We start from the raw sequence: 57,142 nt of genomic DNA on the forward strand, positions 1-57,142 counted from the left end.
ACGTCGACGCCGACGTCGTGACCGCCGCGCTGGGCTGGTTCGCGCCGGGGCTCGTCCGGCCCATGTGGGAAGAGGGCGTCGCGGTCGCCGGGGCGCGCGAGGCCGCGCGGCGGTACGCGCTCGCGTGCGCGGACTGGGGCCGGGATAACGTCCCGGACGACCCGCGCCTCTGCGAACTGGCCGAACGGGTCGTGCAGGCCGCCGAAGGGTCGGGGCTGCCGCTGTTCTGCGGGTGGCGGGCCGAACCCGTCCCCGAGGACGGCCCGGCCCGCCTGACGCACGTGCTCAACCTGCTGCGGGAATGGCGCGGCGGGCTGCACCTCGTCGCGACGACCGCGGTCGGGCTCGCGCCGCTTGAGGCCGTCCTCGCCGCGAACCCGCCCGAGCGGGCCCAGTTCCTCGGCTGGCAGGGCGACTTCCCGAACTGCGACGCCCTCAAGCCGCAGCGCCAAGAGGCCGAGGAGATCACCGACAGGCTGTCCGCCGCCGTGTACGAGCGCGCCCTGTCGCCGTCCGAACGCGCCGAGTTCGCGGAGCTGGTCGGCAAGGCGGGGACGGCCGTCCTCGGCTGAGCCGTTCTCCGAGGTGCGGAGGCCCGCTTGTCAGAGGCGGACAAGGGCCGCACCGAGATTATGCAAATCAACGACTGTCGCAAGAAGAACGACAGGTTCATCGTTGCCCCGTAACCGATCACGTCAGGAAGGAGCACGTGATGGGGCGACACCCCCTTCCCCTCGTCCGGGTCCCGTCGCGGCGGCTCGGCGGGCTCGCACTGCTGGCCGCCTCCGCGCTGGCCGTCGGCGCGGCGTCGGCCGTGCCGGTGAGCGCGCGCGAGACCGGCCGGTCCGAGACGCCCGTCGCGTCGAGTTCGCCCGTCACCGAGGTCAGCGAATCCGTGGTGCGAGTCAAGGTGCCGCTGCCGGACTCGGCCGGCCCGCACCCCGAGGCGTGCGACTGGCTCTCCTACCTGCGGTTCCGGCACAAGGACGGCCCGGCGGAATCGGCGCAGGCCGACCGGATCCTCATCGCGCAGCCCGGCATCCTGGAGGGCGCGGGCGCGTTCGACAGCGTCGCGCGCAACACCGTCGCGGCGGCGGCGCAGAGCGGGAAGCACATCGAGTTCTGGGCGCTCGACCGGCGCTCCAACTGCCTGGAGGACGGCACCGGCGTCCGGGCCGGGCTGGAGGCCGGGGACGTCCACCTCGCGGTCGACTACTACTACCGGCAGAAGGAGGTGGACGGGAGGAAGTTCGCCGGTTACCAGACCAACGACCAGGTGGAATGGCTGCAGAACGTCGGGCTGGAGCAGACCGTCCGCGACCAGTACGACCTGATGGTCAGGGAGCTGCCGGACCAGCGGACGCGCAAGCAGAAGACGCTGTGCGGCGGGCACTCGCTCGGCGGGGTCCTGACGGCCTACTTCGCCGAATGGGACTTCGACGGGAACCACGCCACCACGGACGACGCCGGCTACAACCAGTGCTCCGGCTACTTCGCGCTGGACACCCGGATCGAGAAGGGGCTGCCCGGGATGGGCGGCGAGGTCCCGGCCGACTGGATTCCGCTCATCGAGTTCGGCGCGGGCGCCGTGCGGGCCGGGCTGGAGGCGGGGATCATCCCCCGTGCCCTGTCGGCCCCGGCCGTGGTCAACACCGAGACGATGAACCTGCTGGCGATCGCGGGCCTGGCGGCCAACCTCGACCCGGGCGGCGAGTCCGACCTGCCGGCCTACATCCCGTCCGGCTTCAACCAGGACATGACGTACCGGCTGCTGTTCTCCAAGGACTATCCGACGTTCCTCAAGGGCTCACCGACGATCAAGGACTTCCGGTTCACCAACGCCGCCGCGCTCGGCGGGCTGCTGGACGACCACTCCCAGCCGCTCGCCTTCATGCAGGCGAGCGTCGGCTTCTGGGACGGCGGGAGGATCGTCGACAAGGAGTTCCCGGCACCGAACAACCTGGAGGAACTCGGGCTCGGCGGCCTGGCGCGGCTCCTCGGCAAGGAGAAGAAGGCGATACCGGACGAGCCGGGCGGCCCCCTCTTCACGTGGCGGAACTACGACCGCGTCGGCGCACCCGACGACCCCGGGTACACCTCCAAGGACGGCACCCCGTTCACGTCCGCCGGCAAGGAGGTCACCGACATCGCCGAGCTGGCCCGGAGCCTGTCGGAGCACCCGCTGGACTTCACCGAGCACTACTTCCCGACGAAGATGGTCGCCGACATCGCGCTGGCGGGTTCCCCCGGCATCGCGGACGACGCCGTCCACGAGGGCGGCATCACCGCCAACCCGGTCATCAACCTGGAGGCCGGTGACGGGCTCGGGTTCAGCGACCCGCAGCCCGGCGACGTCATCGCGCCCGGCTACCAGCACATCGACGTGCTCACCGCGTCCGCCGTGCAGAACGACGGCGAGCCCGAGCCGATCTCGACGAACCTGGCGGCCTTCGCCATCAGGTGACCCGCCCGTCCGCCGCCCCGCCCGTGAAGTTCCCGAAGGCCGTGTTTCAGGGGTGGGGCGCCGGGTAGGTGGACGCCGCGCACAGGTGACGAAGGGCGGTGTGACGTGGGCGTTCGCAACTGGATCGGGTCATGGCCCGTCTACCGCCAGTTCACCGGCGACGATCCGCTGGGCCGCGGGGCGGCCGCCAGGAGCGCGGCCACCGAACGGCTCACGGCGAGGGTGAGCACCGCCGACAAGGTCGTGAAATCCGTCTGCCCGTACTGCGCGGTCGGCTGCGGGCAGGACGTGTACGTCCAGGACGGCAAGGTCACCCAGATCGAGGGCGACCCGGATTCACCGGTCAGCCGGGGGCGGCTGTGCCCGAAGGGCTCCGCGACCCTCCAGCTGACCACCGGGTCGGCCCGCGAACACCAGGTCCTGTACCGGCGCCCGCACGGCACCGGCTGGGAGCGGCTCGACCTCGGCACGGCGATGGACATGATCGCCGACCGGGTGATCGAGGCGCGCCGGCGGGGCTGGCAGTGGGAGAGCGAGGACGGGCTGCGGGTGCGGCGGACGCTGGGCATCGCGAGCCTCGGCGGCGCCACGCTCGACAACGAGGAGAACTACCTGATCAAGAAGCTGTTCACCGCGCTCGGCGCGGTACAGATCGAGAATCAGGCGCGTATTTGACACTCCTCCACCGTTCCCAGTCTGGGAACCTCGTTCGGACGCGGCGGCGCGACCACCTTCCAGCAGGATCTGCAGAACGCGGACTGCATCGTCATCCAGGGCTCGAACATGGCCGAGTGCCATCCGGTCGGGTTCCAGTGGGTGATGGAGGCGAAGGCGCGCGGCGCCAAGCTGATCCACGTCGACCCGCGGTACACGCGGACGAGCGCGCTCGCGGACGCGCACGTCGCGCTGCGCGCGGGCAGTGACATCGCGTTCCTCGGCGGGATCGTCAACTACGTCCTGCAGAACGAGAAGTACTTCCGCGACTACGTCGTCGCCTACACCAACGCGTCGGTGATCCTGACGGAGGAGTTCCGCGACACCGAGGATCTGGACGGCGTGTTCTCGGGTCTGGACCCGCGGACGCGCAACTACGACCACTCGACGTGGCAGTACGAGGGCATGAACGTCCAGTCCGCCGCCGGGCAGCGGGACATGCAGTACGAGGCCCGCCTCCGGTCGGTGTCGGAGGCGGGACGCGGCGAGGCGCACGGGTCGGGCGGCGCGGCGATCGGCGTGGGCCATCCGGAGCGCGACCCGACGCTGGAGCACCCGAGGTGCGTTCTCCAGGTGCTCAAGCGGCACTTCTCGCGGTACACGCCGGAGATGGTCGAGCGGATCTGCGGCGTCCCGCGCGACCAGTTCCTCAAGGTGTGCGAGATGGTCGCCGACAACTCCGGCCGCCACCGGACGACCGCGTTCGCCTACGCGGTCGGGTGGACGCAGCACACGGTCGGCGTCCAGTACATCCGGACGGCGGCGATCCTGCAGAGCCTGCTCGGCAACATCGGGCGTCCCGGCGGCGGCATCCTGGCGCTGCGCGGGCACGCGTCCATCCAGGGCTCGACGGACATCCCGACGCTGTTCAACCTGCTGCCCGGGTACATCCCGATGCCGCACGCGCACACCAACCTGGATCTGGAGTCGTTCGTCCAAGGCGAGTCGGCGCGCAAGGGCTTCTGGGGCAACATGCGCGCCTACATGGTCAGCCTGCTGAAGTCGTACTGGGGCGACGCGGCGACGGAGGACAACGAGTACTGCTTCGACTATCTGCCGCGCCTGACCGGGTCGCACAGCACGTACGAGACGGCGATGGCGCAGATCGACGGTGTGTGCAAGGGCTACTTCCTGATGGGCGAGAACCCGGCCGTCGGCTCGGCGAACGCCAAGATCCAGCGGCTCGGGATGGCGAACCTGGACTGGCTCGTCGTCCGCGACTTCTCGCAGATCGAGTCCGCGACCTGGTGGAAGGACGGCCCGGAGATCGAGACCGGCGAGATGCGCACCGAGGACATCGGCACCGAGGTGTTCTTCCTGCCCGCCGCGACGCACACCGAGAAGGACGGCAGCTTCACCAACACGCAGCGGATGCTGCAGTGGCACCACCAGGCCGTCGAGCCCGCCGGGGACGCGCGCAGCGACCTGTGGTTCATGTACCACCTGGGCCGGATCATCCGGGAGAAGCTCGCCGGCTCGTCCGACGAGATGGACCGTCCCGTGCTCGACCTCACGTGGGACTACCCGACGCACGGCGACCTGGACGAGCCGGACGCCGAGGCGGTGCTCGCGGAGATCAACGGCTACGACGGCGACGGGAACCCGCTGTCGTCGTACACGCAGCTCAAGGACGACGGGTCCACCTCGTGCGGCTGCTGGATCTACTGCGGCTGCTACGCGGACGGCGTCAACCAGACCGCGCGCCGCAAGCCGGGCCGGGACCAGGACTGGGTCGCGCCCGAGTGGGGGTGGGCGTGGCCGATGAACCGGCGCATCATCTACAACCGGGCGTCCGCCGACCCGGAGGGCAACCCGTGGAGCGAACGCAAGGCGCTCGTGTGGTGGGACGCCGAGCAGGGAAAGTGGACGGGTCACGACGTGCCCGACTTCGTCGCCGACCGCCCGCCGGACTACAGGCCGCCCAGTGACGCGACCGGCCCGGACGCGCTCGCCGGCACCGACCCGTTCATCATGCAGGCGGACGGCAAGGCGTGGCTGTACGTCCCGGCCGGGCTGATCGACGGGCCGCTCCCGGCGCACTACGAGCCGCAGGAGTCGCCGTTCACGAACCCGCTGTACAAGCAGCAGCGCAACCCCGTCCGGCATCTGCTGCCGCCGCATCCCGACAACCGGTCGGCGCCGAGCGGCGACGCGCCGGGCGCGGACGTGTACCCGTTCGTGGCGACGACGTACCGGCTCACCGAGCACCACACGGCGGGCGGGATGTCGCGGTGGCAGCCGTACCTGGCCGAGCTTCAGCCGGAGTTCTTCTGCGAGGTGTCGCCGGAGCTGGCGGCGAAGCGGGGCCTGGAGCACGGCGGCTGGGCGACGATCGTCAGCCCGCGCGCCGTCGTGGAGGCGCGGGTCATGGTGACCGGGCGGATGCAGCCCCTCACCGTGGACGGGCGGACCCTGCACCAGGTCGGACTGCCCTACCACTGGGGCCCGAACGGCTACAGCACGGGCGACGCGGCGAACGAGCTGCTGCATCTCGTCCTCGACCCGAACACGCACATCCAGGAGGCGAAGGCGCTGTCGTGCGACATCCGCCCGGGGCGCCGCCCGCGCGGCCCCGCCGCGGCGGCGCTGGTCCGCGAGTACCGGGCCCGCGCCGGCATCACCGGCGACACCGGAACCGAGGTCTAGCGGACGATCAGCGGGTGTTCGGCGGCGGGGATCAGTTCGCCGATGACGGGGGCGCCGGGGATCTCGCCGGCGATGAGGAGGCCGCCGGACGTCTGGGCGTCGGCGAGGAGCAGCCGCTCCACTTCGCCGATCGAGCCGAAGCCGGTGTGCGGGGCGACCCAGTCGAGGTTGCGGCGGGTGCCTCCGCTGACGTACCCGGCGCGGGCGGATTCGCGGGCGCCGTCCAGGTAGGGGACGGCGGCGGCGTCGACCACGGCGGTGACGCCGGACGCGCGGGCCATCTTGTAGAGGTGGCCGAGGAGCCCGAAGCCGGTCACGTCGGTGGCGCAGACGGCCCCGGCGTCCAGTGCGGCGGCGGACGCGGCCGCGTTCAGCTCGACCATGGCGGCGACGGCGTGCTCGAAGACCTCGCCGGTCGCCTTGTGCCGGTTGTTGAGAATTCCGGTGCCGAGCGGCTTGGTGAGGGTGAGCGGCACGCCGGGCTTGCCGGCGTCGTTGCGCAGGAGGCGGGCCGGGTCGGCGACCCCGGTGACGGCCATGCCGTACTTGGGTTCCGGGTCGTCCACGCTGTGGCCGCCGCCGACGTGGCAGCCCGCCCGGGACGCGACGTCCAGGCCGCCGCGCAGCACCTCCCGCGCCGCCTCGAACGGCAGGACGCCGCGGGGCCAGGCGAGCAGGTTCACCGCGACGAGGGGACGGCCGCCGACCGCGTAGACGTCCGACAGCGCGTTCGCGGCGGCGATCCTGCCCCAGTCGTACGGGTCGTCGACGACGGGGGTGAAGAAGTCGGCGGTGGCGACGGCGGCCAGGCCGTCCGGGGAGCCGGGGACGCGGACGACCGCCGCGTCGTCTCCGGTGTCGAGGCCGACGAGCAGCTCCCCGATGGGGGAATCGGGGGCCGCGTTCAGGCCCGCGACGACGTCTTCCAGCTCGCCGGGCGGGATCTTGCAGGCGCAGCCTCCGCCGTGCGCGTACTCGGTCAGCCTCTTGGCCGTCTCACGCCGGGTCGTCTCGGTGTGGGTCATGTCGTCCTTCCCGTGCAGCGCCGCCGGAGGTCGTCCACACGGACGGTGTACCCCGCCTCGTCCAGGTGCTCCAGCAGCGGGACGGCGACGCGGCGGGTGGTGCCGAGCGCGCGGCGCGCCTCGCTCAGCGTGAACGGGCCGCCGAGTTCCGCGAGCAGCGCGGCGGCGCGGGCGTCGTCGCCGGGCAGCAGGACGATCCCGCCGCCGAGTCTGAGGAGGGCGCCGGCCGCCTCGGCGGCGGCGAGCGTCTTCGGGGTGAGGCCGAGTTCGGCGAGGCGGTTCGCGTCGGGTGCCCGGAACGGCGCCTCGGCCAGCTCGCGGCGGACGGCGTCGACCGCCGCCCGGACGGCCGGCGGCAGCTCGGGCGCGGTCGTCCGGCCGTAGATGCGGCCGCCGCGCTGCCGCAGCCCGGCCGCGAGCGCGTCCAGGAGCGCGCGGTCGGGCAGGCCGAGGGCGCGGCGGGCGGCGTCGGCGGGCAGCCCCGGGTCGGACGGGTTGGCGGCGGCGTGCTCCTCGACGGCCGTGACGAGACGCCCGCGCAGTTCGTCCCAGTGGCCGGGGTCGGCGAGCCAGTCACCGGCGACGGGTTCGCGGGGGACGGGGACGCCCATCGCGATCAGGTCCGTCCGCCGGATCAGGCGGCGGCGGCGCAGTTCGGCGGCGCCGTCCGGGCGTCCGGTCAGCGAGGCCAGTTCCCGTGCCCGGGCCGCCGCCGCGCCCCGCCCGGTGAACGGCTCGGGGCGGACGTCCAGCACGGTGACGCCGGCGGGGACGCGATGGCGCCCGGGGTCGCGCAGCAGCGCGACGTCGCCGACCCGCAGCGGCAGCGGGCGCCGCAGCGAGACCCGCGCGGTGTCGTCTCCGAGCGGACGGACGTGCACCGGCACCGCCGCCGACCCCACGTGCAGGATCAGCTCGCGCGGCAGGTCCCCCGCCGGGTCGCCGCGCAGCCGCACGTCGATGACGTCGGTGGTAAGCCAGCGTTCCGGCGTGAGCAGGGCGTCGCCCCGGCCGATCTCCCCCGGGCCGCCGTGCAGGTTGACGGCGACGCGGGCGACGGCGCTCACCGTGTCCCGGTCCTCCTTGAGGCTCTGCAGCCCGCGCACGCGGACGAGCCCGCCGCCGGCGGCGAGCCGGTCGCCGACGCGGATCGTCCCGGCACCGAGGGTTCCGGTCACGACGGTGCCCCGGCCGCGGATGGTGAAGGCCCGGTCGACCCAGAGCCGGACATCGGCCTCGGCGTCGGGGGGCGGCAGCGACCCGGCGAGCCGCCGCAGCGCGTCCCGCAGCCCGTCCATGCCCTCGCCCGTGGCGCCGCTGACCGTGACCGCCTCGACCTTGCCGAGCGAGGTCGCCGCGATGCGGGCGAGCGCGTCGTCGCGCACCCGGTTCGCCGCCGCCTCGCCGGTGAGGTCCCGGCGCGTCACGACGAGGAGGCCGTGCCGGACGCCGAGCGCGTCCAGGACCGCCAGGTGCTCCTCCGACTGCCGCTGCCAGCCCTGATCCGCCGCGACGACGAACATGACGGCCGGGACGGGCCCCACCCCCGCCAGCATCGTCGCGACGAGGCGTTCATGGCCGGGGACGTCCACGAACGCGAGCGGCCCGCCGCCGGGCAGGGTCGTCCAGGCGAAGCCCAGGTCGATGGTCAGGCCGCGCCGCCGCTCCTCCTCCAGCCGGTCGGGCTCCATTCCGGTGAGGGCGCGGACGAGCGTGGACTTGCCGTGATCCACGTGACCCGCGGTGGCGACGACGTGCATCACCGCGCCGCCGCCCGCACCGCCCCGGCGAGTTCGCCGTCCTGACCGGGCGGCACCGAGCGCAGGTCGAGCAGGCATCGTCCGTCCTCCACGCGTCCCATCACCGCCGGTGTCCCCCGCCGCAGCCGCGCCGCGCACCCGCCGGGCACCGACACCGCCGCGCTCGGCAGGACGACGCCGGGCGCGCCGCCGCCCCCGACCGCCGCCTCGCTCTCGACGGCCATCGCGTCCACCCCCTCGTCCCGCAGTCGTGCGGCGAGCCGCCCGGCCCGCTCCCGCAGCGCCGCCGCGTCCGCGTGCAGGGCCTCGTCCGTCGGGGTGCGCGGGCCGCGGAGGGTGGCCTCCAGCGCGGCGAGCGTCAGCTTGCCGACCCGCAGCGCCCGCGCCAGCGGATGGCGGGCCAGCCGCCGCACCAGGTCGTCCCGGCCGAGGACGAGCCCGCACTGCGGCCCGCCGAGCAGCTTGTCGCCACTGGCGGTGACCAGGTGCGCGCCCGCCTTGAGCATGGAGGCCGCGTCGGGTTCGTCCGGCAGGAGCGGCTCGGGCGCGAGCAGGCCGGAGCCGATGTCGGCGACGACCGGCACCCCGAGCCCGGTCAGCTCGGCGACGTCCGCGCCCCGCGTGAAGCCCGTCATGCGGAAGTTCGACGGGTGCACCTTCAGGATGAAGCCCGTCTCCTCGCCGACCGCCGCCGCGTAGTCGTCCGGCGCGGTCCGGTTGGTCGTCCCGACCTCCCGCAGCCGCGCACCCGTGGCCGCGAGCAGCTCGGGGATGCGGAACCCGTCGCCGATCTCCACCATCTCGCCGCGGCTGATCACGATCTCCCGGTCCCCCGCGAGCGCGGTCGCGGCGAGCACGAGCGCCGCCGCGCCGTTGTTGACCACGTGCGCCGCCTCCGCCTGCGGCACCCGCTCCACCAGCGCCGCCAGCACGGACCGGCCCCGCCGGGCACGCCGGCCGGTCTCCAGGTCCAGTTCCACGTCCGTCGCCCGCGACGCCGCGGCGACCGCCTCCCGCGCGGCGTCCGACAGCGGCGCCCGCCCCAGGTTGGTGTGCAGCAGGACGCCGGTCGCGTTGATCACGGGACGCAGCCCGGACGCGGTCGCCGGCAACGCCTCCACCGCCGCGTCGGCCACCGCGTCCGGCGCGATCTCCCCCGCCCTCGCCCGCCGCTGGGCCGCGACGACGGCGGCCTTCACCACCCCGCGGCCGAGGCGTCCCGCCGCCTGCGCGAGCCGCGGATCGCGGAGCAGCACGTCCGTCCGCGCGATCCGCCGCCGCCCGTCCCCGGCGGGCACCGTTTCATGATCCATCGCCCGACCTCCGCTGCGCCGGTACCCGTGGCACGGCGCGCAAAACGACCCGCCGCTCGCCTGCCCGCCGCGCATTGTGTTATGCATGAGTCATGCATGAAAGGCTCGCGAACCTGCTGGGCGCCGCCTCGCTGGCGGTGACCGACCTCGTCGTGGCCGCGGCCACCGGGGCCGGGCGGGTGAGCGCGAGCGGGGCGGCGGCGCTGGTCGTCCTGTCGGAGGCGCCGGACCTCGGCGTCACCGAGCTGGGGCGGCGCGTCGGGCTCACCCAGTCGGCCGCCGCGCGGATGGTGGACGGCCTGCAGGCGGCCGGCCTGGCCGAGCGCCGCCGGCGGGAGGGGCGCGCCGTCCTCGTGCGGCTGACTCCGGCAGGTGAGGGGGCGGTGCGGGAGATGCTGGCCGCGCGCGGTGCGCCGCTGGCCGAGGTGCTCACCGTCCTGGACGAGGACGAGCGCGAGACGTTCACCGCACTCCTGGCCAAGCTCCTGGCCCGCCTGTACGAGGAGATCGGCGACGCGGAGGTGATGTGCCGCCTGTGCGACCGCCGGTGCTGCACCGCCGGCGCGGTGTGCCCGGTCGGCCAGGCCGAGCGTGACGCGGGGGACGTGTGACGGGGATATCGCTCGCACTGGCGTCGGCCCTCCTCTACGGCGTCGCCGACGTCTGGGGCGGCCTGCTGTCGCGGCGGGCGGACTTCCGCGCCGTCGCGCTGCTCGGCCAGGCCGGCGGGCTCGTGTGCGCGGTGGTCGCCGCGCTCTTCGTCCCCGCGACCGGGTTGCACGCGGCCGACCTCGGGTGGGGCGCGGCGTCGGGCGTCGGTACGGGCCTCGCGATGGTCTTCCTGTACCGGGGCATCGCCCAGGGGAACCTGAGCGTGGTCGTCCCGGTCAGCGCCGTCGGCGGGGTGGCGCTGCCGGTGGTCGCCGGAGTCGTGTTCCTCGGCGACCGTCCGTCGGCGACCGCGTGGGCCGGGATCGCCGTGGTGCTGCCCGCGCTGTGGCTGGTCTCCCGGTCCCGTTCGGACGAGCACGGCAGGGTGCGCGCGGCGATCCTGAACGGGCTCGTCGCCAGCTGCGGGATAGGGATCCAGTACCTGGCGCTCGCCCAGGCCGGAGACGAGGCGGGGCTCTGGCCGGTGGCGGCGGGCAGGGTCGCGGCCGTCCTCGCGATCGCGCCGATGACGTGGCCAGTGGAGCGCCGCCTCCCATCCGGGGCGATCTGGTTCTGGTCGGCGCTGAACGGCGGTCTCGCGGCCGCCGCGCTGGTGTTCTACCTGCTGGCCACCCGGGAGCAGCTGGTCGTCATCGCGGTCGTGCTCTCGTCCCTGTATCCGGTGGTGCCCGTACTGCTCGGCGTCACCGCGCTGCGAGAACGGCTGTCGGCGGCGCAGTCGGCGGGATTGGCGGGCGCCGCGGCGGCGGTCGTGCTGCTCGCCCTGGCGCCGTAGCCGTTGCGGGGGTGGTGGGCGGGTTTATCACCCAAGTGAGTGTCGTGGGGGGCTGGATGTGCTTAGCCTGGCGGCCCGGGTGTTCGCTCTGGAGGTGACGCTTTGACCGAGCTGCATGTAAGAGCCTCCGAGGAGACGTTGTCGGCCCAGCCGTGGAGGGACGTCCCCCGGGAAGAGGCGCAGTGGATGCGGCCGCACCTCCCGGCGTTGGTCGACTCCATGGTCGAGGGGGTCCTGCGGCACGTTCCCGAGTACGCCCGGCCGGACGATCCCGTCTACACCGAGGTCATGCGGGTCGCGGCGGAGCAGGGCATGGGGCACTTCGTCCAGATGATCGCCGACCCGGACGCGTCCTGGCAGGAGGTGCACCAGGTCTTCTTCGACATCGGGTACGGAGAGGCGGTCGAGGGACGCTCGCTGGAGCATCTGCAGAACGCGCTGCGAATCGCGTCCCGGACGGCCTGGCGGTACCTGTCGCGGGAGGCCGAGCGGCTGAAGAAGCCGCGCGAGCTGGCGATCTCGCTGGCCGAGGTGAACTTCGCGTACCTGGACCAGCTGGCGTCCGCCGCCGCGCAGGGCTACGCGCGGGCGCGGGAGAAGGCGGCGGGCGAGCGGGAGCAGCGGCGCGGCAGGCTGCTGAGCCTGCTGCTGTCCGACCCGCCCGCGCCGAAGGACATCGTCGCCGAGCAGGCGAACCTGGCCGGATGGGCGCTGCCGGAGCGGCTGGCGGTGATCGTGCTGATCCCGCGTCCCGGCAGCGGCGGGGAAGGGCCGGCGGGGCTGCCGCCGGGGCTGCTGAGCGGGCTCGACCGCGGACGGCCGTGCCTGGTGATGCCGGACCCGGACCGCCCGGGCGGACCCGACCGGCTCACCGCGACCCTCGGCGGGTGGACGGGCGCGGTCGGGCCGTCGGTTCCGGCGCACCAGGCGGGCGTCTCCCTGCACTGGGCGCACCGGACGCTCGACCTGATGGCCGCCGGGCGGCTCGGGCCCGCACCGGGCGCGGGTCCCCGCGCGAACGGCGGCGGCCGGCGGCCCGGCGTCCTCGTCCACGCGGACCGGCACATGCCGGACCTGCTGCTGCAGGAGGGCTGGACGCTCGCCGAGGCGGCGGCGCGGCGCAGGCTGGCGCCGCTCACCGAACTCGGCCCGCACCGCGGCGGCCGGCTCGCGGTCACGATGCTGGAATGCCTCAGGCACGGCTTCAACGCGACCGACGCCGCCGAGGCGCTGAGCGTGCACCCGCAGACGGTCCGGTACCGGCTCGCGCAGCTTCACGAGATCTTCGACTACGACATCGAGGACCCCGCGCTGCGGCTGGAGCTGATGCTGCTGCTCCCCGTCTGGCTGCGGGACGCCGGCGAGGAGGAGCAGGCGTAGCTCCTCATTCGCCGGGCGTGGTTCCTCATTCGCTCCTGGCGGGCACCTCCGTGATCGGCAGGGTCGCGCCGAGGTAGGCGAGCCGGCAGGCGGACCGCGCGATCTTCCCGCTGCTGGTGCGCAGCAGGCCGCCGGGCTCGATCAGCACGAAGTCGTGGACGCGCAGGTCGTGCTGCTGCTTCACCGCCGTCCGCACCGCCTGCGCCACCTCGCCCGGGTCGAGCAGCGCGATCGGCACCCGCCGGTTCCGCTCGGCGATCACGACGAGGCCCTCGGTCTCGCCGGTCTCGGTGGACACGTCGACGGACACGGCGCAGGTGTACTCGCGGCGGATCGCCTTGTGCGCGCCCGAGACGGTGAACTCGATGTCCTGCGGGTAGTGGTTGCGGCCGTCGACGATGACCAGGTCCTTGATCCGGCCGGTGACGAACAGCTCGCCCCGGTGCAGAACGCCGAGGTCGCCGGTGCGCAGCCACGGGCCGGCCGGCAGCTCGCCCGGATCGTTGAGCGTCGCTTCGAAGGTCTCCTTGGTCGCCTCGGGGCGTCCCCAGTAGCCGGCGGCGACGTTCGGGCCGTGCACCCAGATCTCGCCGACCTCGCCGTCCGCGAGCCGGTTCCCGGTCTCGGAGTCGACGATGACGACGTGCTGGCCGTAGGACGTCCCGCAGGCGATCAGCTGGATCGCGCCGGGCGCGTCGGCGGCGCACGGCTCGGCGACGCCGCGGCGGAGCCGCTCGTGGTCGAACGCCCGGCGCGTCGGCTCCCGGAAACGCGACGAGGCCGACACGTAGACGGTCGCCTCGGCCAGGCCGTAGGCGCACACCTGCGCCTCGGGCTTCAGCCCGCAGTCCTTGAACGCCTCGTAGAACCCGCTGAGCGTGCTCTCCCGGATCGGCTCGGCTCCGTTCATGAAGACCTGCACGCCGCTGAGGTCGAGGCCCTCCTTCTCCTCCTCGGTGACCTGCGCGGTGAGGTACTCGTAGGCGAAGTTCGGGCCGCCGGTGAACGCGTGGGTCTGCGCGCTGAGCAGCTCCAGCCACCGGACGGGACGCATGATGAACGCGACCGGGTCCATGATCACGCCCGGGTTCCCGTACACGAGCGGCAGCGCGACGGTCGTGACCAGGCCCATGTCGTGGAACACCGGCAGCCAGTTCACGCCGGACGACTCCCGCGGGATGCCCTCGAACGTCCGCCACAGCTGCTCGGCGTTCGTCGCGAAGTTCCCGTGCGTGATGATCACGCCGGCGGGGGTGCGGGTCGAGCCGGAGGTGTACTGCAGGTAGGCGACGTCGTCCGGGTCCACCGGCTCGGGCGTCCAGTCCAGCGACCCGTCCACCTGGTCCGCGACGATGATCTCGGCGGGCTCGGGGACGGAGTTGTCGGCGAGGAACGCCCTGACGTGCGGCAGCGACGCGCTCGTGGTGATCACGACGTCGGGTTCGGCGTCCTGGTAGACGGCGAGGAGCCGGTCACCGTGGCCGGGCAGGTCCGGCGAGAACAGCGGCACGCCGATGACGCGGGCGTACATCGCGCCGAGGAACCCGGTGACGTAGTGGAGGTCCTGCGGGGCGAGCAGCGCCACCCGCCGTCCCGGCTCGGTGGCGCGGCGGATCGCGGCGGCGATGGAGCGGGCGCGCCCGTCCAGTTCGCCCCAGGTGACGTCGAGGGCGACGCCGTCCGGGTCCGTCATGTAGTCCATGAACGTGTAGGCCCGGTCGTCGGGGAAGTCCTTGGCGAACCGGAGCAGCCGCTCGATGAGGGGCGTGCGGTCGAGGGCGGGCAGTTCGGTCATGCTTCGTTGCTCCTGTACGGAAGGCGGGTCAGGAGAAGGCGGGTCAGGAGGAGATGACGTCCGCGGCGGCGTCCGGGGCGGCGCCGCCGCGGAAGTCGCGGCTCCGGGGGACGCGGCGGGCGGCGAGGCGCTCGTGGTCGGGCCAGCGGACGTCCCAGACCCAGCCGAGCCGCTCGAAGATCCAGATGACGCGGGCGCTGATGTCGATCTGCCCCTTGAGGACGCCGTGCCGGGCGCACGTCGGGTCCGCGTGGTGCAGGTTGTGCCAGGACTCGCCGAACGACGGGATCGCCAGCCACCACACGTTGCGGGCCTTGTCGCGGGTCTTGAAGTCCTCCCTGCCGAACACGTGGCAGATCGAGTTGATCGAGAACGTGACGTGCTCGCCCGCGAACACCCGCATCAGGCCGCCCCAGAAGAGCGCGGTGAGGGCGCCGTGCCAGGAGAGGGTGAGCAGCGCGCCGAGACCCATCGGGACGAGGAACGTGGAGAGGACGATCACGGCGTAGACCGGGTCGAGGGAAAGGAACCGGATGTCCTTGTCCCTGAGCAGGTCCGGCGCGTACTTGCTGCGGGACGTCCTGTCCTTGCTGAACAGCCAGCCCATGTGCGCGTGGTACAGCCCCTTGGTGAGGCCCCACACGCCCGGCCCGTACGCCCACGGCGAGTGCGGGTCGCCCTCCTGGTCGGAGTACTTGTGGTGGCGGCGGTGGTCGGCGACCCACCGGACGACCGATCCCTGCATCGCCTGCCCGCCCAGGATGGCGAACGCGATCCGCAGCCACCGCTTCGCCTTGAAGCCGCCGTGCGTGAAGTGCCGGTGGTAGCCGACCGTGATCCCGATGGCGTTGAGCGGATAGAGGAAGGCGAAGATGGCCACGTCCGTCCAGCCGAGTCCCCAGCCCCAGAGGAAGGGGACGGCCGCCAGCAGCCCGATGATCGGCGCGACCACGAACACCACGACCGCGATGCGCTCGGGCAGCGGGACGGTCCCGGAGATGTCGGGCTGCGGGTTTCGGCTGCCAACGTCGGCGACGCCCGCTGTCATGTTCGGCTCCTTAGATGATTCGGGTTGCGGGGCCCGCCACGGGATCCGGGCCGCCGGTCGTCCCGGCGGCCCGGCCCGCGGGCGGGGGGATCAGCAGTTGCCCTCGGCGGGCTTGCCCTCGAACCGGTCACCGAGGAAGTTCGTCACGTCCCCGGCCGCGCCCCAGTCGGTGGTCAGGTGCTCGGTCGGATAGTTGTTCTTCCATGTCGTGTTGATGCCGGCGTCGCAGTAGCGCCGCCGCGTGGCGTCCTCGGTCTCGTGCGGGATGATCTCCTCGAACCAGCCGCGGTACTGGAACACCGGGAAGCCGATCTTGTACGCGGCGTCCGAGGACGGGGTGCCGATGCCGACGCCGAGCCTCTGCCGGTCGACGAGCTCGCCCCACGTCACTCCGCCGGGGCCCTTGAGCGCGTAGATCTGCTCCAGCGTCAGCCCGTCGGCGGAGAAGTTCTCGACCTTCGCGCCGAGGAACACCGCGAGCGTCCCGAACAGGCAGTGGGACTTCACGTCCTGGATGGCCTTCTCGCCCGTGTCGTTCATCAGCTCGGTGAACGGCATCTCCGGGTAGGCGGCGTGCAGGCCGACGAGCGCGTCGGCGAGGAAGCCCGCGAACAGGCTGCCGTTCAGCTGCTTCGCGGTCACCTTCAGGTCGCCGGGCACGCCGCCCGCCGCCGCGCCGACCACGTTCAGCTCAGGGGCGTAGGACGCGGCGAGCTGCGCGCCCCACAGCGCGGCGGCGCCGCCCTCGGAGTAGCCGGAGATGCCGACGTCGCCGTCCGCCCCGAGCGTCCCGCCCGGGATCCGGCGGGACGTCCGGACGGCGTCCAGCAGCGCGTGCCCGGCGTTGGCGCCCACCATGTAGGTGTGGACCTGCCCGTTCAGGTAGCCGACGCCGTCGGTCGCGGCGACCGCGTAGCCGGCGTGCAGGAACAGCTGCAGGTTCCCGCCCTCGTACATGTCGACGTACTGTCCGGCGAGCTGCCTGGAGAACGCGCATTGGAGGCCGGAGCCGAGCGTCCCGGGGTTGAAGGCCACGGTCGGGCGGGAGCCGTCCCCCGTCCAGGGGGCGTCGGGGATCGCGACCGTCCCCGTCACCACGTTCCTGGCGCCCTTGGCGTCCGTCGAGACGTACCGGACCTTCCACGCCTTCATCGGGACGTCGCCCGGGATGTTCGTCAGCTTCACCGGCCGGCAGGCGAGCAGGTCACCGGGGTTCCCCGGCACCGCGGCGGGCGGCGCCGCGTAGATCTCGGCGTCGGTGGCGTCACAGCCCGGCGGTGCGGCCGCGTCCCGGGGTGCGGCGACCGCCTGCGGCGCGGCCACCGCGGGCACGGCGAGCGCCGCGCTCAGCACCGCGGTGGTGAAAAGGCTACGAAGACGCATTCTCGCTCCGGGGGGGTGGGCCGGGGATCCGAACGCTGACGACTGTGTCCCACCGGCCCTGACTCGCGGAATGAAGTCTCGTCACATGCTCGGACGGGGTTATTAGCAACGAACTCAATAACCGCGCGGTCCGGCCGGTCTCCTAACGTCGTCGGCATGAGCGAGTCATCTCAGCGCGCGAGGGACGTCCGCGATCCCCGCCCGCCCCTGGTCGGACGGCACCTGGCACTGGTGTTCGCGGCCACCTTCACGAGCCTGGCGGGCGTCTTCCTGCTGCTGTCGGTCGTCCCGATGTACGCGGTGTCCGGCGGGGCGGGCCGCGCCGGCGCGGGCGTCGCGACGGGCTCGCTGATGCTGACGACGGTGCTCGCCGAACTCGCCCTCCCCCGCCTGCTCATCCGGTTCGGGTACGTGCCGGTGCTCGCGGCCGGCCTGCTGCTGCTCGGCCTCCCGCCGCTCGCGCTGATCGCCTCGTCCGACATGACGACGATCATCGTGGTGAGCCTGGTGCGCGGCGTCGGCTTCGGAGTCGCCGTGGTGGTCCCGAACGCGCTGGTGGCCGCGCTCGCCCCGGCGGCGCGCCGGGGCGAGGCGCTCGGCCTGTTCGGCCTCACCGCCGGGCTGCCGACGATGCTCGCGCTGCCGCTCGGGGTGTGGCTCGCCGGGGAGGTCGGCTACCCGCCCGTGTTCATCGCGGCCTCGGTCGTCTCACTCGCGGCCCTGGCCGCGCTGCCCGGCCTGCCGCGCCACCTCGCGTCCACGTCCGAGCGGCGGACCTTCGGCATCGTCGCGGGGCTGCGGTCGCCGGGGCTGGTGCGCCCGGCGGTCGCGTTCGCCACGACCGCGATGGCGGCGGGCGTCCTGATCACATTCCTGCCGGAGGCGGTCCCGGCCGGGGGCGTCGCGGCGGCGGCGCTGTTCGTCCAGCCGGCCGCCACGACGCTCACCCGCTGGCAGGCCGGACGCGCCGGGGACCGGCACGGCGCCGCGCGCCTGCTGGCGCCCGCCGTCACTCTGTCGGCGGCGGGGATCGCGCTGCTGGTCCTCGTGCCGCACCCGGCCGCCGTGTTCGCCTCGATGGTCCTGTTCGGGGCCGGGTTCGGGGTGACGCAGAACGCGAGCCTGGCGCTGATGTACGAGCGGGCGCCCGCCTCCGGCTACGGGACGGTCAGCGCCCTGTGGAACATCGGCTACGACGGCGGCATGGGCGTCGGCGGCGTCGCGTTCGGCGTCGCCGCCGCCCACACCGGCTACCCGGCCGCCTTCGCCGCGACCGCCGCTGTGATCTTCCTCACCGTCCCGCTGGCCTTCCGGCGCCGCGCCCCGTGATGACGGTCTCGCGTCCCGGCGCCCTAACCCTGCGCGGGGCGCGGGGGCTCGCCCGACCGGGTCGGGCGGGTCGGGCGGCTCGTGTCCGTGTGGCGCGGGACGCCGTCCGGTGAGCGCGATGCGGTCTCGGCCGCGCGGGCGGGCTCGGCGCGCCGGCCGGGGCCCGCGTCGGCGTCGATGTCGGCGTCGATGTCGGCGTCGGCGGGCAGGAGGCCGGACGTCTCCAGGTAGTGGCGGCCGCGGGGAGTGAGGTCCCACGCGTTCTGGCGCCACTCCTTGCGGCGCCACACGACGCCCGCCGACAGCAGCTTGCGCCCCACGCGGCTGATCTCGGTCTCATCGGTGCCGAGTTCGGCGGCGAGCTGCTGGTTGGACAGCCCCTGGCGGCGGAACACGGCGAGCATGAAGCGGGCGGCGTGGCCGTCGGGCTGCAGCGCGAGCTGGAGGCCGGACGGGAGCCGCTTCAGCGCCCAGTGGACGACGTCGATCAGCCCGAGGATGCGGCCGCGCTGCTCGCGCTGCGCGCCGTCCAGGGCGTTGACGTCGAGATAGTGGCGGTGCAGCCACTGCAGGCCGTCCTGGCATTCGACCAGGGCCGGCTCGTCGGCGCTCAGCGACGCGTCGGTGATGAGCATGCCGAGCGCGCTGAAGTGGCCGTCGCTGATGATCTTGGCGTGTTCCATGGAGTCGATGAGGCGCCGGACCTCCGTCCGGCGGTCACGGGCGGAGTCGGTCATTGCGCTCATGGTCACACTCCCGGGTCGACGGCACCGCCGGACATATCCAGAGTGCGTCTTTGCCAAGTGAATGTCAAGTGACACGGATCCGGGTTCTGTAGCGGAGGACACTGAATGCGGCGCGCGGGAGAGTTAGCATCGATCCACCACCCGTAACCGTGCGTGTCAATCCCCCGGGGGCGCTTATGACGGATCAGTTGGCTGCAGCCGCGTATCCGGCCGAACCAGCTGATCTCTTCGTCCAGCTCTACGACTCGATGCCGGACGACGCCTTCGACAGCTGGACGGCCACGCGCTGGTACGCCGAGGAGCGGGTGCGGCGCAAGGCGGGCGAGATCGCCGACGGCGTGCTGGAGCACGGGTTCCTCGATCCCGCGGAGACCGCGCGGATCGTCGCCCTGCGCGGCGACCTCGGGCGGTTCACGATCCTGCTCGGGCTCGACACCGCGCTCGCCCACGCGAGCCCGTACGCGCCGTACCACGACGCCCCCGCGCTGGCCGGGGTCCTGGTCAACTACCTGACCGAGGGGAAGCTGAACGGCCCCGGGACGACGGGCGCGCTGCTGCCCAGGTGCGCGTTCCCCGGCCGGCCGCGCGGGATGCGGACCAAGGCGGAGTTCTTCGGCGTCCACCGCGTCACCCAGGAAGAGTGGGAGCGCATCGACCACACCGTGCTGCCCGCGGTGAACGACCCGCACTTCAGCCGGGACGAGCCGGTCACGATCGGCTGCGCGCCGGTCCTGGAGACGTTCGACGACGTGGACATCGAGTTCGAGGAGCGCAACGGGATGTCCGTCTACCGGCTGCGCCCGATGGACTCCTCCGGGATCCGCAGCCGCATCAAGGCGATCGTCCGGCGGCTCGACGAGTCCGGCGCGCAGCTCGCCGTGATGCCGGAGGCGTCGCTGTCGGACGCGCTGCTGGAGCACTGGAAGGAGGTCGCGTTCGACACCGCCGGGCGCGACCGGGGCCGCCGCCCGCTGCGGTTCCTGCTGCTCGGCAGCGGCCCGCTCGGCGGCGAGGACCCGCCGCCGAACCGCGCCGTCCTCCTCGACCGCTGGACGGGCCAGGAGCTCCTCGTCCAGGACAAGCTGTCGGGCTTCACCCTCGACTCGGGGCAGATGAGGCTGTGGCGGCTGCCGGACGCGCCGCCGGGCGGCACGGCCGTGGAGTACGTGCGGCCCGGCACGAGGATCGGCGTGCTCGACTCCTCCCTCGGCCGGCTCGCGGTGCTGATCTGCGAGGACCTCGGCCGGTCGATCGGCTGGGAACGCGAGCTGCAGGCGTGCGGGGTGTCGCATCTGCTCGTCCCGATCTTCTCCAAGCCGATCCTGGAGCACCGCTGGGAGGACCAGGGCGCCGAGCGGCAGGTCGTGAACCTCGGGAGCTGGGTGACGGTGTCCAACAGCCTCGCGGTCGGCGCCGCCATCCCGGACGAGGACCTGCCCGGCGCCCGCTACACCTGCCTCGTCGCCGGGCCGAAGAGCCTGGACCGCGCCGCCTACGTGACCGAGCGGCAGTTCGGCGTCGCGCGCACGGGCGCCGAACTCGGCCGGCTGCCCACGTCCGAGTTGCCCCGCGTGTTCCCCGGCGCCGCCTACGACGCCTGGCATCCCCACTGGCAGGACGCGAAGTAGGCCGGCACGCGGGTCATTCGACCGTGAAGGGCTCCGGGCCGGTGACGGACCCGGCCGGGGTGATCACCACCGGCGGGCCCGTGGTGGCGCCCGGCGGGACGGCCGTGCGGATGAGCGTGTCGGCCGCGTCGGAGATGCGCGACTCGGCGGCGCCGAAGCGGACGGCCGCCGCGGAGCCGAGGCCGGTGCCGTGAATGGCGACGGTGGTGCCGACCGGGCCGCTCGCGGGCTCGATCGCGGTGATCCGGGGTTCGAGGACCTGGTCGCGGCCGGGCGGCGCGTAGGCGAGCAGGGTGGAGAACACGCTGCGGAGCTTCTCGGACGTCTCACGGGAGAACAGCCCGACGAGCGCCGCGATGGCAGTGATGCCGTACGGGTTGATGTCGGACGCGCCGCCCGCCGGAGAGGTCAGGCCGCCGCGCAGCACCAGGTAGACGATCAGCGCGAGCAGCGCCCCGACGACCGGCAGCAGCAGGTACATCACCAGCCAGCTCCGGCGCAGCGCGCGGTTGCCGACGTACCAGTAGAACGACCGCAGGACGTGCACGACCGAGCCGATCGCGCCGGCCGCCATGACGATCACGAAAAGGCTCGTCTCGCGGGACAGCGTGGGCGACCATCCGAGCAGCTCGACGGTCGTGGTCCGCGCGGGGATCTCGGTCCGGCCGTCGGGGGCGACTGTCGGGGCGGGCGGCCACACCTGGACGAGGACGATCACCAGCACGGCGGTGAGGACGAGGAGGACGACTGCGGCGGCGACGATGTCGCGGGTGCGGGCGTACCGGGATCCGACCGGCGACTCGGTCACGGCTCTCCTTATGTGCGGTGCCTTCTGCGGAGACTTTGAGTTCCTCCCCACGGCTAAATCCGGGGGATTCCAACCAGCGGGAACGGTGGTTGGACCGGTACTGCCTCGCGGGGTCCCGGTGGTTCCTGCTTCACCGACCGGGTAACCCCGAAGTCTCCACAGGCTGAGACGGCCGCTCCGGCCGCCTTGAGGATGTTGCGTGCCGCGTTGACGTCGGCGTCTTGGCGGTGTCCACAAGCCGCGGCTTTGCACACGAAGGACGCTTGGCTTTCGCGGTTGCCTTCGGTGACCAAGCCGCAAGCGGAGCACCGCTGCGACGTGAACGCGGGATTGACCTTGAACACCTCGGTACCGGTGTACCGGGCCGCGCTGGTGAGAGCGAGTTCCAGGCGGTGCCATCCCTTGTCGAGGATGGCCCGGTTCAGTCCCCGCTTCTGCGCGACCTGCTCACCCGGCTCCGCCGGGGTGCCGGAGGCGGAGGCCGTCATGTTCCTGGTCTTGAGGTCTTCGAGGACGACCACGGCGTTGCGGGCGGTGAGCCAGTTGGCCAGGCAGGCGCAGAAGTCGATGCGGCGGTCGGTGACCCGGCCCATGATCTGGTTCATGCGGGCGCGAACTCTGGCGCGGTTGCGGCTTCCCTTCCTGGTGCGGGAGAGCTGCTGCTGCAACCGCCGATACCGCGCGGCTTCCCCGGCGGTGACGAAGGCCCGGTCGTGAAAGTCGCCGCTGCTGGTGGTCGCCGCGACCTTGACGCCTCGGTCGATGCCGACCGCGGTGCCCGGCATGGTGTGCTTTTGGGGAGTTGCGGCCTGGTCGTCGACAAGGAAGGAGATGTGCCACTGGGAGCCCTTGCGGCTCATGGTCGCCGACTTGATCTCGCCGCCGAGGGGCCGGGACCAGCGGAACCGGACCCATCCGATCTTCGGCAGCTTCGCACGCCCCCACTTGCGGCCTAGACGCTCCACGCGGATCTTGCCGCCCTCGGGAAAACGGAAGCTCGGGGCCCAGCGGGACTTGGAGCGCCAGCGCACCCTCCACGTCCCGTGCGTGCGGCATGCCTTGTCGAGGTCCATGAGAGTCTGCTGGAGGCAGTGACCTGGAACGTCGGTGAGCCAGGTGTGTTCCTTCTTGGCTTCGGCCAGTTCCTTGGCCTGCGGCACGTAGTTCATCCACGCTCCGCGCCGCCGGTACTCCCGCCGCTGGTGGAGGCCGGTGTTCCATACCGAGCGGCAAGCGCCGCCGATGGATTCGGCGTACTCGGCCTGCTCGACATCCAGGTAGGCCCGGTACTTGCGGCCAGTCAGCATGGATTCCCCCTTTCAGCGGTTCTTCTGGTCCTCGACGTACATCTTCACCACGTCCGTCGGAGCCCCACCAACCGTTGCGACGAAGTAGGAGTTCGTCCACAGCGTCGGCAGGCGCGACTCCAGCGCCGGGTACTCCTGGCAGAGAACTCGGGACGAGCGGCCCTTGATGGCCTTCACCAAGCGGTGAATGCCGAACTGGGGATCCACTTCCACCAGCAGGTGCACCTGGTCGGGCATGACCTCCAGTTCCACGAGCCATGCCCCCTTCTCCTCGATCACCTCACCGATGACCTGCTTCAGCCTCTCCACTATCGGCCCTCCAAGGACGCGGCGCCGGTACTTCGGGCAAAGCCGGGGTCCACGCCCTAGAAGTTCGATCGAGGGCAAGCCGAACGGTGTTTCGTCATGGCCCGGTCAAGGGACATTCTCGATTCCGACACACCATTGCAAATTGGTGGAGTCTTCATTAACGGTTCGCAGGTCGAGGAAGGAGCGGCCTTACTCTCCGGCCATGCGCCGAACAGCAGCAGCACTCGCGACCGTCCTGACCGCCGGGCTCGCCGGCGGCGTCCAGACGGCCGCCGCGGCGGAGCCGGCCACCTGCGGCACCCCCGCCGACCACCAGATCGCCGAGGTCCAGGGCAGCGGCGACACCAGCCCCGTCAGCGGGCGGACCGTCCGGGTCGAGGGCGTCGTCACCGCCGACTTCCAGCGGCCCGACCAGCTCAGGGGCTTCTTCGTCCAGGACCCCACCCCGGACGCGGACCCGCGGACCTCCGACGGGATCTTCGTCTACTCGACGGCGGAGGTCGCGGCGGGCGACCGCGTCCTCGTGACCGGCAAGGCCGTCGAGTACAACGGGCTCACCGAACTGTCGCCGGTGTCGGCCGTGGACGTGTGCGGGAAGGGCCGCGTCGCCCCGTCCCGCGTCAGGCTCCCGCTCCCGGACGGAGCGGAACCGGAGCACTACGAGGGGATGCTGCTGCGGTTCGGCCAGCGGCTCACCGCGACCGAGACCTACACGCTCGGACGGTACGGCGAGGTGACCGTGTCGGCCGGCGGCCGGCTCTTCCAGCCGACCGACGGGCACGGCTCCACCCAGGCGGACAACGACGCGCGGAGACTCCTCGTCGATGACGGCTCGAACGTCCAGAACCCGGACACGATCCCGTACACCGACCCGCGCGTCCTGCGGATCGGCGACTCGGCGTACGGGCTGACCGGCGTCCTCGGCTACGGGTTCGGCGAGTACCGCCTCCAGCCGACGACGCGGGCGCATTTCGCCGACACCAACCGGCGGCCGAAGAGGCCCCGGCACGTCGGCGGCAACGTGCGCGTCGCCGCCTTCAACGCGCTCAACTGGTTCACGACGCTGAAGGAGCGCGGCGCGGACACGGCGGAGGAGCAGGAGCGGCAGCTCACCAAGCTGGTCGCCGCGCTCAGGGGCCTGGACGCCGACGCCGTCGGGCTCATGGAGGTCGAGAACAACGGCGACACCGCCGTGAAGGCCCTGGTCGACCGGCTCAACCAGGCCGTGGGCGCCGGGACGTACACGTGGGTGAAGCATCCCCATCCGGGGACGGACGCGATCCAGGTCGCGCTCATCTACAAGCCGGCGAAGGTCACGCCGGTCGGCGCGCCGCGGTCGTCGGGGGACCCGGTCTTCGACCGCCCGCCGCTGGTCCAGACGTTCCGGCCCGCCTCGGGCAGGACGCCGTTCACGATGATAGTGAACCACTTCAAGTCGAAGGGCTGCAGCGGCGCCGAGGGCCCCGACGAGGACCAGGGCGACGGCCAGGGCTGCTACAACGCCCGCCGCGTCGCCCAGGCCGAGGCGATCGGCGAGATCGCGGACGGGTCGCCGAACCCGCTCGTCATCGGCGACCTCAACGCCTACGCGGCCGAAGACCCGATCGACGTACTGGCCGCCGGCGGGCTCGTCAGCCAGACCAAGCGGTTCGTCCGCCCGGACCGGCGGTACAGCTACGTGTTCGGCGGGCAGTCGGGCGAACTCGACCACGTCCTCGCGGGGAAGTCCCTGGCGCGGCTTGTGACCGGCGCGACGATCTGGCACGTCAACAGCGACGAGCCGGTGTTCCTGGACTACAACACCGAGTTCAACCCGCCCGAGTTCTACCGGCCGGACGCGTTCCGCTCGTCCGACCACGACCCCATCCTGCTGGGGTTGCGGCTGCGCTGATCCGGATTGGGCCGGTCGTCTGAAAAGGGGCGGCCGGCCCCTCGCACGCGACGATCACGAAGCGTATGATCCAGGTCACACTTCTAGTGATCGGTGCGCTCCATGACCGAAGCAGTCTCCGCCGCCTCCGTCCCCGCCGCCGCTCCCCGTCCCGCGTTCGGCATCGGGCCGGACGGGACCTACACCCGACCCGGGCAGGTCGCCGCGTTCGTCCTCGGCGTCCTCACGATGTTCGCGTTCCTGCCGCTCATGGTGGTGGCCGCCCTCCTGTACACCAAGGCCGAAACCGTGTACCCCGAAGATCCCGCGCGGGCCCGCACGCTGGTGAACTGGTCGTGGATCAGCATCACCGCACCCGTCGCGATCGCCGTCGTCGCCGTCCCCGTCGTCATGGCCCTGGCGGGCTGAGAGGGAAGAGGACGGACGCCCGGCGGGTTAGGGCACGTTATGAGCGTGCCCTTCTCCGTCCTCGACCTCGCGCCCGTCGTCAGCGGCTCCACGTCGGGCCAGGCGCTGCGCAACACCCTCGACCTGGCCCGGCACACCGAGCGGCTCGGCTTCCACCGGTACTGGCTGGCCGAGCACCACGCGATGCCCGGGATCGCCAGCTCCGCGACCGCCGTGCTGATCGGGCAGGTCGCGGCGGCGACGTCGGCGATGCGGGTCGGCTCCGGCGGCGTCATGCTGCCCAACCACGCGCCGATGGTGGTCGCCGAGCAGTTCGGGACGCTGGAGGCGCTGTACCCGGGGCGCATCGACCTCGGCCTCGGCCGCGCCCCCGGCACCGACCAGGCGACCGCGCGGGCGCTGCGGCGTTCCCCGGACGCCCTGTCGGTGGACGACTTCCCCGAGCAGGTCATCGAGCTGCGCTCCTACTTCGGCGCGGACAGCGCGGTGACGCCCGCCGCCGGGAACGAGCCGCCGGTCTGGCTGCTCGGCTCCAGCGGCTACAGCGCCCGCCTCGCCGGGCTGCTGGGGCTGCCGTTCGCGTTCGCGCACCACTTCAGCGCCGCGAACACCGTGCCCGCGCTGAAGCTGTACCGCGACTCGTTCCGTCCCGGCGCGCTGGACGAGCCGTACTCCATGATCGGCGTCTCGGTCACCGCCGCCGAGTCCGACGAGCGGGCCCGCGAGCTGGCGCGGCCGCAGGCGCTGGGGTTCCTGCGGCTGCGGCAGGGCCGTCCGGGGCCGCTGCCGACCCCGGAGGAGACCGCGTCGTACCCGTACACGCCGCTGGACCGCCAGATGATCGACTCGCGGCTGGCGGACCAGGTGGTGGGCGGCCCGGAGACCGTCCGGAAGGAGATGGACGCGCTGATCGAGCGGACGGCCGCGGACGAGGTCATGGTCGTCACGCAGGTCTTCGACCACGGTGACCGGCTGCGCTCCTACGACATCCTCGCCGACCTGTACGGCGCGTCGCTCGAACCGCGCTGAGGCGGGACCTGGCATCGCCCGCGTCCAGGGCCGCTGACCCACTGGCAGCGCCGGGGACGATGTCGACGGGCCGGCCTCCCCGGCGGGAGGCCGGCCCGTCCCGGTGGCGGGCGGCCCGGCCCGGCCGTCAACCCGCGAAAGCCTCGTCCAGGATGTCGAGCCCCTCGGTCAGGAGGGCCTCGGAGATGACGAGCGGCGGCAGGAAACGCAGCACGTTCCCGTACGTCCCGGTGGTCAGGACGAGCAGGCCCCGCTCGTGGCAGCGGCGCGCGACCTGCGCGGTCGTGTCGGGGTCGGGGTCCTTGGTGCCCGGCCGCACCAGCTCCACCGCGATCATCGCTCCGCGTCCGCGCACGTCCCCGATCGCCGGGTGCCGTTCCGCGAGCGCCCGCAGCCGCGGCAGCATGATCTCGCCGATGCGGCGGGCACGCCGGGTGAGCTTGCCGTCCTCGATCTCCTCAAGGACGGCGAGCGCCGCCTCGCAGGCGAGCGGGTTGCCGCCGTAGGTGCCGCCGAGGCCGCCGCCGTGCACCTTGTCCATGATGTCGGCGCGTCCGGTGACGGCGGCGAGCGGCAGCCCCCCGGCGATGCCCTTCGCGGTGGCGACGAGGTCGGGGACGATCCCCTCGTGCTCGCAGGCGAACAGGTCGCCCGTCCGGGCGAAGCCCGTCTGCACCTCGTCGGCGATGAACAGGATGCCGTTGGCGCGGCAGAACTCGGCGATCGCGGGCAGGAACCCCGGCGCGGGCTCGATGAAGCCGCCCTCGCCCTGGATCGGCTCGATCAGCACCGCCGCGACGTTCGTCGCGCCGATCTGCTTGGTGATCTGGTCGATGGCCTGCGCGGCGGCCTCCGGCCCGCAGTTGTCCGGGCCGGTCGGCCAGCGGTACGGGTAGGCGAGCGGCGCCCGGTACACCTCGGGCGCGTACGGCCCGAACCCGTGCTTGTACGGCATGTTCTTCGCGGTCAGCGTCATCGTCAGCAGCGTCCGGCCGTGGTAGCCGTGGTCGAACACCACGACCGCCTGCCGCCCGGTCGCGTACCGGGCGATCTTGACCGCGTTCTCCACCGCCTCGGCGCCGCTGTTGACCAGGAACGACCGCTTCTCGTGGTCGCCGGGCGTGATCCGGTTGAGGTTCTCGCACACCTCGACGTACGACTCGTACGGCGCGACCATGAAGCAGGTGTGGGTGAACCGGTCGGCCTGGGCCTTCACCCGCGCGGCGACCCGCGGGTTGGCGTTGCCGACGCTGGTGACCGCGATGCCCGAGCCGAAGTCGATCAGCGAGTTGCCGTCCGCGTCGACGACCACGCCGCCGTCCGCGTCGGTCACGTACACCGGCAGCACGCTGCCGACGCCCGGCGGCACCGCCGCGACGCGGCGCTTCTGCAACTCCTGTGAGCGCGGGCCGGGAATCTCGGTCACGACACGGCGTTCCTGCGGCAGGCGGCTCGAACCGCCGAAATCATCGCTGGTCATGGCCTGAACATAAGCCGGGCGCCACCTACGATGAACCGTACGGGACGGCGAAATGCGCCCCGCGAGATGGACACTTTGCACAAGGATTGCGATGCCGCCCACTCTGGCCTCCGTGGCCGCGCTCCCCCAGCTCGGCCTGCGGTCGCTCACCGGCCCGCTCCCGGACACGGCCGTCCTGTGGGTCGCGGTCAGCGAGCTCGAGGACCCGACCCCGTTCCTGGAGGGCGGCGAGCTCGTCCTCACCACCGGCATGCGGCTTTCGCCGGCGAGCGCCACCGGTTATGTGTCCCGGCTGGTCGGACGGGGTGTCGCCGGGCTCGGGTTCGCGGTCGGCGTCATCCACGAGACCGTCCCGGACGAGCTGCTCGCGGCGGCCCGCGACCAGGGGCTCGTCCTGCTGGAGGTGCCGCGCCCCACCCCGTTCATCGCCGTCGGCAAGGCGGTGTCGCGGATGCTGGCCGCCGAATGGTACGAGGACGTGACCCGCGCGTTCCAGGCCCAGCGGGAACTGACCCGCGCCGCGCTGACCGGGCCGGGCGCGCTGGTCACCCGGCTGGCCCGGCTGCTCGGCGGCTGGGCGCTGCTGCTCGACCCGTCCGGGACCGTCCAGCACGCCGAACCCGCCACCGCCGCCGGACGCGCCGAGGCGCTGTCGCCCGAACTGGCCCGGCTCCGCCGGCCCCCGAGGGCGCGGAGCGCGGAGGCGCCGTCCGCGAGCATGGCGCTGTCGCTGCCGGGCGAGCACATCGTCGTGCAGCGGATCGGGCTGGGCGGGCGGCCGCGCGGGTTCCTCGCCGTCGGAACCGAGACGCCGCTCCCCCACGTCGCGCACACGATCGTCGGCGCGGCCGTCGCGCTGCTGACCCTGCAGTCGGAGACGCCGCGCACCGGCCGCGACCTGCGGGCCTCGCTCGCGGCGCTGCTGCTCGGCCGTCCCGGCGACGGCCCGGCGGTGCCGCGCGGACCGGTGCGCGTGCTGGCCTGCGCGGGCGGCGCGCCCGTCCTGGACGTCCTGGAGTCCGATCCCGCCGGGGGCCGCTGCCTGGCGCTTCCGCTGGACGGGTACATCGCCGTGATCGTCCCCGACGAGGTGAGCGCGACGATCGAGTCGCTGCTCGCGGGCACCGGCCCGATCGGCGTCAGCGACCCGGCCTCCGGCAAGCTGGCGGGCGCGTTGCGGCAGGCCGGTGAGGCCCTGGCGGTGGCCGTGCGGTCGGGGCAGGACGTCCTGCACCACTCCGCACTCCCCGGCCAGGGCGTCCTCGGGCTGCTCGACCCGGAACCGGCGCACGCCTTCGCCGGCGCACTCCTGGCGCCGCTGCGGGAGGAGGATCTGCTGGAGACGGTCCGCGCCTATGTGGCGGCCAACGGGCAGGGCGAGGCGGCCGCGCGGGCGCTCGGCGTCCACCGGCACACGCTTCGGTCACGGATGCGCAAGGCCGCCGAGGTTCTGGGACGCGACCCCGACGACCCGGCGGTCCGCGCCGAACTGTGGATCGCGCTCGCCATCACGTCCAGTCGAGACGATGGGATTGGACAGCATGGCGACTCGCATTCGGCCGCGCCGTAGGTAGCGTGAACGCATGAACGTGACCCCATTCTGGCTGGCCGGCCGGCCCGAGACCGGTGACGGCGAACTGACCGTTACGCATCCCTACGACGGCCGCGTGGTCGGGACGGCGGCCGTGCCGACACCGGCGCAGGTGGAGGAGGCGATCGCCGCCGCCGACGCCGTGCGCAGGGACGCCGCCGCGCTGCCGCTGCACGTGCGGGCCGAGGCCCTCGCGCACGTGTCCGCGCGGATCGCCGAACGCGCCGAGGAGATCGCCCGCCTGATCACCGGCGAGAACGGCAAGCCGCTGCTGTGGGCGCGCGGCGAGGTGACCCGCGCGATCTCCACGTTCCGGTTCGCCGCCGAGGAGGCCCGCCGCTTCAGCGCCACCACCCAGCGGCTCGACACCGACCCCGCCGCCGAAGGCCGGATGGCCTACATCACCCGCGTCCCGAAGGGCCCGGTGCTCGGCATCTCGCCGTTCAACTTCCCGCTGAACCTCGCCGCCCACAAGATCGCCCCGGCGATCGCGGCGGGCGCCCCGATCGTCCTCAAGCCCGCCCCGGCGACGCCGCTGTCGGCGCTGCTGCTGGGCGAGCTGCTCGCCGAGACCGACCTGCCCGCCGGGATGTTCTCGATCCTGCCGGTGCCGAACGACCGGGCGCCCGCGCTCGTGGACGACCCGCGGCTCCCGATCGTGTCGTTCACCGGGTCGGTCCCCGTCGGCTGGGCGATCAACGACCAGGCGCCCCGCAAGCACGTCACCCTCGAACTCGGCGGCAACGGCGCGGCCGTCGTCCTCCCCGACGCCGACCTCGACTGGGCCGCCAAGCGCATCGGGCTGTTCTCCAACTACCAGGCCGGGCAGAGCTGCATCGCCGTCCAGCGCGTCTACGTCGACCGCTCCGTGTACGACGAGTTCGTGCCGAAGCTCGTCGACACCGTCGCCTCCCTCGTCACCGGCGACCCGTGGGACGACAAGACCCAGGTCGGCCCGCTCGTCAGCCAGGACGCCGCCGAACGCGTCGAGACCTGGGTGGACGAGGCCGTCTCGGCGGGCGCGAAGGTCCTGACGGGCGGCACCCGCGAGGGGGCCGCCTACGCCCCGACCGTCCTCGCCGGCGTCCCCGCCGACACCAAGATCTCCCGCGAGGAGGTCTTCGGCCCCGTCATGTTCGTCCAGCCGGTGGACGGCGTCGACGAGGCGTTCGACCTGGTCAACGACTCCAAGTTCGGCCTCCAGGCGGGCGTCTTCACCCGCAGCCTCGACATCGCGTTCCGCGCCCACCGCGAACTCGACGTCGGCGGCGTCGTGATCGGCGACGTCCCGTCCTACCGCGCCGACCAGATGCCCTACGGCGGCGTGAAGGACTCCGGCGTCGGCCGCGAGGGCCTCCAGTCGGCGATGGCCGACTACACCGAGGAAAAGGTCATGATCTTCACGGGCCTTCCCCTCTGACGTCCGCCGCGGCCCGGCCTCACGGGGGGCCGGGCCGTGTCAGGGCTTGGCGTGGAGGGCCAGGCCGGTGCGCAGGGCGCCCGCCGCCTCCGACATCGCCTCCTGGAACCGCCCGCCCAGCGACCACATGTTCGCGAACCCGTGGATGAGGTCCTCCTGCCGCCGCAGAGCGACCCGCACCCCGGCCTCCTCCAGCCGCTTCGCGAACTCCTCCCCCTCGTCCCGCAGCGGGTCGAACCCGGCGGTCACGAGGTAGGTCGGCGGGAACCCGGCCAGATCATCGGCCAGCAGCGGCGACGCGGCCGGCTCCGTCCGGCGGTCCGGCGGGCAGTAGTGGTCGCTGAACCACGTCATGTCGGCGTCGGTGAGGTAGAACCCGTCCGCGAACAGATCCCGCGAACGCCTCCGGGCCGACATGTCGGTCGCCGGGTAGAACAGCAGCGCGAAGTCCGGCTTGCGCTCCGCGAGAAGCCCCACGACCGCCGCGAGGTTGCCGCCCGCGCTGTCGCCGCCGACCGCGATGGCCCCGGCGTCGGCGCCCAGCTCCGCGGCGTTCTTCACCGCGTACTCGTAGGCAGTCACGGCGTCGTCCGCCGCCGCCGGATACCGGTGCTCGGGGGCGAGGCGGTACCCCACCGACAGCACCCGGACCTCGGCGTGCACGGCGAGATACCGGCACACCGTGTCATGCGTCTCGATGTCGCCGATGACCCATCCGCCGCCGTGGTAGAAGACGAGCAGCGGCGACCCCTCCGCGAGACCCTTGGGGGTGTAGAGCCGCGCCGCGACGGCGTCCGGGATCGTCACCTCGCGGGTCTTCACCGGACGCGCGGGCACCCGGCCCATGAGCACCTTCGCGCGCGCGAGCCCGTCGCGGGACTCCTCGACGGTGCTCGACGTCAGGTTCCTGCCCTCCAGCCGCGACATCAGCAGCAGCAGTTGCGCGTCCAGCGCCAGCTCCTGCCCGTCCCGCCGTACCGGCGCTCCCACGATCAGCCGCTTGACCGGCGCCGGCAACGCGAACACGCCACGGAGCACCGCGCCCGCCGCCGCGGGGGGAACCATCTCGGTCAACTGCGCCATGCGATCCTCCAAGCCCAGGGGGTTGCGCCAACCGTACTCTCCGGTAGGCCCCGTGGCTCGCCCCGCTCGCCCGAAATCACCCACGTGACCGCACCGTCGGGGGACCGTGCCGTCCGAAGCCCGGAACCCCTTGCCGGTAAAGGCTTCTGGCGTTGATCCGCCTTGACTAGGATCGTCGCGGCCAGTGGCGGAGGGTTACGGGAGCGGCGAATGCAGCGTGCCTGGAAGATGCTGACGAGCTATATCGATGTCGCCGTCGCGTTCGTCCTCGCGGTCGTCATCCTCGGGCTGGACATCGCCGGGCTCACGTCCAGCAAGGTCGTGCAGAGCGCCACCATGGCGACCCTCGCCGTCGTCTCCATCGTCCTCCTGCGCGACCGCGCCCGCGGCGACAACCAGACCCTCGAAGTGCAGCGCTCCGTCGACGCCCTCCAAAGGCAGATCGACGTGCGCGTCATCAGCGGAACCGAATGCAACCGGATCCTGACCGACGCCCGCCGCGACACCGACCGCTGGGTCTTCCGAGGCGCGACCGGCGCGTACATCCGCGCGGTGACGCTCCCCGAATGCGTGTCGGCGGCAAGGCCGAGGCGGCGCCGCCTGGACTTCCGCCTGGAAATCCTCGACCCCATGAACCCGGATCTGTGCCACCAGTTCGTGAGCCTCCACCAGCGCCTGGCGACCGGCCCCGACAGCCCCGAGCAGTCATGGACGGTCGACCAGACCCGGCGCGAACTCTTCGCGACGATCCTGGCCGCCTGCTGGCACCAGCAACGCTACGAAATGCTCGCCATCGACGTCCGGCTGTCCTCCGCCTACTCGCTCCTGCGCTACGAAATGTCGACGAGCTGCCTCATCTTCACCCAGCGCGGCCCGGAATTCCCGGCGCTGGTCATCAACAGCGGAACACCCACATACCTCGTCTGGGAGTCGGAGTTGCACGTCAGCTTCCAGCAGGCCAAGCGTCTCCCGCTCCAGTCCGTCAAGCAACTTCCCCTGAGCGACGTCCCACCCCCGGACGAGGTCCGCCGCGTCTTTCAGGCCCTGGGCCTGGAACTGCCCGCCGACTACACCGACGACGACCTGACCGACATCCGCAAACTGGCCCTGGAGTCCGCCGACCCCTACGCCTAGCCCCGCGTGCGGCGCCGGTAGTAGGCGACGGTGACGGCGGCGAGCAGCGGCCCCCACAGCACCAGCGGCACGTAGGAGACGACGCCGAGCACGCCCTTCCAGTCGTTGAAGTTAATGGGGAAGTCGTCCGACAGCGGGCGTCCCTGAAGGGTCTCCTGAAAGACCAGGCAGTTCACGATGGAGACCGTCCACAACACGGTCAGAATCGCGGCGCCCAACGCAGCGGGGATCACGGCGGCCAGGGTCGGTACACGGCGTCCGCGCAGGCCCGGTATCCATTGGGGGAACACTTCGCCCCAGCGGGCGATCAATCCGATCGCGGTGAAGGCCACCAATTCCGAAAGGACCGACAGCAGCACCACGTACACCTCAAGGGGCACCCACCCCGGGAGGTCGCCGTTCACGTCCCCCTGCCTCATGCCGTCGTCCACGATCGGCAGATGGAAGGTGAAGGCCGCGATCCGCCACAGCCCGGCGGGCAGCACGGTGAACGGAACGGCCAGCGCCGCGATCCGCGCCCACCGCGGAACACCGGCGACAGGTTCGTGTGCGGCGGCCCACACGGCGCGCAGCCGCCCGGCCGGAACCGCCGACGTACTCAGAACGGTCATCGCTGCCTCTCTCGGAAATGGTCTGACGACCCCAAGATCACAGCTATGACCGGCCATCCGGATCACCCGCCGGCGCCATTCCCCTCCCCCGCTCGGGGGAACGGTGCCGCACCGGCATCCGTCCGGCAGTTCGGATCAGGGCTTGCGGGCTACAGCGGCATAACCGGCGACCTCGTCCGGAAGTCCCCAGGGCGTGTGCTCAGGACGCCACCGGGACATCGACACCACACCGGGCTCAAGCAGTTCCAGGCCGTCGAAGAAGCGGACGATGCCGTCACGGGCGCGCGGGACCATCGGATTGGCCGACTTCTCGTTCCAGTCCTCCTGGGCCTCGGCCTGCGCCGTCGCACCCTCATCGAAGTCCAGCGTCGCATGGGTGATCGCCAGATGGCTCCCGGACGGGACGGCGTCCATCAGGCGCCCGAGCAGACTTCGCGCCTCGCCGTCATCGTGCACGAAATGCATGATGCCCAGCAGCATGATCGCCACCGGACGGCCGAAGTCGAGGGTCGCGGCGGCCTGCTCCAGGATGCCGTCGGGCTCCCGCAAGTCGGCATGGATGTAATCGCACGCTCCTTCCGGACTACCGCGAAGCAGCGCCCGCGCGTGCGTGAGAACCAGCGGATCATTGTCGACATAGACGATGCGCGAGTCGGGCGCGACGCGCTGGGCGACCTCGTGCGTGTTGTCCATGGTCGGCAGCCCGGTGCCGATGTCGAGGAACTGCCGGATGCCGGCCTCCCCCGCCAGATACCGGACGGACCTGCCGAGGAACGCGCGGTCGGCCAAGGCGATGTCGGCGATCTGCGGGAACATCGCCCGGAACTGCTCGGCGGCCCGCTGGTCGACCTCGTAGTTGTCCTTGCCGCCCAGCAGGTAGTTCCACACCCGAGCCGAGTGCGGCACCGTGGTGTCGATCTCAGGATTCCCGGCCACGACGACGCCTCCCAAACCAGCGGATTTCCCACCAACCTAACGCCCGGCCGACCCCCAGATGATCGATTCGCAGTCCCCCGTCCCCACCTGGCCGCCCCCGGCCGGACACACCCGGATCCGTCCCGCCCGGCAGGCGACCGGCCGGCAGGTGGGATGCGATCAGCCTGGGGAGGTCAGGGCTTCGCGGATACTGGTCTCCTGCCGGCCCAGCACGGCAGGGTCGGGGCGGAATATCACGTCCGTCATCGCTTTGAGCATGGCGATGGGCTCGCGCGCGTAGCCGACGGTCGTCGCGTGCTTGATCCAGACGTTGCTGCCGACGCCGTGGGTGTCGATCCCGGCAGCGCGGCAGAGAACGATCGCCCGGGGCAGGTGGAAGCTCTGGGTCACCACCGTCACCCGGTTCACACCGAATATTCGCTTGGCCCGGGTGCAGGAGTCCCACGTGTCGCGGCCGGCGTAGTCACGCACGATGCGGCGCGCGGGTACACCGTGGCGGAGGAGGTAGTCGCGCATCACGGTCGGTTCGTCGTATTTCTTGGTGCGGTTGTCCCCGGACACCAGGAGCACCTTCACCTTGCCCGAGCGGTAGAGCTCGGCGGCCACGTCCAAGCGCTGGGACAGGGAGAGCGACGGCGACCCGTCCGGCCTGACACCCGCCCCCATCACCAGCGCCACCGGCGCGGCGGGGACGTCTTGTACGGACGCGCGGTAACGCGCCGAGTCCAGGTACGCCCAGCTGATCGGCGCCAGCGCCACGACCACGAGCAGGACTCCGGCCACCAGCAGCCGCACGACCCAGCGCCGCTGTACACGCGACAGAACCCGCCGAACCCTCTTCACCTGTTTCGTGATCACAATTCCTGGGACGCACGTCCGCCGCAGACGGTTCGCAGTCCTGGCGCACCGGGCGGGCCTGGATCCGCCGGACGAAGGCATGTGACTTAGGCGACTTTAAGGGGTTACCTCGATGCACTGAGTGGTCGATCCATGACATGCTGTGACCAAGATTGGTCCTCGAAACAGGAAAGCGATCGACATGGCGGACAGTACCGCAGCTCGCGATCCCCAAGATCCGACGGGCGAAGAGGCCACGCGGGGATGCATCGCCCACAAGGTCGCGGCATGGGGGCTCGCCGCGCTCGTCGCGCTCCTGGGCGCCGGGGCGGTCGTGTCGTTCATCCCGCGGGGCCGGCGGCGCCGGGGGACGCGCCGGCTCCGTCGTCCGCGCCCCTGGCATCGCACGGCGCCGCCCGCCGGCGAGGAGAACGGTCTGCCGGGCGTCGGCCGGGCCTAGGCGGGTTTACGGAGCAGGAGGCTGCCCGCCGGGAAACGCTCCCTGGCCGTCGGTTCCCGGACGAGGCGGGCCGCTTCGTTCAGGCCGGCGTCGCGGAGCAGGGCGGAGAGCCGGTCGGGCGGCCAGCGGTAGGCGAGGGTCACCTTGTGGTCGAAGGGCTGCGGCGCGTCGCCGTCACAGACCTGGAAGGCGATCAGGAGGTGCCCGCCCGGGGCCAGGACGCGGTGGAACTCGGCGAACGCCTCCGGCAGCTCACCGGGATCCATGTGGATCGTCGAATAGCCGGAGAGGATGCCGCCCAGGCCGGCGTCCGGCAGGTCGAGGGCCGTCATGGTGCCCTCGTCGAAGCGGAGGTCCGGGTGGTCCGCACGGGCCCGGGCGACCATCTCCGGGGACAGGTCGACGCCGAAGGCGGGGACTCCGAGGGACGCCAGGAACGCCGTCACGTGGCCGGGTCCGCAGCCGAGGTCGGCGACCGGGCCGCCGGCGCCCCGGACCAGCTCCGCGAACGCGGTGATGAACGCGCGGTCCAGGGGCAGTTCGTCCAGGATGTCGCGGAAGAGGTCGGCGTAGAGGGCGGCGACGGCGTCGTAGGCCGCTCGGGTGACGGGGTCGGTCATGTGGGCGGACGATAGCGCTCCTGGCGGGCGGCGGGTCCGCCGGGTACCAGGCCGGAGAGTCCGCGTTCCACGGCGGCCGCGGCACGGCGGCAGAACGGTTCGGGCTCGTCCGCCGCGTCCGGGTGCTCGGGGACGAGTTCGTCCACCAGGCCGTCGCGCAGCAGGTCCGCCGAGCGGACGCCCTGGGCCGCCGCCATCTCGTCCGCCCTCGCCACGGTCCGGTGGACGATCAGCGACGCGCCCTCGGGCGGGAGCGGGGACAGCCAGGCGTGGGCGGCGGCGAGTACGCGGTCGGCGGGCAGCAGCGCCAGCGCCGCGCCGCCCGTGCCCTCGCCCAGCAGCAGGCAGAGCGTCGGCGCGGGGAGAGTGATCAGGTCGGCCAGGCAGCGGGCGATCTCGCCGGCGAGCCCGCCCTCCTCCGCGTCGGCGGACAGCACGGCGCCGGGCGTGTCGACCACGGTGACCAGCGGCAACGCCAGTTCGGCGGCCAGGCTCATCCCGCGCCGGGCGACGCGGAGGCCGGCCGGGCCGAGGGGGTGGCCGGTGCGCTGGCTGCTCCGGTCCTGGCCCACGACGACGCAGGGGGCCGCGCCGAAGCGGGCCAGGGCGAGCAGCAGGCCCGGGTCGGCCTCTCCCTGGCCGGTGCCCGACAGAGGGGTCACGTCGGTCGCGCCGTACCGGAGTAGTTCGCGGACGCCTGGACGGTCAGGGCGTCGGGACCGTTCGATCGACTCCCATGCCGTCGCCTCTGGGGGGACGCTTACGGGAGCCTGGGGCGAGGCAGACGCGGGAGGGCTTCCGCACAGGACGTTCAGCGCGCGGGACGCCACCTCGCCCAGGTCGTCGATGTCCATCACGGCGTCCAGGAGTCCCTTGGCCGCGAGGTTCTCGGCGACCTGCACGCCGCTGGGGAACGGCTCCCCGTACAGCCCCTCGTACACGCGCGGCCCCAGGAAACCGATCAGCGCGCCGGGTTCGGCGGCCGTCATATGGCCGAGCGACCCCCACGAGGCGAACACCCCGCCCGTCGTGGGGTGCCGCAGATAGACGAGGTAGGGCAGCCCGGCGGCACGGTGTGCCATCACGGCGGCGGTGATGCGGGCCATCTGGACGAACGCGGCCGTCCCCTCCTGCATGCGGGTGCCGCCGGACGACGGAGCGGCGAGCAGCGGGAGCCCCTCGGCGGTGGCGCGTTCGACGGCGGCGACGATCCGGTCGGCCGTGGCGAGGCCGATGGAGCCGGCGAGGAAGCGGAACTCGGAGACGACGAACGCGACGCGGCGGCCGCGCAGCCGCCCCTCCCCGGTGACGACGGCCTCGTCGCATCCGCTGCGTTCGCGGGCGGCGGCGAGTTCCCCGCCGTAGGGGGACGCGGGGTCGGGCAGGCCGGCGGGAGGGGTGTCCCAGCACGTCCAGCCGTCCTCGTCCAGCACGCGGCGCAGCAGTTCGCGCGCACCGACTCGTTCAGTCACGCGCCCATCATGACCGCAGGGGCAGGTCAGCCGGTGCGTGGGGGGTGGACACTGGTGGGACCCCGGCAGAAGGGAACACACGTTGTCCGACGAGATCCACTTCATGTCCGCCCGCGGCCTCGCCCGGCGGATCCGCGCCCGCGAGCTGTCGGCGCGTGAGGTCGTCCAGGCGCATCTCGACCAGATCGAACGGACGAACCCGCAGGTCAACGCCATTGTCACGCTGGTCGCGGAGGACGCGATGCGGCAGGCGCGGGAGGCCGACGAGCGGCTGGCGTCCGGGGCCCGGCCGGGGCCGCTGCACGGCCTGCCCGTCGCGCACAAGGACACCCACGCCACGCGGGGCATCCGCACCACGTCCGGGTCGCCGATCTTCGCCGATCATGTCCCGGACGCCGACGAGCTGGTCATCGAGCGGATGCGGGCGGCGGGGGTGATCACGCTCGGCAAGACGAACGTGCCGGAGTTCGCCGCCGGGTCGCACACGTTCAACCCGGTGTTCGGCCTCACCCGCAACCCCTACGACCCGTCCCGGTCGGCGGGCGGCAGCAGCGGCGGGGCGGCGGCCGCGCTGGCGTGCGGGATGCATCCGCTCGCGGACGGCAGCGACATGGGCGGGTCGCTGCGCAACCCCGCGTCGTTCTGCAACGTCGTCGGGTTCCGCCCGTCCCCGGGCCGGGTGCCGTCGTGGCCGGTGCCGGTTGGCTGGTGGACGCTGGGCGTGCAGGGCCCGATGGCCCGCGAGGTGGCGGACGTGGCGCTGCTGCTGTCGGTCCTCGCCGGGCCCGACCCGCGCAGCCCGATCGCCCTGGAGACGCCCGGTTCGGTGTTCGCCGGACCCCTCGACCGGGACGTCTCCGGGCTGCGCGTCGCCTGGTCCCCCGACCTCGGCGGAACGGTGCCCGTCGACCCGGCCGTCACCGGCGTCCTCGAACCCGCCGTCAAGGTGTTCGAGGAGCTCGGCTGCGCGGTGGAGGAGGCGTGCCCCGATCTGTCCGGCGCCGACGAGGTCTTCCGGACGCTGCGCGCATGGCACTGGGACGTCACGCTCCGCCAGCTCCTCGACGAGCGCCGCGCCGACTTCAAGCCCTCCCTCGCGCAGAACATCGATGCCGGACGCTCGCTGACCGGCGCCGACCTCGGGCGGGCCGAGGTCCTGCACACGGCGCTGTTCCACCGGGTCCGGGAATTCTTCGGGCGGTACGACGTGCTGCTCCTGCCGGTCAGCCAGGTGCCGCCGTTCGACGCCGGAATCGAGTACCCGGACGAGGTCGCCGGGGAGCCGATGCCCGACTACCTGGAGTGGATGCGGTCGTGCTTCCTCGTCTCGGCGACCGGCTGCCCCGCGCTGTCGGTGCCCGCCGGGTTCACCGGGGACGGGCTGCCGGTCGGGCTGCAGATCGTCGGCCCGCATCACGCCGACCTCGCCGTCCTCCAGGCCGGGCACGCGTTCGAGCAGGCGACCCGGCACGCGGCACGCCGCCCGCCCACTCCGTGACCACTGCTCGTCCCGGGGCCGCGGCTCGTCCCGGGGCGGCGGCTCGTCCCGTGGCTACGGCTCTGCGCGGGGGATGCGCAGGACGAGGCGCGCGCCCTTGTCGCTGTCCGCGGCGATGAGCGTCCCGCCGTGCGCGCGGGCGATGTCACGGGAGATCGTCAGGCCGAGGCCGGTGCCGCCGAGGTCGCGTTCGCGGCCCTCGGCGAGCCGGTGGAAACGCCAGAAGACGCGTTCGCGGTCCTCGGGCGGGATCCCGGCGCCGTCGTCGCGGACCTCCAGGACGGCGTCCCGGCCGGCCGAGGTCGCGGTCACCCAGATCCGTGACGCGGCGTGCCGCTCGGCGTTGTCGAGCAGGTTCGTCAGCAGCCTGACGATCTGGTGGGGCGTGACCCGCACCATGATCTCGTCGTCCACGACGAGCTCGACGGGGACGCGCCGGTCACGCCGTGTCACCTCCGCGCGGACCAGTTCGCCGAGGTCGATCAGCTCCCGCGTGACGTGCACGCCCGCGCCGAGCTTGGCCAGGATCAGCAGGTCGCCCACGATGGCCTGCAGCCGGTCGGCGTCGGCGAGCGCCGCCCGCGCGACCGCCGGCCAGTCCTCGTCCTCGGGATGCTCCAGCGCCACCTCGAGCTGGGCCCGCAACCCGGTCAGCGGGCTGCGCAGCTCGTGCGAGACGTCCGCGACGAAGGCGCGCTGGCGGGTGAGGACCTCCTCCAGCCTGCCCAGCGTCACGTTCACCGACTCGGCCAGCTCGGACACCTCGTCGACCGGGCCGGGGACGGTCACCCGGCGGTCCAGGGCGCGGCCCGTGATGTCGGCGAGTTCGTCGCTCATCTTCCGCACCGGCCGCAGCGCCCGCCGCACCGACAGCGACACGATCCACCCGGCCGTGGTGGTGCCGAGGAGCACCACCCCTGCGAGGAGGCCCATGAACAGGCCCTTGTAGCGGATGAACACGGTGATGGGCGCGCCGGCGTGCACGATCCGCCGGCCGTCCGGGGTCTGTATCCGTTCCGTGACGAGGTAGACCGGACCTCTTCCCGGGATGTCGACGGTGCGGAAGACGGGTTCGCCCACCACACGCGGCGCCGGCGCCTCCAGCGGAACGTGCCCACGCAGTGACTCACTGGACGCCAGGAGGCCGCCCTCCTCGGTCACCACCTGGAGCAGGCTGAAGTCGGTGTTCTGGACGGGCACCCTGCCCCGCGGATCGTCTGTGCGGACGAGCGTGGCGAGGTCCGCGACGGCGTCGCTGCCCCGGTCGTGCAGTCCCTCATACACCGTGGCCCGGACGGTCTGGTAGAAGAGGACGACGCCACCCACGAGCAGGAGGGCGACGATCAGGGTCGCGGCGGCGGTCACACGGGTCCGCACCGACCAGCACGACGGTGACGTCAAGTCCCCGATGTTCCGCACCCCGGCGCCCTCCCCCCTTTCCGCTCGCATGCGGCGGCAGACGCCGCGTCGCGTCCCAGCGCCTGGGGGGTGAACGCAGAACTGGTTGTTACCAGACCATTGCCCTGCGAAACATCACTACATACCGGACAGATGCCCGCGCGGCGACGCCTCCCACCCCTGGGGTGCCGGCCACGCGGGCATCTCCTCCGGTGCGGCCTGCCGCCCGCCACCCGCGCGCCGAGGAGGATCCGTCGGGGGCCGGGCCTGCTGCCGAACCGCTCCCACTCTGCACGACTCCGGTGCACGGGACGCTACATCCGCGTGACGATCACGTTTCCGCACTTCCTGGAGGAACGCGCCATAATCCGCCGCTGATCGGGGATAGGCGGACAGGAGAGAAACAAGGGAGCCGGGGACACCCCATGGACGGAGACATCAGGCCACTGGAACCCGCCGACCCCCGCGAGGTCGGCGGGCACACACTGCTGGGCCGCCTCGGCTCGGGCGGCATGGGGATGGTCTACCTCGGCGCCGATCCCGACTCCGGCGGCCGGGTCGCGGTGAAGACCATCCATCCGCACCTGGCGGGCGACCCGTCCTACCGGCGGCGGTTCAAGGACGAGGCGTACCTCGCGAGCCGCGTCGCCTCGTTCTGCACCGCGCGGGTACTCGCGCACGGCGAGGAGGACGGCCGTCCCTACCTCGTCACCGAGTACGTGGGCGGCATCTCGCTGCACAACCGGCTCGTCGGCGACGGGCCGCTGACGGCCGCCGACCTGCACGGCGTCGCCGTCGGCGTCGCCTCGGCGCTCGCGGCGATCCACGCGGCGGGGCTCGTGCACCGCGACCTCAAACCCGCCAACGTGATGCTCACCCTGTCCGGGTGCCGCGTCATCGACTTCGGCATCGCACGCAGCCAGGACTCGTGCGGCGCGACCGCCGCCACGGGCCAGGTCCTCGGCACCCCCGGGTGGATGGCGCCGGAGGTGCTCATCGGCGGTCCCGCGACGCCCGCGGCCGACGTCTTCGCCTGGGGCTGCCTCATCGCCCACGCGGGGACGGGCCGGATGCCGATCGGCGGCGATCCCGCGACCCTGCGCACCGCCGCCGACGAACCCGACCTGTCGGGGCTGCCTGAGTCGCTGGTCCCGGCCGTCCGGTCCGCGCTGGCGAAGAACCCCGCCGAACGTCCGACCGCGTCCGACCTGCTGCTCACGCTCGTCGAGCAGCAGGAGCCGCATGCCGGTGACCGGATCGGCCCGCGCCCGGCCGCCGCGCCTTCATCGGCCGCCGCGCCTCGTGCGGCCCGGCGGAACGGCCAGGAGGCGACCGACACCAAAGCGTTCACACCGATCGGTGTGGCGGGCGCCAGGTCGTCCATGCGGACGCGGTTGCTGGCGGGCGCCGGCGCCGCCGCGGGCACCATCATGATCGGCGCCATCATCGCCGGGCTGACGCAGGGCAAGGGCGACCCGCAGCCATCGCCCACGACACCGGCCCCGTCGACACCGACGGCCTCCCCCACCGCGACGAAGCGGGCGGGCGTCATCAAACCCGCACCGCCCAGGCAGCCGGCGAAGTCGCACAAACCGAAGCACAAGGCGAAACACGGCAAGCAGAAAGGCCGGCACAAACGCCTTTAGACCCCGCGCGGGGGCGTCCGCCCGGACGGTCAGGTACGCCAGATCAGGACGAGTGCGCAGTCGTCGTCGCGGGCCGCCGCCATCGTCTCCACCAGTTCCCTCGCGCCGCTGCCGAACCCCTGCGGGACGAGCCGCTCCGCCTCGCCGAGGAGCCGGTCGATGCCGGTGTCGAGGTCACTGCCCGGGGACTCCACGAGCCCGTCGGTGTACAGGAGCAGCGCGTCGCCCGGCCGCAGCTGCCCGTGCTCGGGGATGCAGCGCAGATCGGGCACGACCCCCAGCACCACGCCCTTGGCGGGACTGACCTGCCAGGCGCCGCTGCCCGCGTCGAACTGCACGGCCGGCGGATGCCCTGCCGACTCGACCGTGTACTCCCCCGTCTTCAGATCGACGACGACGTGCACGGCCGTGACGAACCCCTCGTCCCACCGCTGGCGATGCAGGTAATCGTTGCACGCCGGTAGGAAACGGTCAGGCTGGATCGATCCAAGAAGGCCGCCGAACGCGCCGGACAGCATCAGAGCGCGGGTCCCCGCGTCGGTGCCCTTCCCGGAGACGTCGACCAGCGCCACCTCCAGCGTGTCGCCGTCGCTCGCCGACACCACGAAGTCGCCGCCGAACGACGACCCGCCGGCCTGCAGCAGCACGACCTGGGAGTCCCAGCCGTCCGGCAGTTCGGGCATCTCGCCCTGGCGTCTCAGCCGGTCGCGCAGCTCCAGCAGCATCGAGTCGCCGCGCAGGCCCTGCACGCCGAGCTGCTGGCGCGTCCGGGCGAGGGTGAGCGCGAGCACCGCGGTGATCGTCAGCGTGGCGATCATCCCGATGCCGATCGCGGGGACGTCGGCCCAGGCGTTGTAGGCCACCATCGCGACCACGACGCCGAGCAGCGCGACCAGGCTCCGCACCTTCAGCAGCAGCCCGCCGCCGAGCACGATCAGTACCAGCACCCCGGAGGGGGCCAGGCCGCGGGTGTCCTTCGCCGTCGCGACCCCGATCGCGATCGCCAGGACCGCAAGCGCCGCGAACACGTACCGTTCCCTGGTCAGCTTCCCCCTGCGCAGCCATCGGTACAGCATCACGAGCACCGGGATACGGCGCAGGACGGCGCGCATTCTCGGCGGAAGGAGGTGCACCAGTCGTTGAAGCATGACTCCGGCACTGTATCGAGCAATCACCCCGGCAGGTCGGTATCCGGGCCACCGGTGACTATTTGCAACGGTCCAGCTACCGTTTCACCGGGTAGGTGGTACGGAACGGGCAGCTGGTACCGGGAGAGGCGGCGGGACATGGGACAGCCGGGAATGCGGATCACGGTGGACGCGGCGATGCGGGCACGGGACGTCTCACGCCCGAGGCCCGAAGGTGAGGAGCCGCCGGCCGCCGGCACGGGTCAGGGCCCCGGCAACGGCAAACCCGCCGAGCCCGCCAAGCGGACGAAGGCCGCCAAGAACGAGCGCCGCCGCCTCGGCAAACGCGGCGCCGCCCGCAAACCCCCAACAAACGGCCTCTGACCGCCCCTGCTTCCCCGCCCCGGCGCCGGTTCACGGCGGGGTCGGCTAGCCGACATGCCGGTTCGCCCCGGGTGGGTTCCCGCGGGCTGGTTTGCCGCGGGTCAGGTTTGGCGCGGGAGCGGCGGGAGCTTTCCCGTCCGCTCGTAGTCGCCGAGCATCTCGATCCGGCGGGTGTGGCGCGGCTCCTTGGAGTAGGCCGTCTCGATGAACAGCTCCACGAACCGGGTCGCGGACGCCAGGTCGTGCTGCCGGGCGCCGAGGCTGATGACGTTCGCGTCGTTGTGCTCGCGGGCGAGAGCGGCGGTGTCCTCGCTCCAGACGAGGGCGGCCCGCACCCCCTTGACCTTGTTGGCCGCGATGACCTCGCCGTTGCCGGATCCGCCGATCACGATGCCCAGCGTCCCCGGCTCCGCGGCCGTCCGCTCGGCGGCCCGCAGGACGAACGGCGGGTAGTCGTCGACGGCGTCGTACTCGAACGCGCCGCAGTCGACGGCCTCATGCCCGTTCGCCTCCAGCCAGGAGACCAGGTGCTCCTTCAACTCGAAGCCGGCATGGTCGGATCCAAGAAACACGCGCATGGACCCGATTCTCGCAGGCACCGGGGGGCCGTGTGCGCGCGGGTCAGCCGGTCAGTCGTCGTCGCGCCTGCGGTCGACGATCGTCCGGTCCGCCAGGTCCAGGTCGTCGTCCTCCGTGGCGTTCTCGGGCGCCTGCGGCTCGGGCGCGTCCGGTTCCTCGGCGTCGTCCGCGGGGCGCTCCGGCTCGGGCTCGGGCTCGGGCGCCTGCGGCTGCTGCGGCGGGACGGGCGGCACGGGCGGGACGGGCGGCGCGCCGAACTGCTGCGGGGCGGGCTGCTGAGGGGCGGGCTGCTGAGGGGCGGGCTGTTGCGGGGAGGGCACTGCGCCCCACGGCGGCTGCTGCTGCGGCTGGCCCTGCGGCGGGACGTAGGGAACCGCCGACGGGTGCGGCTGCACCGGCTGCTGCGGCACCCCCTGCTGCGGCATCTGCTGCTGGGGCATCTGCTGCTGGGGCATCTGCTGCTGCGGGGCGTAGGGCTGCTGGGCGTACGGCTGCTGCGCACCATACGGCTGCTGCGCGCCGAGCGGAGGCCGGCCGCCGAAGGGCTGCTGCTGAGCCTGGTCGCGCGGACGGGTGAGCAGGAAGCCGCCGAGCGCGCCGAGGCCCGCGATCCAGCCGAACATGGCGCCGAAGCCCGCGCCGTTGCCGAACGTGTTCCAGATGGTGCGGCTCAGAACGGGGCCGGGGATGTCGATCGCCCAGCCCACCAGGGCGCCGCCGACGAGGCCGGCCAGCCCGCCCGCGACGGTGGTGGCCCACCAGCCGGTGATGACCGCGCCGAGCATGCCCTGGCGCGGTTCGATCGTCCTGGCCCCGACGAAGACCAGCAGGGCGAGCAGGGCGAGGAACAGCAGGAAGGCGAAGTCGACGGCGAGCAGGTGGGTCCAGTCGGGTCCCCCCGGCGTCAGCCGCCACTGAGGGAACTGAAACGTCCACACCAGCGGCCCGATGCCCCCGCTGTACTCGAAACCGCTCTCCCGGATCGCATCGACGACCCACTGGTTGTTGAACAGCAACGCCAGAAGGGCGATGGGCGCTATCGCGCCGCCCGCCATGACCACCATCCGCCGCATCGTCATGGCGCGCAAGGGTAGTGGTGATCGGTGTCCGCCGGTAGGCCCCGCACTACACCCGGTAGGCGGACGGGAAGCGGAATCCGGGGTCGACCTGCTCCTCCAGGTCCTCCCCCGCCGCCCGGCTCGCCCAGCTCCGCGCGTTCTTGACGTGGAATTCGACGGCCAGCCGCTGGAACTCGTCCCAGTCCTGGACCCGCGCGTCCACCTCGGCGCGCATCCGGTCGAGGGCGGCGACGTTGCCGTCCTCCAGGACGACGCCGTCCCGGCCCTGCTCCAGCGCCCGGACGGCGGCGGACTGCCCGATCCAGGTCAGCAGGTCACCGCCGACGTGCTCGCGCAGGTAGTCGACGTCGTCGTCGGTCTGCACCTTGTTGCCGACGACGCGGATGGCGATGTCGTAGTCGCGGGCGTACTCGGTGTACTGCCGGTAGACGCCGACGCCTTTGCGGGTGGGCTCGGCGACCAGGAACATCAGGTCGAACCGAGTGAACAGCCCGGACGCGAACGTGTCGGCGCCGGCGGTCATGTCGACGATGACGTACTCGCCGGGCTTGTCCACCAGATGGTTGAGGTAGAGCTCGACCGCGCCGGTCTTGGAGTGGTAGCAGGCCACGCCGAGGTCGTCGTCGTTGAACGGGCCGGTGGCGAGGAGCGTGACCCCGTCCACCTCCTGTCCGGCGGCGTGGACCGGGTCGTCGCCGCGGAACCGCAGCAGCCGCGAGCCCGTCCCGGGCGGGGTGGTCTTGACCATCGCGGACGCGGAGGAGATGCGGGGGTTGTCGCCGCGCAGGTACTCCTTGATCTCGGGGAGCCGGTCGCCCAGCGCGGGAATCTTCGCGGCGCGGTCCTCGTCCAGGCCGAGCGCCACGCCGAGGTGCTGGTTGATGTCGGCGTCGATGGCCACCACCGGCAGCCCGCGCCCGGCCAGGTGCCGGACGAACAGCGACGACAGGGTGGTCTTGCCGCTGCCGCCCTTGCCGACGAACGCAACCTTCACGATTACCCCATTTCGGATATGAAAACCGTTACCAGTGTCGGGGCAATCGAGTCTGGCGGAGGGTGCGGCGGGAGGCAAGCGGAACGGCCGAAGATCACCGAATCGGCGGGACGGGTCAGCGGACGGCGGCCGCCGGGTCGAACCCGAAGGGCAGCTCCAGGCGGTGCGCGGCCAGCAGACCGGCGTCCGTGAGCAGATCCCGGGTGGGACGGTCGGCCGTGATGACGCCGCCGGAGAGGATCACCGACCGCGGGCACAGCTCGGCCGCATACGGCAGGTCGTGCGTCACCATCAGGACCGTCACGTCCAGGCTCAGCAGGATCTCCGCCAGTTCCCGGCGGCTCGCCGGGTCCAGGTTGGAGGACGGCTCGTCCAGCACGAGGATCTCCGGCTCCATCGCCAGGACCGTCGCGACGGCGACGCGGCGGCGCTGCCCGAAGCTGAGGTGCTGGGGCGGCCGGTCGGCGACGTCCAGCATGCCGACGCGGGTCAGCGCGTCCCGCACCCGGCGGTCCAGTTCGGCGCCGCGCATCCCGAGGTTGGCCGGGCCGAACGCGACGTCCTCGCGGACGGTCGGCATGAACAGCTGGTCGTCGGGGTCCTGGAAGACGATGCCGACGCGGCGGCGGATCTCCCGCAGCGTCTTCTTGTCGCCCGCGCCGACCGCGAGACCGCCGACCCTGACCTCGCCGAGACCGCCCTGCAGAATGCCGTTCAGGTGCAGCACGAGCGTGGTCTTCCCGGCGCCGTTCGGCCCGAGCAGCGCGACCCGCTCACCCCGCCCGATCGTCAGGTCGACGCCGTAGAGGGCCTGCGTGCCGTCGGGGTAGGCGTAGGCGAGGCCCTTCACTTCGAGCGATGGCGTCATGGTGCGATCCAAGCAGCCAGGGCGACCAGGGCCGCGGCCGAGGGCAGCGCGGCGGCGGCCGTCCACTGCGCGGCGGTCGCGCCCACGTCGTGCATGACGGGCATGCGGCCGTCGTAGCCGCGGCTCACCATCGCCAGGTGGACGCGCTCGCCGCGCTCGTAGGACCGCAGGAACAGCGCGCCGACCGACTTGGCGAGCACCCCGGTGGCGCGGACGCCGCGGGCCTCGAAGCCCCGGGACGCCCGCGCCACCTTCATCCGTCCCAGCTCGGCCGTGACGACGTCGACGTACCGGAGCATGAACGTGGCGATCTGCGTGAGGAGCGACGGCATCCGCAGCCGCTCGATGCCGAGCAGCAGCAGCCGCGGCTCCGTCGTCGCGGCGAGCAGGATGGACGCGACCACGCCGAGGGTGCCCTTGGCGAGGATGTTCCAGGCGTCCCACATCCCGCCCTCGCTCACCCGCAGGCCCAGCACGGCGATCTTCTCGCCCTCGGCGACGAACGGCAGGAGGACCGCGAACGCGACGAACGGGACCTCGATCACGGTCCGCCGCGCGACCGTCCGGAGCGGGACGCGGGCGATCAGCGCGACCGCCGCGAGCAGCAGCGCGTACACGCCGAACGCCCACATCCGCTCCCGGGGCGTGGCGACGACCAGCAGCACGAACGCCAGCACCGCGACGATCTTGGTCTGCGGCGGCAGGCGGTGCACCGGCGACGCGCCCGGCACGTACAGCCGGTGCGCGTGACCCGCGCCCACTACCCCTGCCCGGACGGTCCGGCCGGCGCCTTCTCCTCCGGCTCCTGCGAGGCGGGGACCGCGTCGCGCCGCCGGACGGCCCAGAACAGCCCGCCGCCGATGAGGAGGACGGCTCCGACGCCGATCACGCCGGACAGCCCGGCCGAGACCCACTCGTTGTCGACGCCCTTCACCCCGTAGTCGCCGAGCGGGGAGTCCTTGAGCGCGTGGTCCTTCTCCTCGGCGCTGATGCCCTCCTCCTCGGCGACCTTCTCCAGGCCGTCGGGGCTGCCGCTGGCGTAGTAGCTGACGAGCCCGGCGAGGACGAGGGAGACCAGCAGGAACCCGATGAAGAAACGCTTGGTGGCCATCTGTCTCCTCCTCAAGCCCGGGACGGGGTGGGCCGGGCGGTGCGCAACTCGACCGGCTTCATCAGGCCGCGCGCGCCGTACACGAGGTCCGGCCGGACGGCGAGCACGCTCGACACGGTCACGGCGGTGATCAGTGCCTCGCCGATGCCGATCAGCACGTGCACGCCGAGCATCGCGGCGGCGACCTTGCCGATCGACACGTCCGCCGTCCCGCCCACCGCGTAGATCAGCGTGAACGCGAGAGCGGACGCGGGCACCGACACGAGCGCCGCCGCGAACGACGCCCCGCCCGCCGACGCCCGCGTCTTGGGCAGCACCCGCAGCAGCGACCGGAACACCGCGTACCCCACCAGGACGGTGACCAGCGCCATCAAGATGATGTTGACGCCGAGCGCGCTGAGGCCGCCGTCCGCGAACAACAGCGCCTGTAGGAACAGGACGACCGAGACGGCCAGTACGCCGGTGTAGGGACCGACGAGTATGGCCGCGAGCGCCCCGCCCAGCAGGTGGCCGCTCGTCCCGGCGGCGACCGGGAAGTTGAGCATCTGCGCGGCGAACACGAACGCGGCCGTCAGCCCCGCGAGGGGCGCGGTCCGGTCGTCGAGCTCACGCCGCGCACCGCGCAGCGCGATCCCCACCCCGGCCACCGCCACCGCACCGGCCGCGATCGAGACGGGCGCGTCGATGAAGCCATCGGGTACATGCACTGTGAGCTCACCGTCCTACCTGTTCCTGTCGGTAGGACCAGTTTGACGGCACATCACCCGCAGTTGCAACATGCTCGCAATAGCAAACCACATGTAACTTGCGAGCTATATCACAAAGTGCCAGCATGCAATTGCCCACAGTCGCCCATGCTCCCCGCGCATGCGGGGATGGTCCACTCTTCGACGGCGTCGTCGCGGTCGCGGGCACGTGCTCCCCGCGCACGCGGGGATGGGCTTCTGTGGGCTCGAACCTCAGTCGAAGATCGGGTCCCGGGTCCGGCTCCGCTTCAGTTCGAAAAAGCCGTCCGTGGCCGACACCGCCACTACACCGTCCCAGAGTCGGGTCGCCGCCTCGCCGCGCGGGGCCGGCGACACCACCGGGCCGAAGAACGCGTTGCCCTCGACCTCGATCACCGGGGTGCCGACCTCCTGGCCGACCCGGTCGATGCCGTCCTTGTGCGAGGCCCGCAGCGCCTCGTCGTAGTCGGTGGACTCGGCGGCGTCCGCGAGCGCCGGGTCCAGGCCCGCCGCGGTCAGCGCCGCCTCGAAGAAGGGGCGGCCGAACTCTGCCTTCTCGTGGTGGCGGCGCGTGCCCATCTCGGTGTAGAGCTTCCCGAGAACCTCCGGCCCGTACTTCTGCTCGGCGGCGATGCACACGCGCACCGGGCCCCAGCCGTCCTTGAGGCCCTGCCGGTACTCCTCCGGGACGTCCTTGTCCTCGTTGAGGACGGACAGGCTCATCACGTGCCAGCGCACCTCGATCGGGCGCAGCTTCTCCACTTCCAGGATCCAGCGGGAGGTCATCCAGGCCCAAGGGCACAGGGGGTCGAACCAGAAGTCCACGGGGGTGAGAGCGTCCTTAGCCAACGTCGCCTCCTACAGCGCGATACGGGGTGCCTTAAGGCGACAACCGGGGCGCGGCCGTCCCGATTCCCGCCCGCGTGAAGGTTTCAAATGACGTGGCGCACGGGCCGGATCGGCCCGCGGTTGGTAGACATGAGGGCACCAAGCGATTAAGCCGACCAAGGAGTTCATGTGGCAGGCAACCTCACGCGCGACGAGGCGCGGGAACGCGCCCGGCTGCTCACCGTCGAGTCGTACGCGGTCGAACTGGACCTGACGACGGGTGAGGAACGTTTCGGGTCCACCACGGTGATCCGGTTCGGCAATGCCGAGACCGGCGCGTCCACCTTCGTCGACCTGCACGGCGCCGTCGTGAGGGAGGCGACGCTGAACGGCAAGGCCCTGGACCCCTCGTCCTATGACTCCGAGAAGGGGCGGCTGCCGCTGCCGGACCTGGCCGCGGAGAACGAACTGCGTGTCGTGGCCGACTGCGCGTACTCGCGGTCGGGTGAGGGCCTGCACCGGTTCGTGGACCCCGTCGATGACAGCGTCTACCTGTACTCGCAGTTCGAGACCGCCGACGCGCACCGCATGTACACCTGCTTCGACCAGCCCGACCTGAAGGCGACCTTCGAGCTGACCGTGCACGCGCCGGAGGACTGGGAGGTCGTCACCAACGAGTCCGCCGAGTCCGCCGAGGGCGGGACGTGGCACTTCCTGCCGACTCCCCAGATCTCCACCTACATCACCGCGCTCATCGCCGGGCCGTACCACGTCGTCCGGGACGAGTACCGCCGCGACGACGGCACCGTCATCCCGCTCGGCGTGTTCTGCCGGGCGTCGCTGGCCGAGCACCTCGACGCCCCCGCGATCGTGGACGTCACGCGGCAGGGCTTCGGCTACTTCGAGAAGGTCTTCGGCCGGGAGTACCCGTTCGGCAAGTACGACCAGCTGTTCGTCCCCGAGTTCAACGCGGGCGCGATGGAGAACGCGGGCGCCGTCACGTTCCTGGAGGACTACGTCTTCAGGTCGCGGGTCACCGACGCCGCCTACGAACGGCGCGCCGAGACGATCCTGCACGAGATGGCGCACATGTGGTTCGGCGACCTGGTCACCATGCGCTGGTGGGACGACCTGTGGCTGAACGAGTCGTTCGCCACGTACATGAGCGTCCTGTGCATGGCCGAGGCCACCAAGTGGAAGGGCGCGTGGACGACGTTCGCGAACCTGGAGAAGGCGTGGGCGTACCGGCAGGACCAGCTGCCCTCCACCCACCCGATCTCTGCCGACATCCCCGACATCCGCGCCGTCGAGGTCAACTTCGACGGGATCACCTACGCCAAGGGCGCGTCCGTCCTCAAGCAGCTGGTGGCCTATGTCGGCCTCGACAACTTCCTGGAGGGCGTGCGCCGCTACTTCGACCGGCACGCGTGGGGCAACACCGTCCTGACCGACCTGCTGGGCGCGCTGGAGGAGACTTCCGGCCGCGACCTGGCGTCGTGGTCGAAGGAGTGGCTGGAGACCGCAGGCGTCAACACGATGCGGCCCGAGTACGAGCTGGACGCCGACGGGAACTTCTCGTCGTTCGCCGTTCTGCAGGAGGCCAAGGCCGACTACCCGACGCTGCGCTCGCACCGCCTCGCGATCGGGCTGTACGACAAGACCGCTACGAATGCGGTTGCCGGGGGGCGTGGGGGGTCGTCCCCCCACACGAAACTCGTCCGGCGGGAGCGCGTCGAGCTGGACGTGGTCGGCGCCCGGACGGAGGTTCCGGAGCTCATCGGCAAGAAGCGGCCCGACCTCGTCCTGGTCAACGACGACGACCTCGCGTTCGCCAAGATCCGGCTCGACGAGCATTCGCTGCGAACGCTGATCGAGAGCATCGGCGACATCAGGGAGAGCCTGCCGCGCGCCCTGTGCTGGTCGGCGGCGTGGGACATGACCCGCGACGCCGAGATGGCCACCCGCGACTATGTCCGTCTCGTCGCGCAGGGCGTCCGGGGCGTCACCGACATCTCGGTCACGCAGACGCTGCTGCGGCAGGCGCGGCTCGCCGTCCAGCAGTACGCGGACCCGGCCTGGCGCACGGAGGGCCAGGCGCTCATGGCCGACACCCTGTCGGAGCTGGCCCGCGAGGCCGCGCCCGGCTCGGACCTCCAGCTCGCCTACACGCAGGCGTTCGCCGCGTCAGCCGTCTCCGGCGACCACCTGGCGTTCGTCCAGGGCCTGCTGGACGGCTCGCAGGTCCTCGACGGCCTCACCGTCGACACCGACCTGCGCTGGTCCCTGCTGCGCCGCCTCGTCGTCACCGGCAAGGCGGGCGAGGCCGAGATCGACGCCGAGCACGGGCGGGACCGCACCGCCGCCGGCGAACGGCACGCCGCCGGATGCAGGGCCGCGATCCCGTCCGCGGACGCCAAGGCCGCCGCGTGGGAGCGGATCGTGTCCGGCGACCTGCCCAACGCCGTGTTCCGGGCGACGCTCGGCGGCTTCGTGGAGCCCGACCAGGCCGACCTGCTGGTGCCCTACGCCGACCGGTACTTCGCCGAGGTCGGGCGCATCTGGAAGGAGTGGAGCAGCGACATGTCCCAGACGTTCGCGGAGGTCGCCTACCCCTTCCTGGCGATCGAGCAGTCCACGCTCGACCGCACCGAGGCGTACCTGGCCGACGAGAAGCCCCCGCCGGCGCTCGCCCGGCTCCTGTCGGAGGGGCGCGACGGCGTCGCCCGCGCCCTGCGCGCCCGCGCGAAGGACGCCGTGTCCGCCTGAGCCCGGGCGTGTGCGCCGGGCGCCCGTCCCCGGGCGCGTGAACCGGTCCGCTTGAGCCTGTCCCCGACCCCCGTGACCATGGGATCGTTACCTGGTCACGGGGAGGGGATTGCGTGGAGACGGTGCGAGACGTTCTGGCGGCGCTGGCCCGGCGGTACGCGTTCGGGGACCTGGCCGCGCTGGTCGGGCGGGACCGTCTCGTCCCCGACGGCCGCGCGGGCGCCGTCGCGGCCCTCTGCGCGTTCGGGCAGCGCGTCCTCGACCTGGACGCCGAGGACTTCGGCATGCCCGAGGACGCCGGCGAGGTCCCCCGCGACCTCCTCGACCGCGCCCGCGCCAGCCGCATGCCGCAGGCGCCCCGGGAACGTCCCCGCGGCGCGCTCGCCAGCCTCCGCCCCGCCTACTCCCTCCTGCTGGAGGTCATCGCGATCCGCTGGGACCGCCGCGACATGGCCGCGCTCGTCGCCGCCGTCCACATCGCCGGCGAGTACCTCCCGATGCTCGCGTGGGAGCCCGTCCTCGGGCACGCCGGAGACCCCGCCCGCATCGGCGCCGCGGTGGAAGGCGAGGGCAGCCGCTTCGGCGTCCCCATCGAGCCGGGCTCGCCCCGCATGTGCGACCACACCCGTCCGGAACGTTCCGCTTGCGAGCGCACCCTGCGCGTCTCCAAGGAGCCGCCGCCCGGCTGGCGCGCCTACCTCGACCGGCAGCACAGCCAGGTCGCCTCCGCTCTCGGCGACTGCGCGGCCCGCTGCCGGACCCCCTGCACGGTCATGACCCGCCTGGACGACCTCGTCCGCGGCGACCTCACCGACCGGTGCAAGCTGGCCGCCGACTTCACCGACAGCGCGCTGGTGAAGCTCCGTCACGCCGCGCCGGTCGGCCACGGGTTCGGCGTCCCGTCCCCGGAGGAGGTCCAGGCGGCCTGGGCCCGGGCCCGCAAGTCCCTGTCCCGCCAGCCTCTGGGCAAGGCGGCCTTCGCCGGCGCCGAAGACGACCCCTACCCCCTCCCGGGTCTCCCCGGTCTGTTCTCCGCCATCGCCGCGACCTCCTTGAGCCCCGACACCCTCCTCCGGGACGTGACGACGAGGATCACGGCGACCCTCGCCTGAAGAGCTTCAGGGCGTCGCGGGTCCGCAGGTCGTCCAGGAGGACGGGGCGGCCGTCGGGGCCGGCGAGGGGGACTCGCCAGTTGGGGTATTCGTCCGTGGTGCCCGGCTGGTTCTGGGTGCGGCGCTCGCCGGCGGCGTCGGCGAGGGAGATGCCCGTGAGGCGGGCCGGGGTGCGGGCCAGGAAGGCGTGCAGGGCCGTCACGATCTCTTCGTCGTGGTCCGCGGAGCCCGCGTCCAGAGCTCTCATGATCTCCGCCGGCGGGGTGGGCAGCAGGTTCTCGGTGCTGAGGACGGTCAGCCAGTCCGTGAGGTGGCGGCGGTGGTCGTCCTCCTCGCCGGCGCGGGGCCGGGTGAGGAGGCCGAGGCGGTCGCGGAGGGCTATGTGGTCGCCGTGGACGAAGCCGGTGATCGGCGGCATGTCGTGGGTGCCGACGGTGGCGAGGGACAGTTCGCGCCACCTGCCCGGGGGCTTGGGACGTCCCTGCGCGTCACGCTCGAACCACAGCAGGGACGTGCCGAGGATGCCGCGGTCGGCCAGGCCGTCGCGGAACTCGGGTTCGACGGTGCCGAGGTCCTCGCCGACGACCACGGCGCCCGCGCGTTCGGCCTCCCACGTCAGGCAGCCGAGGAGGGCGTCGCGGTCGTAGCGGACGTAGGTACCGTCCGCCGGTGAGCCGCCCTCGGGCACCCACCACAGACGCGACACCTGCATGGCGTGGTCCAGGCGCAGGCCGCCGCCGCGCCGGAACGCCGTGGCCAGCATCTCGCGGAACGGGACGTAGGCGGCCTCGGCGAGACGGTGCGGATGCCAGGGCGGCTGGCCCCAGTCCTGGCCGCGCTGGTTGAACTCGTCCGGGGGCGCCCCGACGCTCATGCCGGGGGCGAACAGGTCGCGGTAGATCCAGGCGTCCGCGCTGCCGTGCGCGACGCCGACCGCCAGGTCGTGGACGATCCCGACCGGCATCCCGGCGTCGCGGGCGGTCCGCTGCGCCGCCGTGAGCTGGCCGTCCAGCCGCCACTGCAGCCAGGCGTGGAAGTCGACGCGGCCGGCGAGGCGGGCGGCCTCGTCCGCGACGGCCCGGCTCCCCGCGTCCTGGAGTTCGGCGGGCCAGCGGCGCCAGTCCGGGCCGTGCTTCTCGGCCAGCGCGCACCAGGTGGCGAACGCGGTGAGGGCCGTCCCCTCGCGGGCGCGGAACCCGTCGTAGTCGCGCTGCGCCCCGGTGCCGCGCGGGAGCCGGTGGAGGGCTTCGAGGGCCTGCAGCTTGGCCGTCCACACCGCGTCGCGGTCGAGGGCGGCGCCGTCCGCGCGGAGCGGCGCCGCGAGGGCGGACAGGCGTTCGCGGTCCTCGGGCGGGAGGGTCGCGTACTCGGGGACGTCTTCGACGCGCAGGTAGATCGGCGCGGCGAACCGGCGGCTCATCGGCGAGTACGGGGAGGGGCTGACCGGCGGCACGGGCTCGGTGGCGTGCAGCGGGTTGATCAGGGTGAAGCCGGCGCCCAGCTCCCGGGCGCTCCAGGACGCGAGGTCCGCCAGGTCGCGCAGGTCGCCGAGGCCCCAGGACGCGCGGGAGCGCACGGAGTACAGCTGGACGGTGAACCCCCACAGGCGGCCGGGCGGCTTCAGCCGGCGGGGCGCGACGAGCAGCGGCGCGGTCCGCGTCCCGGAGCGGAGGCGGTGCCAGCCGGTCGGGAGGTCCGCCGTCGCGGGCACGGTCTCGCCGGTCGCGAGTTCCACGGTCAGGCCGCGTTCCACGGTCGCGCCGCGCAGGCTCGCCGGCAGGCCGTCCCCCTGGCGGACGACGACGACCGGCGGCAGCCCGCCTCCCGGCTGCCCGGCGCGTTCCAGCTCCGCCCGGACGGCGGCCGGGGACGACGCGTCCACCCCCAGCGCCGCCAGGACGGAGACCAGGGTGCCGGGCGAGACCGCCGCCTCCCGTCCACGCCAGTCGGTGTAGCCGGTCGCGACACCGTGCCGTTCCGCCAGCGTGATCAGTTCATCGTCGCCCACGCCTGCACCATGCCCGGTGCGCGCGTGCTCACGCCGTCCAGATCGCGGGCTTGCGGCCGATCCACGGGCGGGCCTCTTCGAGCTGCGCGGACAGCGAGATCAGGGTGCCCTCACCGCCGAGGCGTCCCGCGAGCATGACCCCGATCGGCAGGCCGGACGTCTCCGCGTCCGACGTCCAGTACAGCGGGACGTTCACCGCCGGCTGCCCGGAGATGTTGTACGGGGCGGTGAAGGGGGTGAACCGCTCCTGCCGCGCGAAGTTCTCGGCGGGCTCCTGGTCGTGGAAGTACCCGATCGGGGCGGGCGGCTGCGCGAGCGTCGGATGCAGGATCGCGTCGAACTCGTCCATCACCGGGAACGCCGCGCGCAGCGCCCCCTGCAGCGCGGCGTGGGCCTGGAAGAGCTGCGGCGCCGTGGTGGCCTCGCCGCGCGCCCGCAGCCAGCGCGTCAGCGGCTGGAGGAGGTGCTCGCTCTCGTCCGCGACGGGCGTGATCGTCGCCATGACGCCCCACAGCATCTCGAAGTGCGGGACGAGTTCGGGCCCGAGCACCCGCGGCAGTTCGACGACCTCGTGGCCCAGTTCCTCCAGCAGTTCCGACGCCGCCTCGTACGCGGCTACGCAGTCGGGATGCACCTCGGCGCCCGGCACGGCCGGCTCCATGCTCCGCGCGATCCGCAGCCTGCCCGGCGGGCGTTCGGCATGGGAGGCGAACGTGCCCTCGACGGGCGGCGCCGCGTACAGGTCGCCGGGCATGTGCCCCGCCATCACGTCCAGCAGCAGGGCCGCGTCCCGGACGGTCCGGGCGATGGGCCCGTTCGTGGACAGCCCGAACAGGTCCGGGACGACCGGCCCCTGCGAGACCCTTCCGCGGGTGGGCTTGATCCCGAAGAGCCCGCACACGCTGCTGGGGATCCGGATCGAGCCGCCGCCGTCGCTGCCCTGCG

At 72.6% G+C, this 57,142-nt stretch carries 49 protein-coding genes (2 of these 49 running past the window's edge); 20 read left to right on the top strand and 29 right to left on the bottom strand.

The window, feature by feature from the left end; all coding sequences use genetic code 11:
* The 3 genes from AB0C35_RS27525 to fdh form a co-directional block, all read left to right on the top strand.
* Positions 1 to 572 carry the 3' portion of a hypothetical protein gene (locus tag AB0C35_RS27525; protein ID WP_358461539.1) on the top strand. The gene continues 166 nt to the left of window position 1, outside the view, so only the last 572 of its 738 coding nucleotides appear in the window; its start codon lies off the left edge, out of view; its stop codon occupies positions 570 to 572.
* A 140-nt stretch (positions 573 to 712) separates the two neighbouring features.
* Positions 713 to 2,464 (top strand): hypothetical protein, encoded by a 1,752-nt coding sequence (locus tag AB0C35_RS27530; protein WP_358461542.1) that lies wholly within the window; start codon positions 713 to 715, stop codon positions 2,462 to 2,464.
* A gap of 105 nt (positions 2,465 to 2,569) precedes the next feature.
* Positions 2,570 to 5,824, top strand: a complete 3,255-nt coding sequence (fdh, locus tag AB0C35_RS27535) for a formate dehydrogenase (protein WP_358461545.1) — start codon at positions 2,570 to 2,572, stop codon at positions 5,822 to 5,824.
* Here fdh and selD read toward each other — a convergent pair.
* The 3 genes from selD to selA are packed head-to-tail and all read right to left on the bottom strand — an operon-like array spanning position 5,821 to position 9,922.
* Positions 5,821 to 6,849: a selenide, water dikinase SelD gene (selD, locus tag AB0C35_RS27540; protein WP_358461548.1), complete on the bottom strand. Its 1,029-nt coding sequence runs from the start codon at positions 6,847 to 6,849 to the stop codon at positions 5,821 to 5,823. The two genes, fdh and selD, sit on opposite strands and share 4 nt — an antisense overlap.
* Positions 6,846 to 8,687 (bottom strand): SelB C-terminal domain-containing protein, encoded by a 1,842-nt coding sequence (locus tag AB0C35_RS27545; RefSeq protein WP_358461550.1) that lies wholly within the window; start codon positions 8,685 to 8,687, stop codon positions 6,846 to 6,848. Before AB0C35_RS27545 ends, selD begins: the two co-directional genes overlap by 4 nt.
* The gene (gene selA / locus AB0C35_RS27550) at positions 8,609 to 9,922 is read right to left on the bottom strand and encodes an L-seryl-tRNA(Sec) selenium transferase (RefSeq protein WP_358461553.1); all 1,314 of its coding nucleotides are present in this window, start codon (positions 9,920 to 9,922) and stop codon (positions 8,609 to 8,611) included. The genes AB0C35_RS27545 and selA overlap by 79 nt, the downstream gene beginning before the upstream one ends.
* 92 nt (positions 9,923 to 10,014) lie before the next feature.
* Here selA and AB0C35_RS27555 point away from each other — a divergent pair, with 92 nt between their 5' ends.
* The 3 genes from AB0C35_RS27555 to AB0C35_RS27565 all read left to right on the top strand — a co-directional run bounded on the left by AB0C35_RS27555 (position 10,015) and on the right by AB0C35_RS27565 (position 12,749).
* Positions 10,015 to 10,533, top strand: a complete 519-nt coding sequence (locus tag AB0C35_RS27555) for a MarR family transcriptional regulator (RefSeq protein ID WP_358461556.1) — start codon at positions 10,015 to 10,017, stop codon at positions 10,531 to 10,533.
* Entirely contained in the window at positions 10,530 to 11,369 is an 840-nt protein-coding gene (locus tag AB0C35_RS27560) for an EamA family transporter (RefSeq protein WP_358461559.1), read from the top strand. The genes AB0C35_RS27555 and AB0C35_RS27560 overlap by 4 nt, the downstream gene beginning before the upstream one ends.
* A gap of 102 nt (positions 11,370 to 11,471) precedes the next feature.
* A complete protein-coding gene (locus AB0C35_RS27565; RefSeq protein WP_358461562.1) occupies positions 11,472 to 12,749 on the top strand; it encodes a helix-turn-helix domain-containing protein in 1,278 nt (425 codons plus the stop codon).
* Between the two features lie 25 nt (positions 12,750 to 12,774).
* Here the strand turns inward: AB0C35_RS27565 and AB0C35_RS27570 are convergent, their stop codons facing one another.
* The 3 genes from AB0C35_RS27570 to AB0C35_RS27580 form a co-directional block, all read right to left on the bottom strand.
* Positions 12,775 to 14,544 carry a fatty acyl-AMP ligase gene (locus AB0C35_RS27570; RefSeq protein ID WP_358461565.1) on the bottom strand — a complete coding sequence of 590 codons (1,770 nt, stop codon included), beginning with the start codon at positions 14,542 to 14,544 and terminating at the stop codon, positions 12,775 to 12,777.
* 43 nt (positions 14,545 to 14,587) lie between these two features.
* Entirely contained in the window at positions 14,588 to 15,592 is a 1,005-nt protein-coding gene (locus AB0C35_RS27575) for an acyl-CoA desaturase (RefSeq protein ID WP_358461568.1), read from the bottom strand.
* Positions 15,593 to 15,682: 90 nt separating this feature from the next.
* Positions 15,683 to 16,975: a lipase family protein gene (locus tag AB0C35_RS27580; protein ID WP_358461571.1), complete on the bottom strand. Its 1,293-nt coding sequence runs from the start codon at positions 16,973 to 16,975 to the stop codon at positions 15,683 to 15,685.
* A 156-nt stretch (positions 16,976 to 17,131) separates the two neighbouring features.
* Here AB0C35_RS27580 and AB0C35_RS27585 point away from each other — a divergent pair, with 156 nt between their 5' ends.
* Positions 17,132 to 18,304: an MFS transporter gene (locus tag AB0C35_RS27585; RefSeq protein WP_358461574.1), complete on the top strand. Its 1,173-nt coding sequence runs from the start codon at positions 17,132 to 17,134 to the stop codon at positions 18,302 to 18,304.
* Between the two features lie 23 nt (positions 18,305 to 18,327).
* Here AB0C35_RS27585 and AB0C35_RS27590 read toward each other — a convergent pair whose 3' ends face one another.
* The gene (locus AB0C35_RS27590; protein WP_358461576.1) at positions 18,328 to 19,050 is read right to left on the bottom strand and encodes a hypothetical protein; all 723 of its coding nucleotides are present in this window, start codon (positions 19,048 to 19,050) and stop codon (positions 18,328 to 18,330) included.
* 188 nt (positions 19,051 to 19,238) lie between these two features.
* Between AB0C35_RS27590 and AB0C35_RS27595 the strand changes: the two genes are divergently transcribed.
* A complete protein-coding gene (locus AB0C35_RS27595; RefSeq protein ID WP_358461579.1) occupies positions 19,239 to 20,678 on the top strand; it encodes a hypothetical protein in 1,440 nt (479 codons plus the stop codon).
* 13 nt (positions 20,679 to 20,691) lie between these two features.
* Here AB0C35_RS27595 and AB0C35_RS27600 read toward each other — a convergent pair whose 3' ends face one another.
* The 3 genes from AB0C35_RS27600 to tnpA are packed head-to-tail and all read right to left on the bottom strand — an operon-like array spanning position 20,692 to position 23,180.
* Positions 20,692 to 21,486, bottom strand: a complete 795-nt coding sequence (locus AB0C35_RS27600) for an IPT/TIG domain-containing protein (RefSeq protein WP_358461582.1) — start codon at positions 21,484 to 21,486, stop codon at positions 20,692 to 20,694.
* A gap of 53 nt (positions 21,487 to 21,539) precedes the next feature.
* Entirely contained in the window at positions 21,540 to 22,793 is a 1,254-nt protein-coding gene (locus tag AB0C35_RS27605; protein ID WP_358461585.1) for a transposase, read from the bottom strand.
* 12 nt (positions 22,794 to 22,805) lie between these two features.
* A complete protein-coding gene (gene tnpA, locus AB0C35_RS27610; RefSeq protein WP_358461588.1) occupies positions 22,806 to 23,180 on the bottom strand; it encodes an IS200/IS605 family transposase in 375 nt (124 codons plus the stop codon).
* Positions 23,181 to 23,304: 124 nt separating this feature from the next.
* Here tnpA and AB0C35_RS27615 point away from each other — a divergent pair, with 124 nt between their 5' ends.
* The 3 genes from AB0C35_RS27615 (at position 23,305) to AB0C35_RS27625 (ending at position 26,430) form a co-directional block, all read left to right on the top strand.
* Positions 23,305 to 24,993: an ExeM/NucH family extracellular endonuclease gene (locus tag AB0C35_RS27615; protein WP_358461591.1), complete on the top strand. Its 1,689-nt coding sequence runs from the start codon at positions 23,305 to 23,307 to the stop codon at positions 24,991 to 24,993.
* A gap of 102 nt (positions 24,994 to 25,095) precedes the next feature.
* A complete protein-coding gene (locus tag AB0C35_RS27620) occupies positions 25,096 to 25,401 on the top strand; it encodes a hypothetical protein (protein WP_358461592.1) in 306 nt (101 codons plus the stop codon).
* A 39-nt stretch (positions 25,402 to 25,440) separates the two neighbouring features.
* On the top strand, positions 25,441 to 26,430 hold the full coding sequence (locus tag AB0C35_RS27625) for an LLM class flavin-dependent oxidoreductase (RefSeq protein ID WP_358461595.1): 990 nt from the start codon (positions 25,441 to 25,443) through the stop codon (positions 26,428 to 26,430).
* Between the two features lie 127 nt (positions 26,431 to 26,557).
* Here the strand turns inward: AB0C35_RS27625 and gabT are convergent, their stop codons facing one another.
* The gene (gabT, locus tag AB0C35_RS27630) at positions 26,558 to 27,910 is read right to left on the bottom strand and encodes a 4-aminobutyrate--2-oxoglutarate transaminase (protein WP_358461598.1); all 1,353 of its coding nucleotides are present in this window, start codon (positions 27,908 to 27,910) and stop codon (positions 26,558 to 26,560) included.
* Between the two features lie 112 nt (positions 27,911 to 28,022).
* Between gabT and AB0C35_RS27635 the strand changes: the two genes are divergently transcribed.
* Complete coding sequence (locus tag AB0C35_RS27635; RefSeq protein WP_358461601.1) at positions 28,023 to 29,480, top strand: PucR family transcriptional regulator; 1,458 nt, start codon at positions 28,023 to 28,025, stop codon at positions 29,478 to 29,480.
* A 13-nt stretch (positions 29,481 to 29,493) separates the two neighbouring features.
* Entirely contained in the window at positions 29,494 to 30,921 is a 1,428-nt protein-coding gene (locus AB0C35_RS27640; protein ID WP_358461604.1) for an aldehyde dehydrogenase family protein, read from the top strand.
* A 39-nt stretch (positions 30,922 to 30,960) separates the two neighbouring features.
* Here the strand turns inward: AB0C35_RS27640 and AB0C35_RS27645 are convergent, their stop codons facing one another.
* Entirely contained in the window at positions 30,961 to 32,004 is a 1,044-nt protein-coding gene (locus tag AB0C35_RS27645) for an alpha/beta hydrolase (protein WP_358461607.1), read from the bottom strand.
* Positions 32,005 to 32,214: 210 nt separating this feature from the next.
* On the opposite strand from AB0C35_RS27645, the gene AB0C35_RS27650 reads away from it, so the two are divergent.
* A complete protein-coding gene (locus AB0C35_RS27650; RefSeq protein ID WP_358461610.1) occupies positions 32,215 to 33,138 on the top strand; it encodes a hypothetical protein in 924 nt (307 codons plus the stop codon).
* On the opposite strand, the gene AB0C35_RS27655 is transcribed toward AB0C35_RS27650, so the two are convergent.
* The 3 genes from AB0C35_RS27655 to AB0C35_RS27665 form a co-directional block, all read right to left on the bottom strand.
* On the bottom strand, positions 33,135 to 33,749 hold the full coding sequence (locus tag AB0C35_RS27655; protein WP_358461613.1) for a hypothetical protein: 615 nt from the start codon (positions 33,747 to 33,749) through the stop codon (positions 33,135 to 33,137). The genes AB0C35_RS27650 and AB0C35_RS27655 overlap by 4 nt on opposite strands.
* Before the next feature lie 135 nt (positions 33,750 to 33,884).
* Entirely contained in the window at positions 33,885 to 34,685 is an 801-nt protein-coding gene (locus AB0C35_RS27660) for an SAM-dependent methyltransferase (protein ID WP_358461616.1), read from the bottom strand.
* A gap of 159 nt (positions 34,686 to 34,844) precedes the next feature.
* Positions 34,845 to 35,528, bottom strand: a complete 684-nt coding sequence (locus AB0C35_RS27665) for an ElyC/SanA/YdcF family protein (protein WP_358461618.1) — start codon at positions 35,526 to 35,528, stop codon at positions 34,845 to 34,847.
* A gap of 196 nt (positions 35,529 to 35,724) precedes the next feature.
* On the opposite strand from AB0C35_RS27665, the gene AB0C35_RS27670 reads away from it, so the two are divergent.
* Positions 35,725 to 35,982 carry a hypothetical protein gene (locus AB0C35_RS27670; RefSeq protein ID WP_358461621.1) on the top strand — a complete coding sequence of 86 codons (258 nt, stop codon included), beginning with the start codon at positions 35,725 to 35,727 and terminating at the stop codon, positions 35,980 to 35,982.
* Here the strand turns inward: AB0C35_RS27670 and AB0C35_RS27675 are convergent.
* Positions 35,979 to 36,602 carry a class I SAM-dependent methyltransferase gene (locus AB0C35_RS27675; RefSeq protein WP_358461624.1) on the bottom strand — a complete coding sequence of 208 codons (624 nt, stop codon included), beginning with the start codon at positions 36,600 to 36,602 and terminating at the stop codon, positions 35,979 to 35,981. The two genes, AB0C35_RS27670 and AB0C35_RS27675, sit on opposite strands and share 4 nt — an antisense overlap.
* Entirely contained in the window at positions 36,599 to 38,074 is a 1,476-nt protein-coding gene (locus tag AB0C35_RS27680; RefSeq protein ID WP_358461627.1) for a carboxyl transferase domain-containing protein, read from the bottom strand. The genes AB0C35_RS27675 and AB0C35_RS27680 overlap by 4 nt, the downstream gene beginning before the upstream one ends.
* A gap of 82 nt (positions 38,075 to 38,156) precedes the next feature.
* On the opposite strand from AB0C35_RS27680, the gene AB0C35_RS27685 reads away from it, so the two are divergent.
* On the top strand, positions 38,157 to 39,572 hold the full coding sequence (locus AB0C35_RS27685) for an amidase (protein ID WP_358461630.1): 1,416 nt from the start codon (positions 38,157 to 38,159) through the stop codon (positions 39,570 to 39,572).
* Between the two features lie 54 nt (positions 39,573 to 39,626).
* Here AB0C35_RS27685 and AB0C35_RS27690 read toward each other — a convergent pair whose 3' ends face one another.
* A complete protein-coding gene (locus AB0C35_RS27690) occupies positions 39,627 to 40,973 on the bottom strand; it encodes an ATP-binding protein (protein ID WP_358461633.1) in 1,347 nt (448 codons plus the stop codon).
* Positions 40,974 to 41,395: 422 nt separating this feature from the next.
* On the opposite strand from AB0C35_RS27690, the gene AB0C35_RS27695 reads away from it, so the two are divergent.
* Positions 41,396 to 42,616 (top strand): serine/threonine-protein kinase, encoded by a 1,221-nt coding sequence (locus AB0C35_RS27695; protein WP_358461636.1) that lies wholly within the window; start codon positions 41,396 to 41,398, stop codon positions 42,614 to 42,616.
* A gap of 29 nt (positions 42,617 to 42,645) precedes the next feature.
* On the opposite strand, the gene AB0C35_RS27700 is transcribed toward AB0C35_RS27695, so the two are convergent.
* Positions 42,646 to 43,764: a PP2C family protein-serine/threonine phosphatase gene (locus AB0C35_RS27700; RefSeq protein WP_358461639.1), complete on the bottom strand. Its 1,119-nt coding sequence runs from the start codon at positions 43,762 to 43,764 to the stop codon at positions 42,646 to 42,648.
* Positions 43,765 to 43,902: 138 nt separating this feature from the next.
* Here AB0C35_RS27700 and AB0C35_RS27705 point away from each other — a divergent pair, with 138 nt between their 5' ends.
* Positions 43,903 to 44,127, top strand: a complete 225-nt coding sequence (locus tag AB0C35_RS27705; RefSeq protein ID WP_358461641.1) for a hypothetical protein — start codon at positions 43,903 to 43,905, stop codon at positions 44,125 to 44,127.
* 101 nt (positions 44,128 to 44,228) lie between these two features.
* Here the strand turns inward: AB0C35_RS27705 and AB0C35_RS27710 are convergent, their stop codons facing one another.
* The 8 genes from AB0C35_RS27710 to AB0C35_RS27745 form a co-directional block, all read right to left on the bottom strand.
* Positions 44,229 to 44,705, bottom strand: a complete 477-nt coding sequence (locus AB0C35_RS27710; protein ID WP_358461644.1) for a ribose-5-phosphate isomerase — start codon at positions 44,703 to 44,705, stop codon at positions 44,229 to 44,231.
* 51 nt (positions 44,706 to 44,756) lie between these two features.
* Entirely contained in the window at positions 44,757 to 45,785 is a 1,029-nt protein-coding gene (locus AB0C35_RS27715; protein WP_358461647.1) for a hypothetical protein, read from the bottom strand.
* Positions 45,786 to 45,831: 46 nt separating this feature from the next.
* Complete coding sequence (locus AB0C35_RS27720; RefSeq protein ID WP_358461650.1) at positions 45,832 to 46,779, bottom strand: ATP-binding protein; 948 nt, start codon at positions 46,777 to 46,779, stop codon at positions 45,832 to 45,834.
* 115 nt (positions 46,780 to 46,894) lie between these two features.
* Complete coding sequence (locus AB0C35_RS27725; protein ID WP_358461652.1) at positions 46,895 to 47,647, bottom strand: ABC transporter ATP-binding protein; 753 nt, start codon at positions 47,645 to 47,647, stop codon at positions 46,895 to 46,897.
* Positions 47,644 to 48,408 (bottom strand): cobalt ECF transporter T component CbiQ, encoded by a 765-nt coding sequence (gene cbiQ / locus AB0C35_RS27730; protein ID WP_358461654.1) that lies wholly within the window; start codon positions 48,406 to 48,408, stop codon positions 47,644 to 47,646. The genes AB0C35_RS27725 and cbiQ overlap by 4 nt, the downstream gene beginning before the upstream one ends.
* A complete protein-coding gene (locus AB0C35_RS27735; RefSeq protein ID WP_358461657.1) occupies positions 48,408 to 48,758 on the bottom strand; it encodes a PDGLE domain-containing protein in 351 nt (116 codons plus the stop codon). The genes cbiQ and AB0C35_RS27735 overlap by 1 nt, the downstream gene beginning before the upstream one ends.
* 11 nt (positions 48,759 to 48,769) lie before the next feature.
* Positions 48,770 to 49,465: an energy-coupling factor ABC transporter permease gene (locus AB0C35_RS27740; protein ID WP_358461660.1), complete on the bottom strand. Its 696-nt coding sequence runs from the start codon at positions 49,463 to 49,465 to the stop codon at positions 48,770 to 48,772.
* A gap of 252 nt (positions 49,466 to 49,717) precedes the next feature.
* Positions 49,718 to 50,332 (bottom strand): disulfide bond formation protein DsbA, encoded by a 615-nt coding sequence (locus tag AB0C35_RS27745; protein WP_358461663.1) that lies wholly within the window; start codon positions 50,330 to 50,332, stop codon positions 49,718 to 49,720.
* 168 nt (positions 50,333 to 50,500) lie between these two features.
* Here AB0C35_RS27745 and pepN point away from each other — a divergent pair, with 168 nt between their 5' ends.
* Together pepN and AB0C35_RS27755 are read left to right on the top strand one after the other, a co-directional pair.
* Positions 50,501 to 53,077 carry an aminopeptidase N gene (gene pepN / locus AB0C35_RS27750; RefSeq protein WP_358461666.1) on the top strand — a complete coding sequence of 859 codons (2,577 nt, stop codon included), beginning with the start codon at positions 50,501 to 50,503 and terminating at the stop codon, positions 53,075 to 53,077.
* A 113-nt stretch (positions 53,078 to 53,190) separates the two neighbouring features.
* A complete protein-coding gene (locus AB0C35_RS27755) occupies positions 53,191 to 54,189 on the top strand; it encodes a hypothetical protein (RefSeq protein WP_358461669.1) in 999 nt (332 codons plus the stop codon).
* On the opposite strand, the gene malQ is transcribed toward AB0C35_RS27755, so the two are convergent.
* Positions 54,170 to 56,197: a 4-alpha-glucanotransferase gene (malQ, locus tag AB0C35_RS27760; RefSeq protein WP_358461672.1), complete on the bottom strand. Its 2,028-nt coding sequence runs from the start codon at positions 56,195 to 56,197 to the stop codon at positions 54,170 to 54,172. The two genes, AB0C35_RS27755 and malQ, sit on opposite strands and share 20 nt — an antisense overlap.
* A gap of 28 nt (positions 56,198 to 56,225) precedes the next feature.
* Positions 56,226 to 57,142 carry the 3' portion of an amidase gene (locus tag AB0C35_RS27765; RefSeq protein WP_358461675.1) on the bottom strand. 520 nt of this gene lie beyond the right edge of the window, so 917 of the gene's 1,437 nt are visible here — the last part of the coding sequence; its start codon lies beyond the right edge, outside the window — the gene reads right to left on this strand; it ends in the stop codon at positions 56,226 to 56,228.

Origin of the sequence: Spirillospora sp. NPDC048819, from assembly GCF_040650055.1 — a bacterium.
In the GTDB taxonomy this organism is placed as follows: domain Bacteria; phylum Actinomycetota; class Actinomycetes; order Streptosporangiales; family Streptosporangiaceae; genus Spirillospora.

Excerpts from the sequence above, each read along its gene's own strand:
- AB0C35_RS27530 (WP_358461542.1), top strand. The coding sequence starts at position 713 with ATGGGGCGACACCCCCTTCCCCTCGTCCGGGTCCCGTCGCGGCGGCTC.
- selD (WP_358461548.1), bottom strand. The coding sequence starts at position 6,849 with ATGACCCACACCGAGACGACCCGGCGTGAGACGGCCAAGAGGCTGACC.
- AB0C35_RS27545 (WP_358461550.1), bottom strand. The coding sequence starts at position 8,687 with ATGCCTGCTCGACCTGCGCTCGGTGCCGCCCGGTCAGGACGGCGAACT.
- selA (WP_358461553.1), bottom strand. The coding sequence starts at position 9,922 with ATGGATCATGAAACGGTGCCCGCCGGGGACGGGCGGCGGCGGATCGCG.
- AB0C35_RS27555 (WP_358461556.1), top strand. The coding sequence starts at position 10,015 with ATGCATGAAAGGCTCGCGAACCTGCTGGGCGCCGCCTCGCTGGCGGTG.
- AB0C35_RS27570 (WP_358461565.1), bottom strand. The coding sequence starts at position 14,544 with ATGACCGAACTGCCCGCCCTCGACCGCACGCCCCTCATCGAGCGGCTG.
- AB0C35_RS27575 (WP_358461568.1), bottom strand. The coding sequence starts at position 15,592 with ATGACAGCGGGCGTCGCCGACGTTGGCAGCCGAAACCCGCAGCCCGAC.
- AB0C35_RS27580 (WP_358461571.1), bottom strand. The coding sequence starts at position 16,975 with ATGCGTCTTCGTAGCCTTTTCACCACCGCGGTGCTGAGCGCGGCGCTC.
- AB0C35_RS27585 (WP_358461574.1), top strand. The coding sequence starts at position 17,132 with ATGAGCGAGTCATCTCAGCGCGCGAGGGACGTCCGCGATCCCCGCCCG.
- AB0C35_RS27590 (WP_358461576.1), bottom strand. The coding sequence starts at position 19,050 with ATGAGCGCAATGACCGACTCCGCCCGTGACCGCCGGACGGAGGTCCGG.
- AB0C35_RS27605 (WP_358461585.1), bottom strand. The coding sequence starts at position 22,793 with ATGCTGACTGGCCGCAAGTACCGGGCCTACCTGGATGTCGAGCAGGCC.
- AB0C35_RS27615 (WP_358461591.1), top strand. The coding sequence starts at position 23,305 with ATGCGCCGAACAGCAGCAGCACTCGCGACCGTCCTGACCGCCGGGCTC.
- AB0C35_RS27620 (WP_358461592.1), top strand. The coding sequence starts at position 25,096 with ATGACCGAAGCAGTCTCCGCCGCCTCCGTCCCCGCCGCCGCTCCCCGT.
- AB0C35_RS27625 (WP_358461595.1), top strand. The coding sequence starts at position 25,441 with ATGAGCGTGCCCTTCTCCGTCCTCGACCTCGCGCCCGTCGTCAGCGGC.
- gabT (WP_358461598.1), bottom strand. The coding sequence starts at position 27,910 with ATGACCAGCGATGATTTCGGCGGTTCGAGCCGCCTGCCGCAGGAACGC.
- AB0C35_RS27640 (WP_358461604.1), top strand. The coding sequence starts at position 29,494 with ATGAACGTGACCCCATTCTGGCTGGCCGGCCGGCCCGAGACCGGTGAC.
- AB0C35_RS27645 (WP_358461607.1), bottom strand. The coding sequence starts at position 32,004 with ATGGCGCAGTTGACCGAGATGGTTCCCCCCGCGGCGGCGGGCGCGGTG.
- AB0C35_RS27650 (WP_358461610.1), top strand. The coding sequence starts at position 32,215 with ATGCAGCGTGCCTGGAAGATGCTGACGAGCTATATCGATGTCGCCGTC.
- AB0C35_RS27655 (WP_358461613.1), bottom strand. The coding sequence starts at position 33,749 with ATGACCGTTCTGAGTACGTCGGCGGTTCCGGCCGGGCGGCTGCGCGCC.
- AB0C35_RS27670 (WP_358461621.1), top strand. The coding sequence starts at position 35,725 with ATGGCGGACAGTACCGCAGCTCGCGATCCCCAAGATCCGACGGGCGAA.
- AB0C35_RS27675 (WP_358461624.1), bottom strand. The coding sequence starts at position 36,602 with ATGACCGACCCCGTCACCCGAGCGGCCTACGACGCCGTCGCCGCCCTC.
- AB0C35_RS27695 (WP_358461636.1), top strand. The coding sequence starts at position 41,396 with ATGGACGGAGACATCAGGCCACTGGAACCCGCCGACCCCCGCGAGGTC.
- AB0C35_RS27700 (WP_358461639.1), bottom strand. The coding sequence starts at position 43,764 with ATGCTTCAACGACTGGTGCACCTCCTTCCGCCGAGAATGCGCGCCGTC.
- AB0C35_RS27705 (WP_358461641.1), top strand. The coding sequence starts at position 43,903 with ATGGGACAGCCGGGAATGCGGATCACGGTGGACGCGGCGATGCGGGCA.
- AB0C35_RS27710 (WP_358461644.1), bottom strand. The coding sequence starts at position 44,705 with ATGCGCGTGTTTCTTGGATCCGACCATGCCGGCTTCGAGTTGAAGGAG.
- AB0C35_RS27715 (WP_358461647.1), bottom strand. The coding sequence starts at position 45,785 with ATGACGATGCGGCGGATGGTGGTCATGGCGGGCGGCGCGATAGCGCCC.
- AB0C35_RS27725 (WP_358461652.1), bottom strand. The coding sequence starts at position 47,647 with ATGACGCCATCGCTCGAAGTGAAGGGCCTCGCCTACGCCTACCCCGAC.
- AB0C35_RS27735 (WP_358461657.1), bottom strand. The coding sequence starts at position 48,758 with ATGGCCACCAAGCGTTTCTTCATCGGGTTCCTGCTGGTCTCCCTCGTC.